Genomic DNA, 56,790 nt, shown 5'->3' with positions numbered 1-56,790 from the left:
GAATCAGCGGGTCTCAGACTTTGTCGGCCTACGCCTGAACGCCATGTATCACCGCAACGACATGCCTGGCCGCGATGTAGAACGCTTCAAGCGGTGGGGGATCGCTCCCTCCATCAAGCTGGGGGTCGATGGACCGACCAGTCTGACACTCTCCTATTTCCACCAAGAGGACCGCAACACCCCCGTCTATGGTGTTCCCTATGTGAAGAACGCCATCAATGACGGACCGCTTCCGGGCGTGGATGACAGCGACTATTTCGGTATCGCCAATCTTGATCGGCAGAATGTAAACATCGATCGGTTTACTGCAATCTTCGCGCATGAGTTCAGCGATGCAGTGTCGATCCGGTCGCTGGGCCGTTGGCAGCGCGTGCACCAATATAGCGTGACCAGCGCGCCGCAGGGCACCTTCTGCCTGGCGAACGGAGTGCAGCCGATTACGGGCACGAACCTGCAGACAGCGGCAGCGTGCACCGGCGGTATGGCCGCGGGCACCTACCGGCCGTCGGGCCCACGCGGCCTTGTGCGTGATCAGATCAACGATCTTCTCTACAGTCAGACTGATTTGCGGGTTGTTACGGGAGAGGCGGGCAAGCTGCTTAATACGCTGGTGGTCGGCTTTTCGGCAATGCAGGAGGATTATCAGCTGACCACGGCAAATCTGCTTCGGGATGCACAGGGGAATGTGCTGGCGCAGCCGGATATAAGTCTGTCCAATCCGAATACGATTTGGACGGGTGCCACTAACTACATCGTGTCCGGCAACAGCTATGGCGACAGCCGTAATGTCGCGGTCTATGCTTTCGACACGTTGGAACTGGGCAAGTTTGAGGTGAACGGCGGCGTACGCTATGAAAATGCCCGCAATATCTTCCGCGCCGATACCGTGGCTACCCCGGCGTCGGGCGGCGCAACGACCACGGGTCCGCGTCAGCGCAGCCAAGACAACCTCTTCTCTTATCGTATCGGCGCGGTGTTCAAGCCCGCTGAACATCTGAGCTTCTACGCCGCCTTTGCCAATAGCAAGACGCCCTCATCAGCCACAGTGCGGGCCGGCTGCACCAGCGGTTCAGCCGCGACCTTATCAGATTACTGCGATGTGGCGCCGGAGACTGCGCGCAGTTATGAAATCGGCGCCAAGGCCAATCTGATGGGCGGTAAGCTGCTCGCAACGGCGGCGCTTTTCCGCAACGAGCGTACCAATTATCGCGTGTCGAGCAACGACCCAGTTAACCCTACACTACAGGTGCTGGACGGCCATTCCCGAGTGAATGGTGTTGCGCTGGGCCTGACCGGCAACATCACGCCAGAATGGCTGATCTTCGCCAACTATACCTATCTGGACAGCAAGATCGTCCAGGGGACTTCCGACAGCTGCGTCGCCAATCCGCGAACGGCCTGTTCAAACAGCGTCGTCCTGCCCGATCCATCAAAGGGTGACCACCTCATCCAGACGCCGGAGCATTCGGGCAGCATCTATACCAGCTACCGCCTGCACTTCGGCCTCGAGCTTGGCTATGGGGTCACCTATCAGGGTAGCTTCGCGCTCAATCAGAGCAACCTGTTCAACCGCACCCAATATCGGTCGGATGATTATTGGGTGCACCGCGCTTTCCTCGCGTGGAACTTCAACAACGGACTGACAGCGCAGCTGAATGTCCAGAACCTGTTCGATAAGAAATATTATACGGGTATCCGCAACAATATCAGCGCTACGAACGGCGTAGTTTCGGGCGGTTGGGTGACGCCGGGCGAAGGTCGAGCCGCGCGACTTAGCCTTTTCTACAGCTTTTAAAGTAAGTTGACGGCGCCTCCCCACCGTCCCTTGGGGAAGCGCATTGAGTGGCGGGCAACCGGCGATCCTCCTCGGGCCGGTTGCCCGCCATTTTCATGAGCGATAGAGGTGCGACATGCTTATCGCCGTTCCTAACCTACTCGATGCCACTGCCGTTGCCTCCGTTCGCGCTTTGATCGATGCCGCTCAATGGGTTGATGGAAATGTGACATCAGGCCATCAGTCCGCATTGGCCAAGCGGAACATGCAACTGCCAGAGGATGCGCCCGAGGCACGGCAGGCGGGACAGATCATCCTGGATGCTCTTGGCAAGTCGCCGATGTTCATCGCGGCTGCCTTGCCGCTGAAGATATTCCCGCCACTCTTCAACAGCTATGCGGGCGGGCAGGCGTTTGGCGTACATGTCGATAATGCTGTGCGGATACAGGCCGGCACGGGGTTCCGTGTACGATCCGACCTGTCGATCACGGTCTTCCTCGAAGATCCGGAAAGCTATGATGGCGGCGAATTGACGATCGAGACCAATTTCGGCGTCCAGCAGGTGAAGCTCCCGGCCGGGCATGCGGTACTCTATCCTTCCTCATCGTTGCATCGGGTGGAACCGATTACCAGCGGACGGCGGGTAGCGAGCTTTTTCTGGCTGCAGTCGATGGTGCGCGACGATGCTGCCCGGCAGATGCTGTTCGATCTCGACAGTAGTATCCAGGCGCTGGCCGCCGAGCTTGGGCATGACAATGGGCAAGTCATCCGTTTGACGGGTCTGTACCACAATTTGCTGCGGCGATGGGCGGACGCCTGAGCGCGTCTAAGTCGGTCATTCCACCATCGCGACCAGAGCAGGGGTCATATATTCTTTTGCGCCTTGCGGGGTGCGAAGGACAAGATGGGCGGCAAGGTTTTCGCGCGTGGCGAGGGTCATCCCGCGTTCGGGTCCTGCTACGGTGATCGCGGTGGCCCAAGCGTCAGCCAGCATTGCGGTTTCATGCAGGACGGTGACTGACGCGACATCATTGCCTACCGGGCTGCCGGTTGCCGGATCGATGCTGTGCGACATTAGCCGGCCGCCTTCATTGCGAAAGCGGCGATAATCTCCAGAGGTCGCTGCGGCGAGATTGCATAGGGCGATGCGCAGCACCGGGATAGTAAGGCCGGGCGGTGCTTCTACATCGACCCACCAGGGTTGCAGATCGGGTCTCACGCCTTCGCCCCGCAACTCGCCGCCAATTTCGACAAGGAAGTTGGGCACGCCCAAATCGCGAAGAGCTTGGGCGACGGCATCGACGGCGAAGCCCTTTGCGATGCCGGAAAAATCCAGCGCCACATCTGCGAGCCGCCGCGCCTTTCCGCCATTGATCTCGATCTTGGTCCAAGGAGAAACGGGGGATTGCAGGGTGAGGGGGCCGGTGATGCCCGACGGGCCAAAGCCCCAGCGTTCGACCAGGCGGCCGACTGCGGGGTCGAAAGCGCCGCCAGAAAGACGCGCGACGTCGAGTCCCGTCCGCAGGACCGTCATCATGTCGCAGGGCAGCGCGGTCCAGGTGCCGACAGGCTGGGCGTTGAAGCGGCTGATGTCAGACTGCGCTTCCCAATTGCTCATCTGCGCTATGACGCGAGCGAGTACGTCGCCGATCACGGCGGCGCATCCGGAGGGCGCATCGACGATGCGCGCAGACCAGCTGGTGCCCATCGTGGGTCCGGATAATTCGGTGACCATGCCGGCCCGGTGTCGCCCGGCGAAGGTGCCGGGCGACAGGTGGGTGGGGATAGCTATACGGAGCCCCGTCAGGGTGCGAGCACTTCCAGCGTGGTGACATAAGAGGCGCGACGCTGAGGTGGGGTAGCGGGGCGCGCCGCCTGCGGGCCGCTCGCGCTGGGCTGGCCAGCACCCGGGCTGCCTTCGCCGCCTTCGCGCCCGCCCCCGATGCTGGCGTTCAGCCAATACATGCCGGGCTGCGGCCAAGTGATGGAGAGCTTGCCGTCCTTGCCGGTGGTCAGGTCCTGCTGCCCAAGCGCGTCGCGATAGCGGATGCCCCCGGGAATGACGGTGACCTTGAGGCCGGCGGCAGGCTTGCCATCCAGCAGGAACTGGAAGGTCGCCGCTTCGCCCGAGACAAGGTCATTGGGATGAGTGACGGGCACCAGTTCGATGCCGACGCCGGTGGACTTGAAGATAGTGGCAGTAGGTGCGCCTAGGGTCAGGAAAATCTCGTTCCGGTTGGACGCTTCGGCGGTCTGGACGTTGGTAGCGCCTGCGGGAATGGCGGCGGCGAGATTGTCCTTGGTGGTTCCGCGGGGCAGGCGCTTGATCTCGCCATTCAGCGTGTAGCTGCCCATGACGCCAGTGGAGACGCTGGCCACGCGGTAGGTGCCGGGCTGTGTCAGATGGACATCGAAGGTTGAGCGGTACTTGCCGGTGGCGGCGTTCTCAATCTTGCCGTCCGAGCCGTCAGGTTGCGTAACGGTGACATTGTCGATGCGCATCGGCATATGTTCGAAGTAGAAAAGATCGTTCGACACCGCTGCATCGACGGTGACCCAGCTGTCGGTTCCCGACAATGTCGTGGAAGAGGGAAGCATCCATTGGCGGTGCGCCTGAGCGGCTCCGGAAGCCATCAGGGCGGCGAGGGCGCCTGCGATCAGATATTTGGCTTTCATGATAATCCCCTTTATTTGCCGAAGCTGAGGCTGACCGCCCCCAATTCAGTGCTGCCCTTGGCGCGGATAACGGCGCCGGGCTTGGGCGGCCAGTTGAAGGGCAGGCGGACCAGTTCGCGGCCGCCGACTTCGCGGGCGGCTTCGACGACGAGTGTGTAGCTGCCCGGCGACAGCGGACCCAACGGACCTTTTCCTGCGGTGAAGGCGATCTTCTGGTCGCCGGGCGCGCGCGTGGCGCCGGTGATGCCGTCGGCGGGGAAGCTCATGGAACGGCCCGAGGTCCGCCACCATTGGCGGACGTCGCGGAGCCATTTGGTGCCTTCGCCCTTCGCCTTATCGACATCGTACCAGACCGACAGGGTGCGAGGCGTTGCGCCTTCCTTTTCGAGCCAGATTGCGACGTAGGGGCGGTGATATTCGGCGACCGGCAAGCGGGGAATGGCGACGCTGACACTGAGTGTCTGGGCGGTGGCTGGCATGGCTGCGCCGAGCGCTGCGCCGGTGCCGAGGATGAGTTTATAGCCACTTGGCATCGCTGCTGTTCCCCTGAATTAATGAATGAAAAGAAGAATTAAAATGGTTGGGATGATGAAGCCCGCCCCGACCAGGGGCCAGGTGCTGCGGCGCTTGGCGGCGTGGAGCTGGAGGAGGAGCAGGCCGGTCATTGCGAATAGGAAACAAGCGGCGGCGAAAATGTCGATGAACCATTTCCAGGCGGCGCCGGTATTGCGGCCCTTGTGGAGGTCGTTGAGATAGCTGATCCAACCACGGCTTGTGCTTTCGCTGGTGAGCTGGCCGCTCTGCCGGTCGATCGAGACCCAGCCGTCGCCGCCGGGGCGAGGGAGGGCGAGGTAGATTTCGTCCGCGGACCATTCGGCCTCGCCAGCGACGCGAGCGCCGATTTCCTTTTCAACCCAGGCGGCGATAGGAGCGGGAAGGGGCTTCTTGCTGTCGGGAGCGTTATCCGGCGCGACCTGCGTGCGCAGGGCAGCGGGCAGGGTTGCGGACTTTTCAACCGTCTGCGGAGAGCCCTCCACATCGGCGGCATGGTTGAGGGTGATGCCGGTGAAAGCGAAGAGCAGCAGGCCGATAAGGCTGATCGCGGAGCTGATCCAATGCCAGCTGTGCAGTTGCTTCAGCCAGAAGGCTTTCTTCTTTTTCTTGGGCTGAACGCGAACGGGAGCGTGCATGGGTTGGATCGGTCCTGGCAATGACGCGTCCGCATAACGCGAACGACTCGCAATTGCAAACCGAGGCGCCGGGAAAATTGTATCAAAATGTATGGGGTGATGCCTTGTGGGGACTGTTTTGAGGCCCTTGTCGGATCGGCTCTTATTGAGGAGAGGAGCCCTTCGACAGGCTCGGGGCGAACCGAGGTGAGGAGCGGGGTCTGTAATGCCCTGCCTAGAGTTCGCGGTCGAACCGTCATTCCAGCTTTTGCTGGGATGACGGGTGGGCGTTATTTGGCGAGGAGCCCTCTTGCCTGCCCCGCTATTTCGGCGAGCATGGCCACATTGGGGGCTGCGGCGGTCTTGGCGCGTTGAACCAAGGCGCGGAATTGATGGATGCGGGGCTGCTTTTCGGCGAGCCAGGCGTCCACATGGGCGATGATATCCTTGCCATGGCCTTTGCCGCCCTGCTCCAGAAAGTCGAGCCGGACCTGCTGCATGTCGCGGGCGACACCTGAGATGAGCAGTCTTTCCCAAGGATCGGAGGGGGTCATTCGCGCGGCGGTGGATTGGACCCAGTCGATGCCGACCGCTTCGCCCAGATGGGTGAAGGCGCGCGTCAGCGCGACTTCATCGACCTTCAGCCGTCCGGCAAGGGCGGCGATGCCGACCGCGCCATCGAGCTTGAACAGGCCCGCCGTGCGGCGGACGAGATCTTCCGGCGCGCCGAGGATGAGCAGGCGATCAACCACGGCGTTGGTTCGACGCAAGGCTTCGCTGGTGAGCAGGTCATCGACTTGCGTAGCGAGCTTTTCGACGCCCTTCGCCAGCATGGCATGGCCCGCGCCGGGAAGCGTGCCAGCGGGCAGGCTGCGCAATATATCGGCGATCTGCGCCCGGACGCCGCTCGCTATATCGGCGAACAGCGCAAGCCGCGCGGCTTCGGACATATCGGCGGCGTCGATCGCCGCCCAGAGCGTGCCGATGTCATAGAGCCGTTCGGCAATCAGGAAGGCGCTGGCGAGGTCGGCGAGCGAGCAGCCTTCCTCTTCCGTCAGTTCGAATGGGTGGATGAGGCCGAGGCGGTTGACGATACGGTTGGCGACCTTTGTTGCGACGATCTCCTTCGCAAGCGCATGGCCGGCGATCGCGTCTGCCTCTTTCTTCCGCATCGCAGGCGGGAAAGCGGCGGCCAGTTCGGCAACCATGGTGGGATCGGAGGCAGGCGCGCCATGTTCGATGGCGTCCTGCAGTGCGAGTTTGGCGGTCGAGAGCAGCACCGCGAGCTCGGGGCGGGTGAGGCCAAGGCCGTCTTGCCCGCGGCGGAGCAACTGGTCGTTGGAGGAAAGTCCTTCGACCTGACGGTCCAGCCTGCCGCTTTCTTCAAAGGTTTCGATAAGACGAACATAGCTGGCGAGGTCGGCAGCGCCGCCTGTTTCGGCGATGGACAGGCCCAGAACCTGGAGGCGATTATCCTCCAATACGATATCGGCGACGGCGTCGGTCATGCTGTCGAGCAGCTTGTTGCGCGCGTCGAAGCTCAGCCGCCCTTCGATCATTTCCTTGTTGAGGGCGATCTTGATGTTCACTTCATTATCCGAGCAATCGACGCCCGCCGAATTGTCGATGAAGTCGGTGTTGATGCGGCCGCCGCGCAGCGAAAAGGCGATGCGCGCGGCCTGGGTGACGCCCAGATTGGCGCCTTCACCCACGACCTTGACGCGCAAGTCCTCGGCATTGACGCGCAGGCGGTCATTGGCGGGGTCGCCGACGTCGCCCTGGCTTTGGGAAGCGGCCTTTACATAAGTGCCGATGCCGCCGAACCAGAGGAGATCGACGGGGCTTTTGAGGATCGCGCCGATGAGCGCTGCGGGCTCCATTTCCGTGTCGGTCACGCCGAGGATGGATTGGACCTGCGGGGTGAGCGGGATGCTCTTCAGCGTGCGCGGATAGACGCCGCCGCCTTTGGAGATCAGCGATTTGTCATAATCTTCCCAGCTCGACCGGGGGAGTTGGAACAGGCGATTGCGTTCTTCCCAGCTCTTGGCCGGATCGGGATCGGGATCGAGGAAGATGTGGCGATGGTCGAAGGCCGCAAGCAGCCGGATCGACTTGGACAGCAGCATGCCATTGCCGAACACGTCACCCGACATGTCGCCGCAGCCGACGACGGTGACCGGCTCGCTTTGCACGTCGATGCCCATTTCGGCGAAATGGCGGCGGACGCTGATCCACGCCCCGCGCGCGGTGATTCCCATCGCCTTATGGTCATAGCCGTGCGAGCCGCCGCTGGCGAAGGCATCGCCCAGCCAGAAGTCCTGATCGAGCGCGATGGCGTTGGCGACGTCGCTGAAAGAGGCCGTGCCCTTGTCGGCGGCGACGACGAAATAGGGGTCATCGCCGTCATGGATGACGGTTTGCGCGGGATGCCGCACCTTGCCGCCGACAAGATTGTCGGTCACCGACAGCAGGGCGCGGATGAAGATGCGGTAGCTTTCCGTTCCTTCCGCCATCCACGCGTCGCGATCGATCTGCGGGCTGATCAGCTGCTTGGGATAAAAGCCGCCCTTGGCCCCGGTGGGAACGATGACGGCGTTCTTGACGCGCTGCGCCTTCATGAGGCCGAGAATTTCTGTGCGGAAGTCGTCGCGACGGTCGGACCAACGGATGCCGCCGCGCGCGATCGGCCCGGCGCGCAGGTGGATGCCTTCGACCCGAGGCGAATAGACCCAGATTTCGCGCCAGGGCAGCGGCGCAGGCAGACCGGGGATTTGCGCACTGTCGAGTTTGAAGGCGAGCGCCTCGGCCGCGGCGTTGCTGAAGAAATTGGTGCGTAGCGTGGCGGTGATGACGGCGCGCAGCAGGCGCAGCACGCGGTCCTCGTCGATGGCGCTGACCTTTTCCAGGCCGGCGTTGATCGCGGCCTGCGCCTGCTCGGCGCGGGCGGAGCCATCCTTGCCGGCGGGATCGTGCAGCGCTTCGAACAAAGTGATGAGCTGACGCGCGATTTCCTGCTCGCGCCGCAGCGTTTCGGCGAAGGTCGCCATGCCATAGGCCATGCCGGTCTGGCGCAGATAGCGGAAGAGAGCGCGGAACAGAACGACCGCCCGAGGAGCGAGGCCCGCGGTCACGATCAGTTCGTTGAAGCGGTCATTTTCCGCCCGGCCTTCCAGCACCTGGGCGATGGCTTCGGTGACGACGGAAGCGCGCGAGACCACGGCTTCCCCATCACCGCCAGCAGGCAGTTCCAGGACGAAGCGCTGGACGTGGCCCTGCGCGCCATTGTCGATCGCCGTCGTCATTTCATCGATGACGCGGAAACCGAAATTCTCGAACGCCGGGACGACTTCCGAAAGGGCGATTACGTGTTGGCTGTAGAGTTTCAGCCGCAATTGTTCGGGCGTGTCTTCGCCATTCCGATAGATGCGGATCGATTTGTCGCCGGGGCCTGCAAGACCGTGCAGCAGGCGAATGTCGATCGCGGCTTCGGCGGGGCCTGCGCCGTTGCGGTAGGCCATGGGGAAGCCGGGTGCGTAACGCTGGGCAAGGGCGGCGGCGCGGCCAGCTTCTTCTGTTTCCGCAAGCGCCTCCTCTACGGCGGGGAGCCAGCCGCGCACCATCTGCTTGAGCTGCCGGTCGAGCGGCGCTTCGTCGGGCACCACGCCGCCGTCGCGCAGGTCGAGCGTTATGCGGAGCAGCGCAAGGCCGCTTTCCTCCAGTGCAATGGACCAGCTGAGCACCGGCGCCTTGGCGGCGTGGGAGAGCATGTCCTGAACGGCGACGCGGCGGGCGGTGGTCAACTCTTCGCGGGGAAGCCAGGCGAAGGCGTAGAGGTGGCGGGCGAGCGCGCTGGTGCCGAGCGCCAGCTTCGGACGCGGCCGATCGGTGAGCGACATGAAGGTGAGCGCCAGCCGCTCCAGCGTTTCATGATCGAAGCCGATCAATATGTCGTGGGGCAGGGCGGTGAGCGCATGGGCGAGGACCTTGCCCGCATGGCCGCCGGGGTCGAAGCCGAACTTGTCCATCAGCGCAGACAGGGCCGAGCGTAGCAGCGGCACCTTGTCGGGGCTGGCGGCGAGTGCGGCGCTGGTCCACATGCCGGTATGGATCGACAGGGCGGTGACTTCCTTGCCCTCCCGCACGGGCACGATGATGAGGTCGAGCAGCACGGCGCGGTGGACGCGCGACAGATGGTTCGATTTGATGATGAGCGGGTTGCGCTTACCCTCCTCGAACCAGGCGAAGGCGGCTTCGAGCGAGGCGGGGGACAGCAGCGGGGCTTCCTCCAGCTTGCAGATGCCGAGCTGATCCTCCGCGGAGCCGTCGCGGCGGCGGCGTTCATGGCCGGTCTGGGTGAAATGACGGGCGAGGAACCAGCGGAGCAGGGCGGCGCCTTCGCCATCAGGGATGGCGTCGGCATCGCGGGCCATGGCGTCACGCATCTTCGGCCAGTCGGCGACCGCGACGCGGACGTCGGCCAAGGTTTCGCGCAGCGCCTTTTCCAGTGCGCGGCGGCCCCTGGCATCGGCGCGGTCCGCCTCGATATAGATCAGGGATTCACGCCGGGCACCGGGGGCTTCATCGTCGAGGATGGCGGTAAGCGTGCCGTTCTCGCCGCGATCGACCGACAGGACGGGATGCAGCAGGCGATGGATGGTGATGTCCTGAGCGGCGAAGACATTCGCGATCGAATCCACCAGGAACGGCATGTCGTCATTGATGATCGCGACCCGCATGTAGCGGCCGGTTGCGCCTTCCCCCAAAGTTTCGATAGCGATGGCGAGTTGGCCGGGTTTACGCGCGCTGGCGGTGCGGCCCAGGAAAGCGGCGGCGGCCGATGCGGCGTCATGATCGAAATCGTCGCTCTCGCCTGGAAGCGCGCCTCGCTCAAGCGCCGCCTCCAGCGCCTGGCGGATCGATGCATCGACTTTCTTGGTCTTGGGCTCAGCCAGTGCCGTCATGCGTAACCTTCTCCCGGTGCGGGATTTTCCCGCTTCTGCTTGAACGGAGAAGACGCTGGAACGCCGCCATGCGACTCCTCGGCTATACCGTTTCTTATGCGCTACCGCCCGATAAGGCTCAACATGGAGTTGGAAATAAAGTTACGTATGATCGAAATAAAATGATGGGGCGCGGCATGAGAAGCGGTTCTCATGGCGTAACAGCCGAGCCCGGAGGATGATCCCGTTCTGGCGCGGCGCGGCGGCCGTTCCTGCCGATCCGGCGGGGATCAGCCTGCGGCGGCGGCGATGACGCGCTGGCCGAGGTCCGAACCGTCGGGCAGGGCGCCTACGATCGCGATCGTGCCGTCGGCTTCACGCCGGGCGATGACGACGGCCAGGCCATCGATGTCGGTGGGAATGGCCGCGGGGTCGATCGGCGCGGCAGCCTTCAGCGCGGCGCGGGCGCTCTGGCGCGGGTCCGGGCGGTCGGGCAAGGCGGCGCGGCGCTGAGCGCGCTCATCGCGCACAAGGGCCTTTAGACCGCCGGGATATTGGTCCAGATAATCGCCCAGCGCGCCGAGGCCTAGTTCGGCAGCCTTCGCATGTTCGAGTGCGGTCGCATATTCGGTGATGCGCGTCTTGTCATAGGTTGAGCCGAAAACCAGCTTCACCACGGCGGTCAGCGGGCTGCGTGCCTGCGCCTTGATCCCGGCGTCGGCCAGCATCTCAGAATAGTCATCAGGGGCGGCTTCGGTCATCAGCGCGAAGTCATAAGCGAGGCCGATGGCACGGTAGAGCGCGCTGTGGGTGCGCGCTTCGCTGGTGCGGGCCTGTTCGGCGCCGTCGCGGGCAAGAGCCAGCCAGTCGGCAAGCGGGGCGTCTTCTGCTGGGCTTTCCATGCCGGCAAGATCCAGCGTATCGCCATCTTCACCTGCAGCCGGACCGTCTGCCCAGATCGGCGCGACATCGCGTGGCTGAGCGCTGCTGCGCAGGGCGGCATCCACCTCACGGCCAAGTTCGTCCGCTACCGCCTGGCTCGCCAATTCCTTCCAACTGATGACGCCGAAAACGAAATCGATCGTCTCCCCATCGGAGGAGAAGGGCATCAGGATGCCGCGATAGAGGATATCCGCGCCGCGTTGGTTGACGAATCCAGCCTCGAAGCCGATCGGCGCGGCGTTGGCAATGATCTGGAGATAATGGTCGGTCAGTCGCGACAGCAGCGAGCGGGAGGGCACATCGTTGATGAACTGGATGGCCCCGGTAACTTCGCACTCGCGGCGCAGCGCCGTGCCGAGATAGACGACCGCAGGATTGTCGAGACCGGTGCTGAAGTCGAGGAGGACGCTGTTGGGACCGAAATCTTCCAGCTGATCGGGAGACAGGTCCTCGATCGAGGGAAGCGCGCGGTCGCTGAGCAGGGACGCCCAATAATTATAGGCGCGGACCTGCATGCGCCGCTCGTCGGAGCCGACACTGGGCGGCGCTTCGATCGCCCCGTTATCGGCATAATCGAAATCATCCTGTTCGTTGGAGATTTCCTGCCCCCGCAGAGTGTCCATCCGGCCGGTCCTTAACCCAGTAGAAAAGCTTTCCTGAGAATCGACACTGCCATGGGATGGTAAACATGCTGTGAAGAAGCGATCGCGCGAATGACGGCGCTTGGCGAGGGCTTCGCGAAAGTGATGCGCGAGGATGCATTGCCCGCTTGTCCTGCGCATCAACCGCTGTTATCTGGCCCCCGAGCGCCGCTTTAGCTCAGTTGGTAGAGCATCGCATTCGTAATGCGGGGGTCACAGGTTCGAGTCCTGTAAGCGGCACCACGCATATTTCATTTCCGCCTTGTCGTGGGTGGATGATTTTGGACCTCTCCAGAATCGCGCAGTTCCCCGCGCTTTGGCAGGTGGTGCCCAAAATCCGTGGTCGCTGAGACGCAATTCCCCGGCCAGAACTCAAAAAAACGGCCTCGCGTCTCACGAGGCCCTTTTGAGTGGCACACGATTCTTGAGATCTGAATCAGAAGCCAAGTGCCTTTCGCTGGCTTTTCCAGTCAAGCGGGATAGCAGCCATGCGATCGGTCCTTGGCAAGCATGAACTGGATGAAGCCGCAACCGAGGATGAACCTGTCCGGCAAGCCGCGTGATCGAGTCGATGGCGGGCGGCGGTGGTCCGTCGCCTGCCTTTTTGCGGAACGTGCCAGTCAATACCCCTTTCGGGGGTGGTTTTTGACATCTGGCCTCATCGCTGGGTGCGAGGTGGTTGGGCCAGCGGCGGCGCGTCATGGCTGACGTCCCTCATGATCCCGATGGCTGGCTGAATGGATTGTGGAGCGCTGCGGTAGGCAGCGCGAAGATTCTGGCTGCGGTCATCGCGCGGGGCGCGATGGCGTCTGTTTGATGTCTTGTCGGCCTCCGGCGCGGCGGAGGTGGGCGTCGCTGCCCTCTAGTCCCACCGCGGCAGGCCGCAAGTCGGGGCTTCGCCCCAACTCCTCCTCTTCGTTGCGGCCCTGCGGGTGCGGCCCGCCTCGATCGGTGGGACTGCCGGTCCGCTCCTGCCGCCCACCCCCGCCGTTCCGGCGGCCGGTGCGATGCGGGAAGGAGAAAGGAAATGGGATATCAGGATAAGGGACGGACCGGCGCTACCCTCTACAGCGAGGTGACGGAGCGGATCATCGCCCAGATCGAGGAAGGCACTCTGCCATGGGTGCGGCCATGGGATGATGGCAGGGCGGCATTGGGCCTGCCCCGCAATGCGGGGACCGACAGGCGCTATTCGGGGATCAATGTGCTGATCCTGTGGAGCCGCCTGTTCGAGGAAGGTTATGGGTCGCAGCGCTGGCTGACCTATGCCCAAGCGCAGGCGATGGGCGGCAATGTCCGCAAGGGGGAACGGGGGACGACGGTCTGCTATGCGGATCGGTTCACCCCCAAGGAGGGAGACACCGTTCCGACCGGCCCGGATGGCGAACCGCGACAGATTGCGTTCTTGAAGCGCTTTACCGTCTTCAACATCGACCAGTGCGATGGATTGGGCGACCGGGCCATGGCCGCTGTCACGACATGGAATGAGGCGTTGACCCTTCCCCTTGCACAGATGCTTATAGAGGCGACGGGGGCGGACATTCGGATCGGCGGCGGGGAAGCCTATTACGCCCCGCAGGATGACTATATCCGGGTGCCCCGGCCCGAACATTTCCATGAGCCGATCAACTGGTATCGCACTGCGCTCCATGAGCTGGGGCGCTGGACCGGGCATCGCTCGCGGCTGGACCGTCTCCCTGATACCGGCTTTGGCAGTCCCGCCTATGCGCGCGAGGAACTGATCGCCGAAATGGCCAGCGCCTTCCTTTGCGCGGAATTGGGCATCGTGCCGACCGTGCGCCATGCTGACTATCTGGGCGCATGGCTCTCGGTGCTGCGCGAAGACAGCAAGGCGATCTTTCGCGCCGCCAGTCAGGCAAGCAAGGCCGCCGACTATCTGCTCGCCTTCCGTGAGGAGGAAAATCACGGGACGGAAGATCAGGGGGAGGAAGCGGCATGACCCATGATCCCCATGCCGCCGAGCGCCAGCGCTATCGTGCGGCGCTGGCCGGGCTTCCCACCATCCCCCGGATCGTCTTCCTGCTGCACAGCCTCGATTGCCTGAACTACGAGCAGATCGCCTTCCGCATCGGGGAGGATGTGGGCGCGGTGGAGCGGCATTTCGCCACCGCGCTCAAGCATCTGGTGCGGGAGATAGACGGGCCTCTGCAATGAATCGCCATTTTGGCGATAGTTGGCCAAGGGCGTCCGAACATCTTCATTTGGTGGACGGGCGCTGTCTGGTTAGGAGGGGTGCGATGCGCACCGACCTCGACCATCTGCCGCCCGCCAAACAGCGCGAACTTGAGCGCGTGGTGCAGATCATCTTCGAGGAATTCGGGGACGCCAACAATCTCGCCACCGGCAAGCGCAAGGCGGGCCGTATCCACAAGATCATCCTCTATGGCAGCTATGCGCGGGGTGGCTGGGTGGACGAGCCGCACACCGCCAAGGGCTACAAGTCCGACTATGACCTGCTCATCATCGTCAACCAGAAGGAGCTGACCGACCGGGTCCAATATTGGGAGAAGACCGACGAGCGGTTGATGCGCGAACTGGCCATCACCCAGACGCTCAAGACCCCGGTGAACTTCATCGTCCACACCTTGCAGGAGGTGAACGATGGGCTCGCCCATGGGCGTTATTTCTTCATGGACGTTGCCGGTGAGGGGATCGCGCTCTACCAAGCCGACGCCAGCGAATTGCACAAGCCGAGGCCGAAAACGCCAGCGCAAGCGCTGGCTATGGCAAAGGAATATTTTGAAGAATGGATGCCGATGGCGCTCAGCGCGCAAAAGGGCTTTCTGTTTTTTATGTCCCAGCACGAGGTGAAGGATGCCGCGTTCATCCTCCACCAAGCCGCCGAGCGGCTTTACCATTGTGTCCTTCTCGTCTCGACCTTTTACACCCCGCACGTCCACAATCTCAACTTTCTGCGCACACAGGCCGAGCGTCTCGATTTCCGCCTGTTCAACGTCTGGCCGCGCGACACGCGGGCCGAGCGGGCGATGTTCGAGAAGCTGAAGGACGCCTATGTGAAGGCGCGCTACTCCAAACATTACACCATCAGCGAGGAAGAGCTGACCTGGCTTGGAACCCAGGTCGAGGAACTGGGCCGGATCGTCCATATCGTCTGTAGCGAGAAGATCGCCGCCCTTGAGGCAGCCCTCTAGCCGGTGATGAAATTCTTGAGCGCCCGCAGGTCGCGGGTGATCCACTTGGCATCCCGCGCGAACATTTCATCATCCATGCCGGGCTGACGGAACAGCGTCAGCATCACCTCCGCCCCGTCGCCATTCTGGATGACGCGAAGGGGGACATGGACTTCCTTTCCGTCCCCTGTATCGACGAAATGATCCATCACCCCATGGTCGTTATGGGGCGTGAATCGGATCGTGCCTTGTCGCGCGCTTTACGGCGCTCAGCGCCTGATGATATAAGCTCTTTCCTGGCGGACAGATCATTACGAAAGTAATTGTCATGCCAATTATCACCATACGTCTCGATGAAGAGCTTCACCGGCGCGTCAAAGGCCGGGCAGCCAACGCTCATCTTTCCATTTCAGACTTTCTTCGCCCCTTGCTGGAGGACGTCGCCTTCCCCGGCGGCCGTTACGCCTACACCGGCCAGGACGAACTTCTGGGCATCGCCATTCAGACCTATGCTCTGATCGTCGAGATCGCTTCGGTGCAGCAATCCCCCCTCCTCGTGGAGCGCGCGATTGCCAATGCCGGAACTCTGATGCGAGAAAGGGGGCTGATCGATCCCGCCGCCGAAACGCTCGCCGGCGGGCGGTCAGCCCTGTTCGGAAATCGGGAGGAAGATCGATGAGTATCTTCCGCAACGACACGCTGGGCTCCTGGACCAGAGGTGGTCAGGCGACCGTCCATAACGTCCGCATGACCACGCAGGTCTTCAAACAGACGACCCTTGCCGGTCTGGTTCTCTGGGTCATGCTGACCGTCTGGTTCGTGTATCTGAGCAAAAAAATGGCACTTGTATTCCGGTGGCAACTGACAGGTCTGCATCAACGTATACGGCATAGCGGCGGAGCCGTTGCCAAGATGGAGAGCCGCACGCCCCAGGCCTCATAAAACTGCGAAGTGGCCAGACGCCTCACGACAATCCCTGGAGTCGGCGCTCTCAACGCCACAGCCCTCGTCGCCGCGGTTGGCCGAGCAGAAGCCTTTGGCCAAGCGAGAGATCTTGGAGCTTGGCTAGGCCTTGTGCCGCGACAGCATACAACCGGTGGGAAACCGCGGCTGCTGGGGATCAGCAAACGAGGCAATACCTATCTCCGGACGCTTCTGATCCACGGTGCCAGGGCCGCGCTGCCGAGCCTGGCCAAGGCGGATACGGCGCTTGGGAGCTGGCTGCGCGGCTTACAGGCGCGATGCCATCCCAACACGGTGGTTGACGCTCTCGCCAACAAGCTGGCGAGGATCGCCTGGGTCCTCATCCGGCGAGAGACTGTGTTCTCAGTTCAGCGAACAGCGACCGCTTAGTGAAATCGGTCGGCGGCGTGATCACCGCTTGACCTACGAAATGTCTGCGGGAGGATTTTGAAGATGGCCTGACGGTATAAAACCCCTTGCGGACAGGGCGGGCCATACGTTTTTTTAGGGGCCTCGCCAGGGGCTTTTGTAGCCTTTGCCAAGAATTTAATTCGTATTTTGAATATGAGACGCTTCATGATTCTACTCGCACGCTGCTCGGCAAGATGCTGGAAGCGTGGATACAGCTTTACGTGGTCGGCAGTCCGGCCAGCCGCGCCGTAAGTTTGAGAAGGCGCTGGATGAGATGTTGGCTGACGACACTTTGCTGGCTTCCAGTCGTATCCGCGACCTTCTGGCCGACATGCGGGCAGAATGGGCTGCTCTCGACCGCCGCATTGACGCCTTGGACCAGGAGTTTGCCCAGCTCGCCCGCACGGACGAAGCAGGCTGTTGGGGCGCCGGTATATGCTGGGACGGTTTTGTGAGTCCTGTAAGCCACCACGATTTCTGACATTTCGGAACGGAATGAGGCAGGCCTACCCATGCGGTGCGGCATGCTTCGCCGCGCATTCAAATCCTGATGGTGAATGTACGGCCGCCAGAAGGGCCGCTTTCCTGCTTGATTTGCTCCAGCCGCTGGCGAATTTGACGGCGACGGCTGAACGCGCGGAGTGCTTTTCTTACCAAGCTTGTCACGACCCCTCCTTTTGATTTGGAGGGAATTTAGCGGCAGCTTTGGCCGCTGCAATATGTCGTTCGGCATGCGGAATCAGTGAGAGGTAGAATCCGTCGAAAGATGGATTTGGCCCCCGAGTGTAGGGGAACGTCCTACTTCTTTAGAAGAAAACCGTCGCTGCGGCGGCCTTGTTATGAACAGCGCAAGGCAGGTACCGAGCAGAGAAACTTCTCGCTCAAGGCCGACGTGAATGAGAGGTCGAGAGAAATCTGGATGCCCGACAAGGATTCGAACCTTGATTGACGGAGTCAGAGTCCGCTCTCTTACCATTAGAGGATCGGGCACCAAGGCGGGTGTCACCCGCATCGGAAGCGCGCAGATAGGCTGGTTGGACCGGCTGGTCAAGGGGCTTGCGCCGGAAAAATCCGCCCCTTGGGCCATGAAAAAGCCCGCCGGACATGCTGTCGCGTCCGGCGGGCTCTTTCATCTTCCCATGCAGGATCGATGGGCTTGGGAGCCGCCCCTGATGTAGGGAGCGGCGCCCTTTATTTCAAAGGTCTCAGTCGAGGTCCTGGGTGGTGAAGTCCTCACCCTGGACAACGCCCAACGGATCGTCGCCGATCGCCGCTTCCGGACCCTGCGCCAGTTCGGCGGCATGCTCTTCAGCGGCCGTCTTGGGCGCGATCAAATCGACCTGGCTGGAAGCCCGCAGAGCGGCCCGCATGGCGGCATCACGCGACGAGGCGGCGACGCGCATGCGGTTCATGCCAGCGCCGGTGCCCGCCGGGATGAGGCGGCCGACGATGACGTTCTCCTTGAGACCGACCAGCGTGTCCTTCTTGCCCTGAACCGCCGCTTCCGTAAGGACGCGGGTGGTTTCCTGGAAGGACGCGGCCGAGATGAACGAACGGGTCTGGAGCGAAGCCTTGGTGATGCCGAGCAGCACCGGCTTGCCCGCAGCAGGCTGGTAGCCGGCGGGAAGCTTGGCGTTGATCTCGTCCATTTCCTCGCGATCGACCTGCTCGCCCACCAGCAAGGTGGTGTCGCCGGACTCGATGATCTCGACCTTTTGCAGCATCTGGCGAACGATCGTTTCGATGTGCTTGTCGTTGATCTTCACGCCCTGCAAGCGATAGACTTCCTGGATTTCCGCGACCAGATATTCGGCCAGCGGCTCGATGCCGAGCACTTCCAGAATGTCATGCGGGTCGGGCGAACCACCGATCAGGTTGTCGCCGCGCTTGACATAGTCGCCTTCCTGAACGTCGATCACCTTGCTCTTGGGGATCAGATATTCGACCGGCTCGCCGCCATCCTCGGGATTGATGGCGATCTTGCGCTTCGCCTTGTAATCCTTGAGGAACTGCACGCGGCCCGAGACCTTGGCAATGATAGCATTGTCCTTGGGCTTGCGGGCTTCGAACAGCTCGGCGACGCGCGGCAGACCGCCGGTGATGTCGCGGGTCTTCGCAGCTTCGCGAGAGACACGCGCCAGCACGTCACCAGCCTGAACCTGCGCACCGTCATCGACCGACAGGGTCGCACCCACCGCCAGCATGTAGCGAGCGGCTTCGCCCGACTGATCGTCAAGCAGGGTGAGGCGGGGACGCAGATCCTCCTTGGTGCGGGCGGAACCGCGATGCTCGGTGACGACGCGCTGGGCGATGCCGGTCGCTTCGTCGGTCTGCTCGGTCAGCGTCTTGCCGTCGATCAGGTCCTGATACTTCACGATACCGGGCTTTTCAGTGATCACCGGCATGGTGAAGGGGTCCCACTCGGCGAAGCGGTCGCCCTTCTTAACCGCGTCGCCATCCGCGAACAGGATGGTGGCGCCGTAAGGCAGGCGGTGCGTTTCGCGTTCGCGGCCTTCGCTGTCGATGATCGCGATCTCGCCGTTGCGGGCGAGCGACAGACGACGGCCGTTCTTGTCGGTGATGGTCGGCATGTCGCGCAGTTCGATCGTGCCGTCAGCCAGCGCTTCCAGGTTCGACGTTTCGTTGAAGTTCGCCGCGCCGCCGATGTGGAAGGTACGCATGGTGAGCTGCGTACCCGGTTCACCGATGGACTGCGCCGCGATAACGCCGACCGCTTCACCGATATTGACCGGCGTACCACGGGCAAGGTCACGGCCGTAGCACTTGCCGCACACGCCCATCCGGCTTTCACAGATCAGCGGGCTGCGGATCTTCACGGCCTGCGTCCCGATCGCTTCGATCTGGGCGATCATCGGCTCGTCCAGCAGGGTACCAATCGGGATGATGACGGTACCGTCCTTGCTATCGACGATGTCCTGAGCCGTGGTGCGGCCCAGGATACGTTCGCCGAGCGAGGCGATGACCGAACCACCCTGGACGATGGCCTTCATCTCCAGCGCCTTGTCGGTGCCGCAATCTTCCTCGACGACGGTGCAGTCCTGCGACACATCGACCAGACGACGGGTCAGGTAACCCGAGTTCGCCGTCTTGAGCGCGGTGTCGGCCAGACCCTTACGGGCGCCATGGGTCGAGTTGAAGTACTCGAGAACCGTCAAGCCTTCCTTGAAGTTCGAGATGATCGGCGTTTCGATGATCTCGCCGCTCGGCTTGGCCATCAGGCCGCGCATGCCGGCGAGCTGCTTCATCTGGGCCTGCGAACCACGGGCACCGGAGTGCGCCATCATGTAGATCGAGTTGATCTGGGCCATGCGGCCGGTCTGCGGGTCCTTGGGCTGCGCGCGGATTTCGTCCATCATGGCGTTCGCCACGACGTCGCCGCAACGGCTCCAGGCGTCGATGACCTTGTTGTACTTTTCCTGCTGGGTGATCAGGCCGTCCTGATATTGCTGCTCATAGTCGGCCACCAGCGCCTTGGTTTCCGCGACAGTCCCTTCCTTTGAGTCGGGGATGACCATGTCGTCCTTGCCGAACGAAATGCCGGCCTGGAAGGCGTGGCGGAAGCCCAGCGCCATGATGGCGTCGGCGAACAGCACCGTGTCCTTCTGGCCGGTGTGCCGGTAGACTTGGTCGATGACGTCCCCAATTTCCTTCTTGGTGAGAAGGCGGTTGACGACGTCGAAGGGCACCTTGTGGCTCTTGGGCAGACATTCGCCCAGCAGCATGCGGCCCGGCGTGGTCTCGAAGCGCTTCATATACTGATTGCCGGCTTCGTCGGTCTGCGGCACGCGGCTGGTGATCTTCGAGTGCAGCGTCACGGCCTTGGCATAGAGGGCCTGGTGGACCTCCTGCATGTCAGCCAGCAGCATGCCTTCGCCCGGCTCGCCTTCGCGCTCCATGGACAGGTAATAGATACCCAATACCATGTCCTGCGAGGGGACGATGATTGGTTTGCCGTTGGCGGGCGAGAGGATGTTGTTGGTGGACATCATCAGCACGCGCGCTTCCAGCTGGGCCTCAAGGCTCAGCGGGACGTGGACCGCCATCTGGTCACCGTCGAAGTCGGCGTTGAAGGCCGAGCAGACGAGCGGGTGCAGCTGGATCGCCTTGCCTTCGATCAGCACGGGTTCAAACGCTTGGATGCCGAGGCGGTGAAGCGTCGGCGCGCGGTTCAGCATGACCGGATGCTCGCGGATCACCTCGTCCAGGATGTCCCAGACTTCCTTGCGCTCCTTCTCGACCCACTTCTTCGCCTGCTTGAGGGTCATCGAGAGCCCCTTGGCGTCGAGACGGGCGTAAATGAAGGGCTTGAACAGTTCGAGCGCCATCTTCTTGGGCAGGCCGCACTGGTGCAGCTTGAGTTCCGGCCCGGTCACGATGACCGAACGGCCCGAATAATCGACGCGCTTGCCGAGCAGGTTCTGACGGAAGCGGCCCTGCTTGCCCTTGAGCATGTCGGACAGCGACTTGAGCGGACGCTTGTTCGCGCCAGTGATGACGCGGCCGCGGCGGCCGTTGTCGAACAGGGCGTCGACGGCTTCCTGCAACATGCGCTTTTCGTTGCGGACGATGATGTCCGGCGCGCGCAGCTCCATGAGGCGCTTCAGGCGGTTGTTACGGTTGATGACGCGACGATAGAGGTCGTTGAGGTCCGACGTCGCGAAACGACCGCCGTCCAGCGGCACCAGCGGGCGCAGTTCCGGCGGAATGACGGGGACGACGTCCAGGATCATCCATTCCGGACGGTTACCCGATTCCAGGAAGCTCTCGACGACCTTCAGCCGTTTGATGATCTTCTTGGGCTTCAGTTCCGACTTGGTGACGGCCAGTTCGTCGAGCAGCGCCTGCTTCTCGCCCTCAAGGTCGAGGTCCATCAGCATCTGCTTGACCGCTTCCGCGCCGATGCCGGCGGAGAAGGCGTCCTCGCCATATTCGTCCTGCGCGTCGAGCAGCTCGTCTTCATTGAGCAGCTGGAACTTCTCCAGCGGGGTCAGACCCGGCTCGGTAACGATGTAGCTTTCGAAGTAAAGGACGCGCTCTAGCTGCTTGAGCTGCATGTCGAGCAGCAGGCCGATGCGCGAGGGCAGCGACTTCAGGAACCAGATGTGCGCGACGGGCGCCGCCAGTTCGATATGGCCCATGCGCTCGCGGCGGACCTTTGACACGGTCACTTCCACGCCGCACTTTTCGCAGACGATGCCCTTGTACTTCATGCGCTTGTACTTGCCGCACAGGCACTCATAATCCTTGATCGGACCGAAGATGCGCGCGCAGAACAGGCCGTCACGCTCGGGCTTGAACGTGCGATAGTTGATGGTTTCCGGCTTCTTGATCTCGCCGAAGGACCAGCTGCGGATGCGCTCGGGCGAGGCGAGGCCGATCTGGATCTGGTCGAAGGTTTCCGCCTTCTGGACGGGGTTCGCGAAGTTGGTCAGTTCGTTCATCTTGTCATTCCCTCTAGAGGGTAAAATTTTTGGGGCGAAGGAGGAGGGCACTGCCGAAGCAGCGCCCCGCAACTCTTATTCCGCCGCCTGCGCGAAGCCGTCGTCGTCCTCGATCTCGTCCATAGCGGCGAGTTCGACGTTAAGGCCCAGCGAGCGCATTTCCTTGACCAGCACGTTGAAGCTTTCGGGGATGCCGGCTTCGAAGGTGTCGTCGCCCTTGACGATCGCTTCATAGACCTTGGTACGGCCTACGACGTCGTCCGACTTCACCGTCAGCATTTCCTGCAAGGTATAGGCAGCACCATATGCCTGGAGCGCCCACACCTCCATTTCACCGAAGCGCTGGCCACCGAACTGCGCCTTACCGCCCAGCGGCTGCTGGGTGACGAGGCTGTAGGGGCCGATGGAACGTGCGTGGATCTTGTCATCGACCAAGTGGTGCAGCTTCAGCATGTAAATGATGCCGACAGTCACCTTGCGGTCGAAACGGTCGCCGGTGCGGCCGTCATAAAGATCCGACTGGCCCGAAGAGTGCAGGCCCGCCAGTTCCAGCATCGCCGATACGTCGGCTTCGCGGGCGCCGTCGAACACCGGGGTCGCCATCGGCACGCCGCGCGCAAGATGCTCGGCGAGATCGACGATCTGATCCGCGGTGCGGCCTTCGATCTGGTCGGCATATTGCGGACCATAGGTCTCCAGCAGGCGGGTCTTGACCGCGTCCGGCATCTCGCCGCCCTGCGCGTTCGGATTGGCCTCACGCCATTCCTCCAGTGCATGCTTGAGCTGCTGGCCAAGGCCGCGCGCGGCCCAGCCGAGATGCGTTTCGAAGATCTGCCCGACGTTCATGCGCGATGGCACGCCCAGCGGATTGAGCACGATATCGACATGGGTGCCGTCTTCGAGGAATGGCATGTCCTCGATCGGCAGGATGCGCGAGATGACGCCCTTGTTGCCGTGACGGCCGGCCATCTTGTCACCCGGCTGCAGCTTGCGCTTCACCGCGACGAAGACCTTGACCATCTTCAGCACGCCCGGGGGCAGCTCGTCGCCGCGCTGCAGCTTATCGACGCGATCTTCGAACTTCTCGACGATCAGCTTCACCGCTTCGTCATACTGCGCCTTGACGGCTTCGATGCCAGCCTGACGCTGGTCGTCCGCAACCGCGAACTTCCACCATTCATGACGCTCAACCTCGCCCAGCAGGGCGTCGTCGATTTCGACGCCCTTCTTGACGCCCTTGGGAGCAGCCGTGGCCGTCTGGCCGAGCAGCATTTCCTGGAGGCGGTTGAAGGTCGCCCGGTTGAGGATGGCGCGTTCGTCCTCACGGTCCTTGGCGAGACGGTCGATTTCCTCCCGCTCAATCGCCATGGCGCGCTCGTCCTTGTCGATGCCGTGACGGTTGAACACGCGCACTTCAACGACCGTGCCGGCGACGCCCGGCGGCAGACGCAGCGAAGTGTCGCGCACGTCGCTCGCCTTTTCACCGAAGATCGCGCGGAGCAGCTTTTCTTCCGGGGTCATCGGCGATTCACCCTTGGGGGTGATCTTGCCGACCAAGATGTCGCCCGGCTCCACTTCGGCGCCGATATAGACGATGCCCGCCTCGTCGAGGTTGCGCAGCGCTTCTTCACCGACGTTCGGGATGTCGCGGGTAATGTCCTCCGGCCCCAGCTTGGTGTCGCGGGCCATGACCTCGAACTCTTCGATATGGATCGAGGTGAAGACGTCATCCTTCACGATCCGCTCGGAGATCAGGATGGAGTCTTCATAGTTGTAGCCGTTCCAGGGCATGAACGCGACGAGCGTGTTGCGGCCCAACGCCAACTCGCCGAACTCGGTCGACGGGCCGTCGGCGATCACGTCGCCGCCTTCGATCAGGTCGCCCACCTTCACCAGCGGACGCTGGTTGATGCAGGTATCCTGGTTCGAACGCTGGAACTTCTGCAGCGTGTAGATGTCGACGCCCGACTGGCCGGGCTCGATATCGCCCGTCGCGCGGATGACGATACGGGTCGCATCGACCTGATCCACGATGCCAGCGCGCTTGGCGGCGATGGCGGCACCGGAATCCCGAGCCACCGTGCCTTCCATGCCGGTACCGACGAACGGCGCCTCGGCACTGACCAGCGGCACCGCCTGGCGCTGCATGTTCGAACCCATGAGCGCGCGGTTTGCGTCATCGTTTTCCAAGAATGGAATCAGCGACGCCGCGACCGACACCAGCTGCTTGGGGCTGACGTCCATCAGGGTGATGTGGTCGCGGGGCGCCATCAGGAATTCGCCCGCTTCACGCGCCGAGATCAGGTCTTCAGCCAGCGTGCCATCTTCGTTCAGCTCGGCGTTGGCCTGCGCGATCGTGTGCTTGGCCTCTTCCATCGCCGACAGATAGACGACTTCGTTGGTCACCTTGCCGTCGATCACCTTGCGGTAAGGCGTCTCGATGAAGCCATACTTGTTGACGCGGCTGAAGGTGGCGAGCGAGTTGATCAGACCGATGTTCGGGCCTTCCGGCGTTTCAATCGGGCAGATACGGCCATAGTGCGTCGGGTGAACGTCGCGGACTTCGAAGCCCGCGCGCTCACGGGTCAGACCGCCCGGCCCGAGCGCCGATACGCGGCGCTTGTGGGTGACTTCCGACAGCGGGTTGGTCTGGTCCATGAACTGCGAGAGCTGCGAGGAGCCGAAGAACTCGCGCACCGCGGCCACGGCGGGCTTCGCGTTGATGAGGTCGTTCGGCATGACCGTCGACACATCGACGCTCGACATGCGCTCCTTGACGGCGCGCTCCATGCGGAGAAGGCCGACGCGATACTGGTTTTCCAGCAGTTCGCCCACCGAGCGGACGCGGCGGTTGCCGAGATTGTCGATATCGTCGATCTCGCCCTTGCCGTCCTTAAGGTTCACCAGTTCCTTGACGACGGCGAGGATGTCCTCGACGCGCAGGGTGGTGACTGTATCCTCGGCATCGAGGTCGAGGCGCATGTTGAGCTTCACGCGACCCACGGCCGAAAGATCGTAGCGCTCCGGATCAAAGAACAGACCGGCAAACAGCGATTCCGCCGTTTCCTTCGTCGGCGGTTCGCCAGGGCGCATGACGCGATAGATGTCGGAAAGCGCCTGGTCACGCTCTTCCGCCTTGTCAGCCTTGAGCGTGTTGCGGATCCAGGGGCCCGTGGTGACATGGTCGATATCGAGCAGTTCGAGACGGTCGATGCCCGCCTTGTCCAGCTTTTCGAGATTTTCCGGCGACACTTCGTCACCAGCCTCGATGTAGATTTCGCCCGTCTTCTCGTTGATGAGGTCATAGGCGCTGTAGCGGCCATAGACTTCCTCGGTCGGGATCAGCAGCGTCTCAAGCCCGTCCTTCTCCGCCTTGTTGGCGGCGCGGGGCGAGATCTTGTGACCGGCGGCGAATACGACTTCGCCCGATTTGGCATCGACGATGTCGAAAGCGGGCTTCTGACCGCGCCAGGCTTCGGCGGTGTAGGGGATCTGCCAGCCGCCTTCGCCACGGACGAAGGTCACCTTGTTATAGAAATAGCCCAGCATGTCCTCAGCCGTCAGGCCGAGCGCATAGAGCAGGGCCGTAACCGGCAGCTTGCGCTTGCGGTCGATACGGACGTTCACGATGTCCTTGGCGTCGAATTCGAAGTCGAGCCAGGAACCGCGATAGGGGATCACGCGCGCGGCGAACAGATATTTGCCTGAGGAGTGGGTCTTGCCACGGTCATGGTCGAACAGCACGCCCGGCGAGCGGTGCATCTGCGACACGATGACGCGCTCGGTTCCGTTGACGATGAAGGTGCCGTTCTGCGTCATGAGCGGCATGTCGCCCATGTAAACGTCCTGCTCCTTGATATCGAGCACGGAACGGGTTTCGGTGTCCTGATCGACTTCGAACACGATCAGGCGCAGCGTGACGCGCATCGGCGCCGCATAGGTGATGCCGCGCTGACGGCATTCCTCAACGTCGTACTTCGGCTCTTCCAACTCATAATGGACAAAGTCCATCTCGGCGGTGCCGGCGAAATCGCGGATCGGGAAGACCGAGCGCAGGGTCTTTTCCAGGCCCGAGACATAGCCGATCGACGGGTCGGAGCGAAGGAACTGCTCATAGCTCTCCCGCTGGACTTCGATCAGGTTCGGCATCTGCACCACTTCGTGGATGTCGCCGAACACCTTCCTTATGCGCTTCTTCGCGCCGGTGTTGCTGATCGGGGGGAGAGCTTTGGTCGCCATTGCGTATCCTGCCTGTTGTTCGTCGCATTTTTTCGCATCACAGCGAAATTTCAGCCTGACGGAGCAAGCGGAAGGGGTGATTCGCCCTTCCGCTGCCACGCAAAAAAGTGCGGGCCGGGACTGTCCGATCCGCACTGTCAGCACTTTGTGACCCGCCGTTTTCCGCCCAATCCCGCCGGTTTCGCGCGCTAATCAAAACCGGTCCCCGGGCGATCCGGGGGACGGCGCTCATCATACCGGAAGGATGACGAGTGCCGGATTTCCAAGACGCCATATAGAACTGGCACAGCCCTTTGTGAAGGGGTGTGCCCTCCGATGATTGAGATTGTTGCCGTGCCGCCTGATGGCTCTGGGCCAGCCGGCATCTAGAATTGCAGCCGTCGGTCAGAACAGGCGCGTGAGCCAGTAGAAAGCCGCGCCGATCACGCCAGCGGCGGGTAGCGTCACAACCCAGGCGATAACGATGCTGGAGGCTACGTTCCAGCGCACCGCTGACAAGCGGCGCGACGCGCCGACGCCGACGATAGCGCCGGTGATGGTGTGGGTGGTCGATACCGGTACACCCAGATGCGTCGCCAGGAACAGCGTCATCGCTCCGCCGGTTTCCGCGCAGAAGCCCTGCGCCGGGGTGAGCCGGGTGATCTTCGATCCCATCGTATGGACGATCTTCCAGCCGCCGAGCAATGTGCCGAGGCCCATCGCCGCCTGACAGGAAATCACAACCCAGAAGGGAACGTGAAAGCCGCCGGTCAGCATGCCCTGGGAATAGAGCAGCACGGCGATGATCCCCATCGTCTTTTGTGCGTCATTGCCGCCATGGCCGAGCGAATAAAGTGACGCCGAGACGAGCTGGAGCTTACGGAAGACGCGGTCGGCGCCTTGCGGCGTGAAGCGGCGAAAGACCCAGCTGATGATCAGCACTAGCAACAGCGCCAGGACAAGGCCGATGGCAGGCGAGAGGACGATGGCGGCGCTGGTCTTGAAGACTCCGGTCCACACGACGGCGCTAAGGCCCGCCTTGGCGGTGCCCGCGCCCAGCAGCCCGCCGATGAGCGCATGGCTGGAGGAGGAGGGGATGCCGAGCCCCCAGGTGATGAGGTTCCAGGCGATGGCCCCCATCAGCGCGCCGAAGATCACCTGCGGATCGATGATGCTGGCATCGACAATGCCCTTGCCCACGGTTTCAGCCACATGAAGGCCGAAGAAAAGGAAGGCGATGAAATTGAAGAAAGCCGCCCAAGCCACCGCATATTGCGGCTTCAGCACGCGCGTCGAAACGATCGTCGCGATCGAATTGGCGGCATCATGCAGGCCGTTCAAAAAGTCGAAGGCGAGCGCGATGCCGATCAGGGCGACGAGCAGCGGGAAGGCGAGATGGGCTTCCATAAAACTAATGTCTATCCTTCAAATCCCGTTCGTCCTGAGAGCCGCTGAGTTTGTCGAGGCGGTGTATTGCAAGAGAGGTTGCGCCCACCCTTCGATACGAGCCTTCGTCAGGCTCAGGCCCTACTCAGAGCGAACGGTAAGATGGAAGTCCTGCATCAAGCGTGGTCGATGACCAGGCCGGAGATTTCGTTGGCGACGTCTTCGAAACGGTCGGTCACCTTCTCCAGATGGGCGTAGATTTCATTGCCAACGACGAAGTCCATGGGGTTGCCCTGACGCGCCTGATTGTAGAGCGCCTTAAGGCCCGCTTCGTGCAGGATGTCGGCATGGCCTTCCAGCTTCACCAGCCGTTCGGTGAGGTCATGGAGACGCACGGAATTGAGATTGAGCGAACGCAGCAGCGGCATGGCTTCGGCGGTGATGCGGGCGCATTCGACGATCAGCGCGCTCATGTCCTGCATTTGCGGCGCAAATTCCTTGACCTCGAACAGCGCGATGGCTTTGGCGGTCTGGTTCATCTGGTCGATGGCGTCGTCCATGACGCCGATCAGGCCGGTGATGGCGCTGCGGTCAAAGGGGGTAACGAAGATGCGGCGAACGTCCTGCAGCACTTCGCGGATGATGTCGTCCGCCTCATGTTCGCGCGCGGAAATCTCCTGAATGTGCGCATCCATGTCCGGGCCGCCCTTCAGCAGCTTGGCAAGCGCATCAGCGCCCGCAACAAGGGTGTCTGCATGATCTTCGAACTGTTCGAAGAAGCGCCCCTGCTTGGGCATCAGCGCGTGAAACCACCGCAGCATTCCAGTCCTTTCGCTTTGCCATTCCTTGACCCGCAGCAGCATTCGGATGAACCAGCCGGGATCACGCGGCGGTTCGCGAAAGGCCGCGATAATGGTCTGAAGATCGGGTTCATCGACCGCCTTCGCGGCCTCTGAGACCGGAAACCAGCGCAGTTCCCTCTGCCCCTGCTCGGGCCATTGCGACAACTGGCCGGTGACTGCAAGGGGGAAAACTTCGACCGTGGCTTCGCGAGAGCCGCCCTTCCGGCGGCGCTTGTCATAACGGTAGCGTCCCAACGGAGCAGGGCAGGCGATGCCGTGAATGCCCGCTTCTTCAAAGGCTTCGACTTCGGCGGCGCGGTGACCGGCCAGGCCCTTGATACGGTTGCCTTTCGGGATCACCCAGCGCCGTGTTTCACGCGACGTGATCAGCAGGATCCGCATCGAACCATCGGGGCCGGTGGCATAGGGCAGCGCGGCGATCTGGCGCATTACCAGTCCGCCCCCACAGCCCCGCTTGTTGTCGATCGCCCCTGATCCATGAGCGCCTTGTAACGAAAACGTCACATGGCGCAATCAACAAGGTTGATCAGATCGATAGGCGCGCGGTCACTCGAATGTCCCGCCCAGCCAGCGACGCATAATCCTTGAGGAAGCTGGCGTGCCGCCGCGCCTCCACATCGAAGATATTGTTGGCCGACAGGCTGATGGTCGTGCGGTCATTCCCCTTGAGCGGTTTGAACGACAGCGATGCGTTGACCAGAGTGAAGCCGTCAGTGCGGGTCTCGGTGGCGGCCGTCCGGTCCTGCGCGAAACTATGTTCGATCTCACTGCGAAGCGTCAGCCGATCGCCCTGGGCCTCGATCCCGCCCAGCAGGCGGAGCGGCGGGATGCGCGGGGCGGGTCCGGAACCGGTGATGGTGGCGCGGACATAATCGGCCATGCCGTCCAGATTGACCTTGTATCCACCGACCTCGCCCAGCTTGATCGAGGCTTCGGCCTCGAACCCAAGATAGCGCGCGTCCGCCTGGGCATATTGGAAGCAGGGGAAGTCGAGTGGCTCGCCGCCATTCGCCGCCATGCAGGCGGAGTCATTGACGAGGGCGTCATAGATATAGCCGTTGAACCAGTTGTGATAGGCGGACAGGGAGAAGTTGTATCCGGTGCCTTGGCCCCGCAGCGTTGCTTCGACGCCCCAGCTTTTTTCAAGGCCGAAGTCGGGGTTGCCGAGTTCGAACGCCTGGGTGCCCGCATGATTGCCGCGCGCGAACAATTCTTCGGCAGAGGGCGCGCGTTCGGTCCGGGCCAGGTTCAGGCCCAGCCGCCAGCCGGGCGTGATTTCCTGGCTCGCGCCGATGGAGGCCGAAAAGGCGTCGAAGCTGCGATGATAGGCGGGGTTGAACAGTGTCGCGTCGGCATCCGCTTCCACCTGGCTATGTTCATATCGGCCGCCCAGTTCGATCCGCGTGGAGCCGAAGTCCAGCGATTGCAGCGTGAAGAAGCCAAGCTGCTCGGTTCGGTTGCGCGGCAGGAACTTTTCCTCGCCCTCAACATGGAAATTGCGTGCGAAAAATTGAGCGCCGACCGCTCCGTCCCAACCGCCGCGTTTTGCCTGCACCAGTTCAAGCCGGGATTCGATCGACTGATTGTAGAAGGTGGTGCCGACCGCGCCGGATTCTTCGATTTCCTGATGTTGATAATCAGCGAAGCCGGCGCGCAGACGGATGGATTCGAGGATGCCGCCGTTGACCGGCAATTCAGCGCGCAGGTCGGCGCGGTCTTGCTTCATGTGCAGCCGGACCTGCTCGGTTTCCGATCCGGGCTCCAGTGAATAGCGCGCGGGAACGCCATAAAGATTGTCGGTATGGGCCACCGAAAAGCCGAGGTTACCCCCGTCGGTGACCAGCGCGGCACCGCCGGCCACTTCCCAACTGCGAGCGGCGCTGTTGGGCAGCTTGCTGCGTAGGTCAGCCAGAGCAGCGATAGCGGGGTCGCCGCTCGCCGCCGCCTGGGCGCGCAGGGCTGGGGTTAGGATGTAGGCGCCGGTGTCGAGATCAGCGCTCCTGGAATAGCTGCCGTCGAAATGGACGACCAGCTTGTCCGTGATCGGAGCCTCGATCTCCGCCGATCCGGTGCGCTCGTTGGCGGCGCTGCCATAGGTGGCGATTCCGTCGATATGGACAGGCTCATCGGGCGCGCGGCGAGGGATGCGGCTGTCGATCACATTGACTACGCCGCCGATCGCGGACGAACCGTATAGGAGCGCAGCGGGGCCGCGCAGCACCTCGATCCGGTCGGCGGTGAGCGGGTTGATCGCGACCGCGTGGTCCACCGAGGTATTGGATACGTCGAAACTGCCGATGCCGTCGGTCAAGATGCGCACCCGCTCGCCCTGAAAACCGCGCAGGACTGGACGGGAGGCGTTAGGGCCGAAGGAGGTGGCCGAAACGCCGGGCTGATGCGCTAGCGTATCGCCGATCGTCGGGCGTAGCGCGCGGGTCAGTTCTGCTCCCGCGATGACGGAGGTGCCTGACAGGATGTCGCCTTGACGGCGCGGAACGATGGCGGTGACGATGATGTCGGATTGTTGGTCATGATAGCCCTGGAGCTGTGTCGCGGTTGCCTGTGCGGCGGCGGGGAAGGCGAGGCAGAGCGCGGCGAAAGCGCAACCGGCGCGGAGCAGCGGCAGAGGCGAAATCATGAAGAAAATCCTTGAATGAAAGAGATTGGCCCTCCCGTAACCAAAATGATATATCATAACAATATATTTTGTATGCGGTGTTGCTCCGGGCGCCGTGGTCGAGGCTCGCTTTGTCGTGGGGAGTGAGGCTGCTCTAGCTCAGAGAAAGAGGAATTCGGCTAGGGCAGCGACGGCCGAGTTCGCCTCTGCCTGGGGCGCGATGGCTTGGCGAACCTCGATCGCGGGCAGGGGCTGTTCCAGCGCTAGGCGGCGAATGCCGGTCATTCGGCCAAGGTCGCGCGCCAGCGGGCCGAAAGCCGCGAAACAGCCAGCGCCTTCGCGAAGAATGGTCATGATATCGAACATATTGTCGGTTTCGATGACCGGCGCGCCTATGCTGATCCCGTCCCGTTCGAACGCCGCGTCAATGATGCGGCGCAGGGCGTTGTGCGGCTCCATCGCGAGCGTGGGGCTGATCCGCAATTCTTCGGGCGTGACGCAGTCGCGGCGGGCCAGGGGATGATCGGTTCCCGCATACAGATTGATCTGCTCCGACCAGCCATAGCGGGAGGGAAGTTCGGGCGGTTCGCCCAGGGCATAGAAATAGGCGATATCAACGCGCCCCTGATCCAGCGCGCGCCGTGCTTCCTCGGCCAGGTGAATGGAGAGGTCGAGCGTGATGGCGACGTCATCGTTCGCCGCCTCGAAGGCTGCAAGCGCCTCCTGAAAATGCCCGAAAACCGGAGCGGGAGCGGCGAGCGTGATGGATTGGCGCGGGGCGGAGCGCTCAATGGCGGGCGGCGGCTCGCTGGCCTCTGGCGCTGGCTCATCCAGGCTCCAGCTTTCCGGCTGGTCTTGGGACAGCAGGGTCATGGCCTCGGCCGTCTTGCGGCCCGCAGGGGTCAGCCGCTTGCGTTCGGGAAGATCCTCAAACAGGCGATAGCCCAGGCGCATTTCCAACGACGCAATATCTTGTGCGATCTCCTCGACCGGCAGACCGAGGTCGCGCGCGCAGCGCGAGATGCCGCCAGCCACCACCATCTGGGCGAATATGTCCAGTTGGCGCAGAGAGGGTTTGGCCATGCCGGGGTGATAGTGCAATTACCGCGCCGGGTTAAGCGCCATCTTCGCGCTCGCGACATTGCTGATATTGCCGAAGCCGGTAAAATGCTTGCAGGCGTTCAATCTGGAGATCAGGCATCGCTCCATCGTGAGCACTGGCTGTCTCACCTTGCGGGGCGGGCTCGATGCCCGCTACCCGCTCACCGTCCTTTTAGCAGGACTGCTGCATAAGGGAGCAGGCATGGCCGACATCATCAACTTCAGGCAGGCACGAAAAGCGAAGGTGCGGGCGGATAAGGAGCAGGCGGCTGCGGCCAATCGCGCGAAGTTCGGGCGGACGAAGCCGGAGCGGCAGGCAAGCCTTCAGGAAGAAGCACGGCTGGAGCGGCAGCTTAAGGGTGCTCGTCGCGAATTGGGAAAAGACGAAACTGAATAATGGTGGTGTCAGTAAGCAGACCTGACTGGCCTATGGCTATATCGGTAGATTAACAGCCATTCATATAGATTTTGTGGGAAACGATCCGCCGGACTGCTGCGTCGGTTTATCTCAAAGACTAGCATGAGTTTGAGGTGGATTGCCCGCTTCGTCGGTTAAGCTCTGACTATGAGAAGATATAGCCAATATATTCGTCCGGCCTGTGCCGCGATTGCCGCTGTTCTGGCCATTGGTCCCACCTATTCTTACGCGCAGGAAGCGGCCGCTCCAGCAGCATCTGCCCCGGCGGAAGTCATGGCCGCATCGCCGCCTGCGTCAGCGCCTGTGATCGTCCCGTCACAGCCGGTGGTTCAGCCGACCCAATCGGTTGATGAGACGATCGCTGCGGCGGTTGCAGCGTCGCAAGCTGAAACCGCGTCTGAGCCAACGAAGGCACCAGTAAAACGCGCCGAGCGCCGTGCGGTGCCTCAGCGGCAGCAGCCGACCGACAGCCCGACAGCCCGTGTGCTGCGTGAGGCGGCAACGCCCGCTCCGCCAGCGCGAAGAGAGCAGGCTAATCCTGCTCCCGCGCCGGCAGTGGCGGCGAAACTGAACACACGCGAAGCTGTGCCGGTAGCGCCTTCAGTGGTGGAGCGGCCTGCGACGGCCAGCAATGCGCCGAACGAGGCGCTTTATTGGGCGCTGGGCGGTGGCGCTTTGCTGCTATTGGGCTTGGGAGGCGCGGCCGCCTTCCGCCGCCGCCGCACCGATGAGGAGGTTTTGGCTGTTGCACCGACCGCTCCTGTCGCTGCCGAGCCGGTGGTGACGGAGCGAGTTCCAGTGGTGGAGCCTGGGGTACATTGCGCTCCGGCTACTGCTTATACGCCGACTATGCCGGCGCCGCAGATTGGCAGTTTGGAAGCCATGGCTGCCGCGCCGCCAAGTCCGGAAAATCCCTTCCTCACGCACAGCAAACGCATGCGGCGGGCGCGCTTCCTGCTCGCTCAGGCGGAACGGCGGGATGCCGCGCTGCATACGCCAACCGTCGCGCCCGAACCGCCGCAGACGATCCATGCCGAGCCGAAGATGCAGACGGTTTACAGGCTGGGCGGCGACCGGGGCCGTCAGATGGGGTTCAAGCCGCAGACGCGCTGAACGCCACGGCCTTGGCCATCAACGAGTGAACGGGCGGCGGCTTTCACCGTCGCCTTTTTGCTCGCCTGCTTTTTCTCGACTCGGTTGCACTTGGAGCCCACCCCTGATACCGGCGCGCCGGTAATTTCGCGCCAGTTTGAAGGAAGGCCGCTCCACCATGTCCGATAAGATCAACCGCATTGTCCTTGCCTTCTCAGGAGGGCTCGACACAAGCGTGATCCTGAAGTGGCTGCAGCAGACCTATAATTGTGAGGTCGTGACCTTCACCGCCGATTTGGGTCAGGGCGAGGAGCTGGAGCCCGCGCGGCAGAAGGCCAAGCTGATGGGCGTCAGGGATGAGCATATCTTCATCGACGACCTGCGCGAAGAGTTCGTCAAGGACTATGTGTTCCCGATGATGCGTTCCAACGCGCTGTATGAGGGACTGTATCTGCTCGGCACATCGATCGCGCGGCCGTTGATCGCCAAGCGGCAGATCGAGATCGCGAAGATGGTGGGCGCTGACGCCGTGTCGCATGGCGCGACCGGCAAGGGCAATGACCAGGTCCGCTTCGAACTGGGCTATTATGCGCTGTCGCCCGACATCAAGGTGATCGCACCGTGGCGTCAGTGGGATTTGGCCAGCCGTACCAAGCTGATCGAGTTCGCGGAGCAGCACCAGATTCCGATTCCCCGGGACAAGCGCGGTGAAAGCCCCTTCTCGACCGATGCGAACATGCTGCATACCTCGTCGGAGGGGAAGGTGCTGGAAGATCCGTGGGAAGAAACCCCGGATTATGTCTATTCGCGCACCGTCAACCCGGAGGATGCGCCGGACGCCCCCGAATATATCACGATCGATTTCGAGCGGGGCGATGGCCTGGCGATCAACGGCGTGGGCATGAGCCCGGCGACGCTGCTGGAAACGCTCAATGAATATGGCCGCAAGCATGGCATCGGGCGGCTCGATCTGGTCGAGAATCGCTTCGTCGGAATGAAGTCGCGCGGCATGTATGAGACGCCGGGTGGCACCATCTATCACCTCGCGCACCGGGGCATCGAGCAGCTGACGCTCGATCGCGGCGCGGCCCATCTGAAGGATGAACTGGCGCCCAGATATGCCGAGCTGATCTATAACGGCTTCTGGTTCTCGCCCGAGCGCGAGATGTTGCAGGCGGCGATCGATCATAGCCAGGAGAAGGTGACGGGCACCGTCCGGCTGAAGCTGTACAAGGGCGGCGTGTATGTCGTCGGGCGCAAGTCGCCCTATTCGCTCTACAGCGAGAAGGTCGTGACGTTCGAGGACGATGCGGGCGCCTATGACCAGCGCGATGCAGCCGGGTTCATCAAGCTGAATGCGCTGCGGCTGCGCTTGCTGGGGCGGCGGGACGGCTGAGGCTGGTCCGTCATCCTGGCGCGAGCCTGATGTCCTGGGCGATGTTGTCTCCCGAGATCCCAGCTTCCGCTGGGATGACGGGGGAGGGCGTTACAAATTGCGACACAATCCTGCGTGACATGACAAAGTTGCGGGACAAGTCTTCCTCATAAGGGCTCCAAGGACGGCGCTGCCGTTCGTCACCCTTGGAAGGAAGATATTAGATGATCCGCAAATATATGGGCACGGTTGCCCTAGGCGCGCTGTTCGTGGGCGGGCTGGCCGCGTCCCATCTGGCGCTGGCGCAGCCGGGCGATCGTGGGCCTCATGACCGCAACGGCGGTCTGATCGCGATGGCCGATGCGAACAAGGACGGGAAGGTCAGCAAGGCGGAGCTGACCACCGCGCTCGATGCGCGCTTCGCCAAGATGGATGCGAATCGCGACGGTAAGCTAACCAAGGAAGATCGTGAGATCCGCCGTCAGGCGCGGCTGGACGAGCGTTTCGCTGCGCTCGACAGTGACCGCAATGGCCAGATCAGCAAGGCGGAGTTCGCTGCCGGACATCAGGGTCGCCCGGATGGAGATGGGCCGCGAGGACGCGACGGGCATCGTTTCGGGCGCGGCGGCGACCATGGCTTTGGCGGCGGGATGATGTTCCGCGGCCGCGGCGGCGCAAGGGGCGAGGCGATGCAGGATGGCGTGGTGACCCGCGCGGAGTTCCTGGCGCGACCGCTCGCCATGTTCGACAAGGCCGATGCGAACAAGGATGGCTTTGTTGCCGCCGACGAGATGAAGGCCGCGCGGGACGCCATGCGTGATGCGTGGCAGGCCCGCCGTGGGTCCGACGCAAGCCCGAAGAACTGACCGCAAGCGAAGGGTGGGGGACATGTCCTTCACCCTTCCAAGCTGCTGATAGTCGTGACAGATATCCTTTATGAGTGAAAAACCCCATCTGCTGCTTGTCGATGATGAGCGTTCGATCCGCGAGCCGCTGGCGCAATATCTCTCGCGCAACGGCTTTCGCGTGACTGCGGTCGAAAGCGCGGCCGAGGCGCGGATGCGGCTCAACGCCAATGCGATCGACCTCGTGATCCTGGACATCATGATGCCGGGCGAGGATGGGCTGTCGTTGTGCCGTCACATCCGCGAGACCAGCGAAATCCCGGTGATCCTGCTCACCGCCAAGTCCGAGGAGACGGACCGGATCGTGGGGCTGGAGATGGGGGCGGACGATTATGTGCTGAAGCCCTTTTCCCCGCGCGAGCTGGTTGCGCGGATCAAGGTGATCTTCCGCCGGGTGGCGACGGGCGGCCAGCGCGTGACGGCTCCGGACGGTGCGACCTACGCCTTCGCCGGCTGGCTCCTGAAAACGCAGGAGCGCGTGCTGGTGGATCAGGAAGGCGTGGTGCTGCCGCTGTCCACGGCCGAATATAATCTGATGCTGGCCTTTGCGACGCGGCCGAACCAGGTGTTGAGCCGCGACCAGCTGCTCGACATCACCCAGGGGCGGGAGGCCAATGCGTTCGACCGGGCGATCGACAACCAGATCAGCCGGTTGCGCAAGAAGATCGAACCGGACCCGAAGAACCCGACGCTGATCAAGACGGTGTGGGGTGGAGGCTATACGCTGTCCGCGGATGTGAGAAAGCTGTGAGGCGGTTTCGCCTTTGGCCCCAAAGCCTGGTCGGCCAGATCATCATGCTGGTCGCGATTGCTCTGTTCGTGGCGCAGGCAATCAATTTCGGCCTATTGCTGCAGGAGCGCAACCGGCTGACGCTGACGGCGCAGACCGCCCCGGGCGTCTATCGCATCGTCGATGCGCTGGACAATCGGGGAGAGCCGCCCGCAGGCAACCGCCCGCCTAGAGCCCGCTTTTTCAATGCGCCGCCGGTGCTGAAGGGCGACAGGCGGCCCGAGATCGAGCGGCGCGCCCTCGCGATGTTTGCCGATGTCGGCATCCCCGTTCGTTCGGTGCAGGTAGTGGAGCAGAGCCAGACCGTGCCGATGCGCCGGTGGGAACGGGCGCGCATGCGGTCGCTGGACGACCCCCGTGGACCCAGGGGCAGAAGGCTGACTATGGCCGCGCAATATCAGCCGGGCAAATGGGTCGTGGCGCAATCGCGCATGGGCGACCGGCCGCCGCGCTTTGGCGGCTGGCTGATCGCGCAGACGCTGATCCTCTACGCGATCGTGCTGCTGCCGCTGTTGTGGGTGGGGCGCAGGCTGGCGCGGCCGCTGGGACAGCTGACCCGATCGGCTCAGCAATTTGCGCGGACCGGATCGGCCGATGCGGTCGAGGAGCGGGGGCCGGGCGATGTGCGCGACCTGACCACCGCCTTCAACGCGATGCGCAGTCGCATTATCGCGATGTTGGATGAAAAGGACCGCATGCTGGGCGCGATCGGCCATGACCTGCGCACGCCGCTGGCGTCGCTGCGGGTGCGTGCCGAATCGGTCGAGGATGACGGCGAGCGCGCACGCATTTCGCAGACGATCGACGAGATGAATCGGATGCTGGAGGATATCCTCTCGCTGGCGCGGGCAGGGCGGAGCAGCGAGGCGGCGCAGAAAGTGGATATCGCAGCGCTGGCCGATGCGGTGGTGGAGGATTTCATCGAACTCGGATCGCCCGCAGAGATGGCGGACAGTGAGCGTGCGGTGGCGTCGGTAAGGCCGCAGCAGATCCGCCGCGCGCTGCGCAACCTGATCGAAAATGCGATCGTCTATGGCGATCGCGCGCATGTTTCCGTGGCCCGCGAGGACGGCGCGATCCGACTGATCGTCGCGGATGACGGGCCGGGCATCGCCGAAGAGCGGATGGAAGAGATGATGGAGCCCTTTACCCGGCTGGAAGGGTCCCGCAATCGGGAGACGGGCGGCGCGGGCCTCGGGCTGGCGCTGGTCCGCGCGATTATGGCGGAGCATGGCGGCGCGCTGAAGCTGGTCAACCGGGCTGGCGGGGGTCTGGAGGCGAGCCTGGTGCTGCCGGTTTGACGGTTGGGAGATGCCGGAAAACGGCCATTTTCGGTCGAAGTTCACACCATATGCGCGCGCGTGCGCGACCGCGCGTAGGCGTCGTGGAAAGCAGGTTGGACATTTCAAAGACGGGCCGGAGTAGGCAGGCCGGAGGAATGTAGGACAGCAAAAAGTGGAGGCCGGTCGGAAAATAGGATGTTTTTTGCGTCGGTCGTGGCTTGGAGGTTACAATTGGCCGCGTGATTTCGGCTAACGGGTCGCCGTCTTCGTCATCCGGACTAGATCCGGGGCCCCGCTTAACTTTGCTGATCAGAAGAAGCGGGATGCCGGCTCAAGGCCGGCATGACGGTAAGGTGTCGGCTAACGGCCGTTAGCGGACGTTGCGCAAGCCCACCCCTCGATCAGAGTCACGTGCCTCTGATCGACCCTCCCGCAAGCGGGAGGGGAGCGAGACTTGCCGAACCGCAGGTGAGGTTTAGTCGCAGCGGGGTGGGCTGTGCGGCATCCGCAATCCCCCATCCGTGTCGTAATCAGAGAAAGCAGGCTCGGCAGAGGATAGCATGCGGGGCGGCCCCCCGCTCAATGCTTGCCCGGCTTGCTCGACGTACCCGGCGCTGTGGGGTTTAGCAGTTGCACGCCGGCGGGGAGGCCGGTGCCGCCCATGTCGATCCTGGTCGCTTCGACGCGGGCGACGCGGGCCGGATCGTCGCGTTCGCGGATGGCGGCCTTGGTTTCCTCGTCCACGCCCGGCTCCTCGCCGCCGCTGCTGCCGCCCTGGCTCCAGCCGAGGATGATCGACATGCGGCGGTTGCGCGGGTCATAGACATTGCCCTTGGCGAAGGGTTCGCGGTCGGCGACGCCTTCGATCCGGGCGAAACGATCATTGCCGATGCCGCTGGCCGCGAGCGTCTTACGCGTGGCTTCGGCGCGGGCGGAGGAGAGCATCCAATTGTTCATGCTCTGACCCGCGCTATAGGGCAGGCCATCGGTATGGCCGCGCACGATCAGCGGATTAGGCATGCCGCGCACAACGCCTGCCACTTCGCTTACCAGGTCGCGGGCCTGGGGCAGCAGCCGGTCAGTGCCCATCGCGAACATCGCGAAATTGGCCTCGTCGATGAGGTCGATGCGCAGCCCTTCGCGCGTTTCGGTGAAGCGGACGTTGCGGCGTAGCTTGTCCATGCCCTTCTTGCGGGCCATGCGCGCTTCCAATTCCTTCTTCACCGCCTCGAACTTGGCGCGGTCGGCGGCGCGGGTGGCCTTGCCGCCCTGGTCCTTCGTGCCGGTCGCGTCGCGGGGGATGGTGATGGCGAGATTGCCCTGGCCGCCGGTCGTCGGGTAATTTTCCTTGCTGACCATGGAGTCGCCGCCGAACAGGCCGCTTGAGCCAGCCGAAGCCATCTTCAGTTCGACCAGCGTCGGCGTGAAATAGTCCGCCAGGCCCTTGCGCTGCTTTTCCGTGGTCGCGCCCAGCAGCCACATCAGCAGGAAGAAAGCCATCATTGCCGTCACGAAGTCGGCATAGGCGACCTTCCACGCGCCGCCATGATGGCCGCCATGGCCATCGACGATGATCTTCTTGACGATGATCGGCCGGGGTTCGGGCTCGTTCGCGCCGCGCTTCTTGTCCGACATGGCTTATTTGCCCCGCATGCCGTCGAAGACTTCGGCGAAGGCCGGCTGATTCGCATGAGTGAGGCTGGAGCGCGCGGCTTCGATGACGAGCGGCTGCGGATGGCCGTGCAGCGAGGCGATGATGATCTGCTTGACGACGTGGTACATCGACCCGTCGGCTTCGATCACCGCCCGGCAACGATTGGCGAAGGGGTTGACCATGCCATAGGCGAGCAGCACGCCGAGGAAGGTGCCGACCAGCGCCGACCCGATCATGCCGCCCAGGATCGCGGGCGGCTGGTCGATCGAGCCCATGGTCTTCACAACGCCTAGAACCGCCGCGACGATGCCCAGCGCAGGAAGGGCATCAGCAAGGCCCTGGAGGTTGTCGGCGGGCTTCAGCGATTCGTGATGATGCGTTTTTAGGGCGTTATCCATGACCTCTTCGACCGCGTGCGGATCGAGCGTGCCGGAGGAGACGACCACCAGGCGCAGCGTGTCGCTGATCAGGTGGATCAGCGTCTTATCGCCCATCAGGCGCGGATATTCGGAGAAGATGGTCGAGCTGGCCGGGTCCTCGATATGGGGCTCCAGCGCAACCGGACCTTCGACACGCAGCGTCTTCATGAGGCGCGAGACGAGGAAGATGCAGTCGAGAAAATCCTGCTTCTTATATTTAGGACCCTTGAACACCTTGCCCAGGCCACCGCCCAGCGCCTTCAGATCCGCGCCGGAGTTTCCGATGATGAGCGCGCCTACAGCCGCGCCGCCGATGATGATCATTTCATGGGGCAAGGCGTGAAGAACGGGGCCGATGTCGCCGCCCGTGAAGATGAAGCCGCCGAAAACCATGGCGAGCAGCACGACGAGGCCAATGATTGCGAACATGTGTATCCCCGAAAATTCCGCCCGTGGGCATTCATTCGACAGCGCCGGCGCGACGCTTTCGTCAGATGGTTAATGTGGAATGGTTAGCGCGAGGTTTAGGACGAGCGATTTTTTCGCCGTTTTCGTTTCATTGGGAGGAGCTTCCCCCCGTTCCGTTCGTGTCGAGCGACGTCGAGACACTTATGCGAGGCTTCTCGACTTCGCTCGAAGCCAACGGAGGGAATAAGTCGCTTCAACCCCGGACTTACCGGATCAGATCGAACAAGGTCTGCTGGTTGATCCGCGCGAAAGCTGATTGGGCGGCTTCGAGCTGGAGCAGCTTGCTCTTCACGGAAGAGATGACTTCGGAAAGATCGGTTGATTCGAGGTCCTGTCGGCGCTCCGTCAGGTCCAGATCGATGGTCGTCAGCCGCTCGCCGATTACATCGAGCCGGTCGCCGCGCACGCCTTGCTTGGCCTGTTCGATGGCGACATGGGCCTGGCCGATCTTGATGCTGCCAAGGGCGGTGACAAGATCGGCGTCGGTGCCGCTCTGCAGGGCGGTAAGGCCCTGGCCCAGAATATCGTCGATCGACATGGGCGTGCCGCCTACGTCGATGCCTTCGGACACTTCCTGACGCGTGCCGACCACCGCGAGATTGAGCCCGCGGCTGACCGGGACAAGCACGCTCTGCGTGTCGTCGAATACCGGCACGCCCTGATAGTCGGTCTGGTTCAGCAGCGATGCGACGGTCGCGCGGATCGTGCTCATTTCCTCAACGATCGCCGTGCGGTTCGAATCGTTAAGCGACCCGTTGCGCGCGGAGGTCACAAGTTCCTGGGCGCGGACCAGCAAGGTGTTGACCTGCTCCAGATTGGCTTCGGCATTGGCGGCGCGGCTTGCGCCATAGCTGACATTGGCCTGCCACGCCGATTGTTGCGCCTGTGCCTTGCCGACTTCCGACACCTCCACCCAAGCGAGCGCATTGTCGGAAGGCTTGTTGAGCGTGATGCCGGTCGAAATGGCGGTCTGCCCTTCGACGATGCTTTGCGAAAGCTGCTGCTGCCGGCGGATTTCGGCGATCAGCGTCTTGTTGGTGATGCCTACCATGGGTCAGCCCTTTTCAGATGATCTGCAGGATCGCATCGACGGTTTCCTTGGCGATCTGCAATATTTTCGCCGAACCCGAATATGCCTGCTGCAAGCGGAGAAGCTCGGCGGCTTCCATGTCGAGATCGACGCCGCTGACTGCCTCGCGAGCGGCGATCGCCTGGTCGCTGCGGCTCTGCGCGGTGGATTGCTCGGCCTTCACGGAAGCCAGCAGATTGGCCTGGGTGGCGATCAGCGATGTCCAACCCTGCTCGACGCTGCCATTGCCGCGCAGCACGGTGCTGGCGGTCAGCAGATTGCCGTTGAGCGTGCCGTCCGCCGATTTGGTCGCCAGCGCGGCAGGATCGGTGATGAGCGCCGTGACGCTTGCCGCGCTCGTGCCGGACAGGAGCGCGCCGCCCGCCGCATTGGCGTCGGTGCGGCCCTGTGCATGCCAGGCGTTAATGTCTGTGACGAATTGCTGCGCCAATGTGTCGAGGCTGGTGCGGCGCTGCGCGGTGGTGGAGGCGGCGGAAAACAGGCCGCCCAACGTGCCGTTGGCAGGCGCGGTGAGGGCGGTGCCGCCGCTGGTGGCCAGCGCCAGCGTGCCGTTGGCGTTGACGGTCAGGGCAACGGTCGTCGCCGCATTGCCCTGGACCAGGCTCTGGCCGTTGAAGCTGATCTGCGCCTGATCATGCGCGCCGAAGCTGATATCCACGTTGAGATTGGCCGAAAGCGTGTTGAGCGCCGCGTCCCGGCTGTCGAGCAGCTGAGCATAAGCGGAGGTGCCCGGCTGCGAGCGCAGCAGGCTGTTGTTGATGTCGGCAAGCTGCGACAGCGAGCGATTGATGCTTTCGACCGACGCCTGCGCTTCTGTGCCGATGCCGGCGGAGACCTGGGCGAGGTCGGCCGAGGTGCGCTGAAAGGCTTCGGCGACGCGGCTGATGCTGTCCAATGTGGTGACGCGCAACGACCGGTCGTTGGGGCTGGCCGCGAGCTTGTCGATATTCTGGAACATGCCCGTCATCAGCTTGCCGATGCCGGTATCCGTATCGTTGAGCGCGCCTTCGATGTCGCTCATCCAGCGCAGGCGCGCCGTCGAATTGCTGAGCGCCATGCCGGTGTAGCGAACCGTTGCGTCCAGATAGGGATCGGCGGCGCGGACGACGCCCGATACTTCGGTGCCGCCGAAATTCGCGCGCGAGATATAGGTCGCCATCGTGGCGGTGGACGAACCGGATTCGACGGTGGTCAGGGACCGGCGCGAATAGCCGTCGGTGCTGGCATTGGCGATATTCTCGGAAATCGCCGCCATTGCTTGCCGATAAGCGCGCGTGCCCGACGCGCCGATGATGAAGAGATCGCTCATGCGCTCTTGCCCGGCGCGGGAGCGGCGGGCGCGGCAGGCGAGCGGCTTTCATATTGGCGCAACAGCATCTCCGCGATGCCGAGAGCGCCTTTTTCGGCCATCGTATCGGCCGTGCGCGCGTCGGACATGTCGCGGAACTGATCGGTCGCGCTGGAATCGAAGACGCCTTCGCCCCCGCCCGACTGGCGCATGGTGCCGATCATCTGGCGCAGGAAGATCGCCTCGAACTGTTTGGCGACCTTTTCCAGTTGCGCCTTTTCCGGCGATGCGGTGGGCTGCGCGCCCAGGGAAACCGAGTTGATCTGCATCACAACACCACCAGTTCAGCCTTCATCGCGCCTGCCTGCTTCAAGGCTTCGAGGATCGCGACCATGTCGGCGGGAGAAGCCCCGATGGCGTTCACCGCTTTGACTATATCGGCCAAAGAGGCTCCACCTTTAAAATTAACCATTGGTTTCTTTTCCTGCTCGATCGAAATCGAGCTGGACGGTTCCATGGCGGTGCGGCCTTGCGAGAAGGGGGCAGGCTGGACCACGCGCGGGGATTCGTTGACGCTGACGGTCAATTTGCCGTGCGCGACGGCGGCCGGATGGATCTTGACCGCGCCGTTGATGACGACGGTGCCGGTGCGGGCGTTGACGATGACCTTTGCCGGAGCATCGGCGGGCTTGATCTCGATATTCTCGATCATGCCCATCATCATGATGCGGTCTTCAGCGCCGGGGGCGGCGGTGATGTTCACCGAGACCGCGTCGGTAGCGCGGGCGCGCTGGTCGCCGAAGGTGCGGTTGATGCCGTCCGCCACGCGGAGGGCGGTCGTGAGGTCGGCCTCTGCGAGGTTGAAAGTGAGGGTGGGCGCAGTGTCGAAGCCGGTCGCAACCGCGCGCTCCACCGTGGCACCACCGGGGATGCGGCCCGCAGACGGGATGTTGACCGACACCTGGCTGCCGTCGGCGCCGGAAACGCCGAGGCCGCCCACTGCCAGATTACCCTGCGACATGGCGTAGATTTCGTTATCCGCGCCGCGCAGGGGCGTCATGATCAGCGTCCCGCCGCGCAGCGACTTGGCCTTGCCAAGTGCGGAGACGGTGACGTCGAGCCGCTGGCCGGGCTTGGAGAAAGCGGGAAGGTCGGCCGTCACCAGCACGGCGGCGGCGTTCTTGAGCGCGGGATTGATCCCCTGCGGCAGCGTGAGGCCGAAGCGCGAAACGACGCCCTTCATGCCCTGCGTCGCATAGTCGAGGCTGTCGTCGCCTGTCCCTGCGAGGCCGACGACGATGCCGTAGCCGGTCAGCTGGTTGGGGCGCACGCCCTGGAACGTGCCGAGGTCCTTGATCCGCTCGGCATGGGCGGGGGAGGCGAAGGCGAGGAGGGCCGCGACGGCGAGAACCGCGCGGCGTGCAAAATCCTCCCCTGCACGGGGAGATGGCGGCGCGAAGCGCTGACGGAGGGGTGTACGCCCCGTCGAGAGGGCGCTACCCCTCCCCTTGAAGGGGCGGATCTGGGAGATGCGATTGAAGATGTTCATGGCAATCTCCATCAGAAGGGGCTGATCATCGAGAAGAAGCGCTGCAGCCAGCCCTGGCGGCTTGCGCGGGCGATTTCGCCCTTGCCGGAGTAGATGATCTTGGCGTCGGCCACGCGGGTCGATGCGATGCGGTTGTCCGGGCTGATGTCGGCCTGGCGGACGAGGCCGCTGATCTGGATGAACTCGTCGCCGCGGTTGAGCGTCAGGGCCTTTTCGCCCCTCACCAGCATCGTGCCGTTGGGATAGACCGCCGCGATCGTGACGGTGATTTCGCCGGAGAGCGCGTTGGACTGGGTCGCGTTGCCCTTGCCGGTAAAGCCTTGCTCTCCGCTGGCGGCAATGTCGCTGGCGGAGAAGAGCTTGGACAGAGGACCGGTGCTGGGCGGTGTCAGGCCGATGCTGCCGCTGCGGCTGGTGTCGGCGCTGTTGCTCTTGGTCGCCTGCGTGCGTTCGACCAGGACGATGGTGATGATGTCGCCGACGCTTTGCGCGCGCGCTCCGCTGGTGAGGGGGGTGTAGCCCATGGACGCCTGGAAGATCGAACCGTTCGCTTGCGGAGCGGCAGGGGCGGCAATCACGGTGGGGGCATAAAATTGCCGCTCGGCATCGCGCTTTTTGCCGGCCATTGCCGGGGTGGCGGTGAGGGCGATGAGCCCCATGCCAAAGAAGATGGCAGGGAGGGGCTTCGACAAGCTCAGCCCGAACGGAGTATGGGGCGCGATCATCGTCAACCTCACAGCTGCTGGTTGACGTACTGGAGCATTTCGTCGGTCGCCTTGATCATCTTGGAATTGACCTCATAGGCGCGCTGGGTTTCGATCATATCGACCAGCTCTTCGACGACATTGACGTTGGATGTTTCCAGATTGCCCGCTCGGATGGCGCCACGGCCGTCCAAGCCAGCAACGCCGACCTGAGGCGTGCCGCTGGCGGCGCTTTCGGCGAGCAGGTTGCCGCCGATCGGCTGGAGGCCCGCCGGGTTCATGAAGCTTGCCAGTTCGATCTGGCCGAGCTGAGTCGGTTCGCTCTGGCCCTGCAGCGTCGCGGTGACAGTGCCGTCATTGCCGATGGTGACCCCGGTCGCGCCCTGGGGCACGGTGATCTGGGGGACGAGCGGCATGCCGTCGCTGGTGACGATGGCGCCTTCCGCCGTGGTGCTGAAATTGCCCGCGCGGGTATAGGCGATGGTGCCGTCCGGGCGCTGGACCTGGAAGAAGCCGGAACCTTCGATCGCCATGTCGAGCGCGTTGCCGGTCTGCTGCAGCGTGCCCTGCGTATTGATCTTGCTGGTGCCCTGCATCGACACGCCCGAGCCCAGGTTCAGGCCGGTTGCGAATTTGTTTTCTGCGTCAGAATTGGCGCCCGCCGCGATCATCTGCTGATAGGCGAGCGTTTCGAAATCGGCGCGGTCGCGCTTGAAGCCGGTCGTGTTGACGTTCGCCAGGTTGTTGGCGATCACGCGCATCTTCGTGTTCTGCGCGTCGAGGCCGGTGCGGGCGACGTGAAGGGCTGCGTTGCTCATGGTCTAACTCCGTGATGCCGTTAGGCTTGCACAACGAAAAGCAAGGTTCGTGCCAAATTAACCATCAAGCCGCATGAGCGACGCGCCGCCGTCGTCCAGCTGCTTGGCGGTGTCGATCAGCTTGACCTGCGTTTCCCATGCCCGGCTGGCCTCGATCATCTGAACGAGGGCCGAGGTCGCGTTGACGTTCGACCCTTCGATCGAACCGCCGGTCACGGTCGCCAGCGGGTCCTGCGGCAGCGCGCCGCCGTTGGTTTCCCGGAACAGGCCGTCTGTGCCCTTGGAAATGCTGGAGCCGACCGGACGGACAAGCTTCAGCTTGTCCACCTGCTGCGGATTGGCGGGATCGCCGCCCTGGGGCACGCCCCAGATGCTGCCATCCTGCGCGATGGAGATGCTGTCCATGGCGGGCAGGGTGATGGGGCCGCCTTCGCCCAGGACGGGCAGGCCGTCGCCTGTGGTCAGCAGGCCGCTGTCGCTGACCTTGAGATCGCCCCGGCGCGTATAGGCTTCGCTGCCGTCGGCGGCCTGAACGGCGAGCAGAGCATCGCCGTTCATGGCCACGTCCAGCGGATTGCCGGTTTCGGTGACCGCGCCTTGCGCCATGTCGGCGGCGATCACCTGTTCGGACTGCTGCGCCCGCGTGTCGAAGCCGTCGCCCTTGATCCAGCGCGTCTCGGCATTGGCGATTTCCGCCCGGAAGCCAACGGTGTTGACGTTCGCGAGATTGTTGGAAATTGCCGCCTGCCGCGCCATCGCGCCGCGCATCGCGGTGAGAGCCGTGTTGACGAGCCGGTCCATGGGTTTGTCCTGTCTGTGCGGGTGCCGAAACAATTTCCGTTAGCCCCGCGAAAGCAGGGATGACGGTTTATGGTCAGGTGCGCATATTGACGATGGTGGTCGACAGCGTGTTGGCCGCCTCGATCGCCTTCGAGTTCGCCTGGAAATTGCGCTGGGCCGAGATCAGGCTGACCAGTTCTTCGGTGATGTCGACGTTGGAGCGTTCCAGCGCGCCCGAGCGGACGGCGCCGTAAAGGCCGCTATTGCCGGTGCCGAACATCGGCGTGCCGCTGGCCGAGGTCGAGGTCCAGTGGGCGTCGCCGCCCTGGCGCAGACCTTCCTGGCTGTTGAAGGCGGCGATGGCGGTCGCGCCCAGATAGACGGTCGAACCATCGGCATAGACGCCGGTGATCATGCCATTCTGGCCGACGCCGACGCTGGTAAGCTGGTTGGTGGTGCCGCCGGCCGGCCAGTTGGTCGGGACCTGCAGATCGACCAGCGAGGCGGAAGTGAGGCTGTTGTTGACCGTCACGGTGGGAATGCCCGTGGCCGGATTGACTGGGATCACCTGAAGGTGGGCGCCGGTGGTATCGACGACGTTGCGGTTTTCATCCACCGAGAAGGCGCCGTTGCGGGTGAAGCTGACCTGGTTGTCGCCCACGCGCTTGACGGTGAAGAAACCTTCGCCGGTGATGGCCAGGTCGAGGGTCTTGTCGGTGGTTTCGATCGTCCCTTGAGTGAACTGCTGGCTGATGCCCTGTACGCGCACGCCCTGGCCGGCGACCTGGGTGGTCGTCTGCATCGGCGCGGCGGCGAAGATGTCACCGAACACGGCATTGCTCTTCTTGAAGGCGGTCGAGTTCACGTTTGAGACGTTGTTCGCGATGGTCGACAGGTCGGCCTGGGCGGCCTTGAGGCCGGAAAGCGAGATGTAGAAGGACATGGCGTTGCTCCTTGGGTGAAAAGGATGGGTTGGTTGAGGTCAGGAGAGTGAAAGGGCGTCGGACGGGCTGTAGGTGCCGAGCGCGGTGATGAGTTTGGAGGCGCTGCCGTCGGCGGGTGACTGGACGGCGGCGATGGTGGCCCAACTGGCGACGCGGGTCGGCGTGGCGCCGTTGACGCGAATCTTGAGCGCGTCGGTAGCGACGGTGTTGCCGCTCTCGTCCTTGCCGTCCCAGTAGAAGTTGACGTCGCCAGCTTCCTGATTGCCCAGATTTATGGTCTTCAGGACATTGCCGTTGCCGTCCAGCAGATCGACGGTCGCGCCGCTGGTGGCATCCTTGAACGTCACCTGGCCGGTATATTGGCCGTAGGCGTCGGGTGCGATGATGTTGCTCTGCACCAGCATCGACTTGCCGATCCAGCTGGCCGCATCGCCAAGGCGGGAGCCGGTGAGCGACGACGCCAGCCCCTTTAGCGTCTGGTTCATTTCCGCGATGCCGCTGGAGTTGGTGATGGTCGCCATCTGCGAGACCATCTGCGCATTATCCATCGGTTCGAACGGGTCCTGCGTCTGCATCTGCGTCGTGAGCAAGCGCAGGAAATCCGCCTGGCCCATTTCCGACTTGCCGGTCCCGACATTCTTGTAGGGATTATAGACGGACAGGCCCGCGCTGTCGGTGACAGTGGAGGTCGTGCTCATTTGCCGATCCTTATGGTTTCGAGCATGAGGGATTTGGCGGTGTTCAGCACCTGCACATTGTTCTGATACATGCGGGCGGTCTCGATCATGTCGACCAGCTCGGCGCTGCTATCGACGGCCGCTTCCCAGACGTCGCCATTCTTGTCGGCGAGCGGATGGTTGGGGTCGTGGCGCTTGGTCGGTTTGGCGTCGGTGGTGAGGACATTGGCGACCTTCACCGTGGACACGCCGGGCTTGTCGGTGACCGACTGGAATACGGGCTTGATGGCGCGATAGGCTTCCGCCTCGCTGCCGGTGACATTGCCAGCATTCGCCATGTTGGAGGCGGTGGCGTTGAGGCGCACCAGCTGCGCGCTCATGGCGCGGCCGGCGATATCGAAGACGTTCATGGGACCCGAGCCGCTCATGCTCATTCTCCCTTCAGCGCGCGAGTGATGGTGTTGATACGGCCCTCCAGAAAGGAGAGGGTCGTGCGATATTTGACGGCGTTTTCGGCGAACAGCGTCTGTTCGGTGCTGAGTTCGACGGTGTTGCCATCAAGGCTGGGCTGCAGCGGGACGCGATAGCCCATGCTGTCATCGACGGCTTTGGACACGTCCGCGATGGACCTGTTCTGTTGAGCCGAGGCTTCCTTGAGCGCGGACTCGAAGTCGATGTCCCGCGCCTTGTAGCCGGGGGTCGAGGCGTTCGCGATGTTGGACGCGAGCAGGGACAGGCGCTGCGAGCGAAGTGCCAGCGCCTTCCCATGTATCCCGAACAATCCGTCTTCCAGCGACATTGTCTCTTTTCCGTCTTTTTGCCCGAGGGCCTAAAAGTTGCGGTTCAATCGCCGTTCTGATGCCTGAAGGCGTGAACCGCGGGTGATCCGAACGGGTATTCGCAAGAGCCGTGCCAATTTGCGTGGGTGACGCATCGGCAAAGGCAGGAATGGCGAAAACCCCCGTGTTGCGTGAGCGGGACGGCATGGACGGCAAGATTTTGCCGCCTGCTGGCAAGGCTTTGCCGCCGCTCTTTTGGGTGAATGGGGGATTGTCGATGATCGCGATATTGGCGCAGCTATTTGATCCCCTGACCCTGATCGTGATGATCGCGGGTGTGGGCGCAGTCGCGCTGTTCCAGAATGGCGTGTCGGCTCTAGGAAGCGCGTTCGCCGCCCTGCCGCTGCTATTCCGTGCCGATCCGGACAGGGATCAGACCGCAGCGCGTGCAGCCATGCTGAAGATCGATCAGGTCGCGCAATTGCGCGGGCTTGCCTGCACGGACCGGGTGAAGACCGCCAACCCCTTCCTGGCGGAAGCGGCGCGGCGGCTTGCCAATAGCGAGCGGACCGAACAGTTCGAAAGCTGGGCGGCGCAGGCGCTGGCCGATCGCGCGCGGCGTCATGCAAGCGCGCGCAATGTCTGGCTGTCGATCGCCGACGCTGCGCCTGCACTGGGCATGGCCGGGACCATCCTTGGCCTGATAGGCATGTTCGCGGCGATGGATGATCCGGCGGCATTGGGTCCGTCCATGGCGCTGGCGCTGCTGACGACGCTTTATGGCGTGGTCATCGCTAATCTGGTGGCGGCTCCCATCGCAGCGCGGCTCGCCGATCTGTCGGAGCGGGAACTCGCCTGGCAGAAGGAAGCCGCTGGGCGCATGCTGGCGATCGCTCGGCGGGAAAATGTGCCGATGCGCCGGGCGTCGATCCGCGAGGTCGCATGATGACGGCCATCACATCCCAGGCCCGGCGCAATCGCTGGGCGGTCAGCTTCGCCGACCTGCTGATGCTGCTGCTCGGCTTTTTCATATTGTTGCAGGCGAGCGGGCAGAAGCGGGACGCGATGCTGGCGCAGGTGCGTCAGCAATTTGGCGGGCGCGCGATCGCCAAAGACATGGAATTGCACGCGGCGGAGCTGTTCCTGCCGGGCGAAGCGCTGCTGTCCGATGTGGGCAGGGTGCAGCTGGCGCGGGTGGCCGCGGGATTGCGGCCAGGCGGCGATGTGCTGGATCTCACCAGTGAGGGGACCGATCCCGTGCGGGAGCGGTTCGACGAGTGGGACTTGGCGGCTGCGCGGCTGGGCGCGGTGGCGCGTGAGTTGAAGGGCCAGGGGTTAAGGGGCGATCGCTTGCGCATCCGCGGGCTCGACCAGATGGACGGCGCGAGCGGCAAGGGGCAGGTCATCCGCATCGGCCGCGCCGCCGCGCGCCCCCGTTAACGACTTATTAGGCATGAAGCGGGCTTAATGGATGGCATGAATCTGTCCGTATGCGGAGATCTGCCGTGAACAAGCTGCCCTTGATTGCCCTTATCCTGCTGTCAGCAGCGGGTGCCGAGCCTGTGCTGGCGCAGCAGAAGTTCGAGAATCTGGATCGCATCGACAGCCTGGTCGCCATGACCGTGGGCGCCAATATCGGCGAACCGGGCGGGCCCGTGGCTCCGGTCGATCGGCGGTTGCGCCTAGCGGCTTGTCCGGGAACGCCGAGCATCGAAGGGCCGGTATTCGGCGCGGCGATCGTGAAGTGCGACGCAGTGGGCTGGCGCATTCGCGTGCCTTTGGCGGGCGGCGGCGCTGCTGCGGCAGCGCCGGCAGCGCGTTATGGCGCTGTGGCTCGGCCAGTCCAGCGCGACATGGTGGTAAAGCGGGGCGACCCGGTCCAACTGGTCGCGGGTAATGCGGACTTCAGCGTTTCGCGGATGATGGTCGCGGACGAGGATGGCGCGGTCGGCGACACGATCCGCGTGCGTGAAGACAAGAAAGCTGCGCCTGTTCTGGCTCAGGTTGTGGGAATGGGCACGGTCCGCATTCCGGGATTTAATGATTTTTGAACCCTGCCGTTATAGGGTGAGCGGGACGAGTGAAGGATTTAAGCCATGATCAAATCTGTCGGCCAGAATATCAGCGCCGCCATTGAGGCTTCCCGCTTGCGGGAAAGCGGCAAGACGCGGACCTTTTCCGACAAGGGGTCGGCTGGCGTTTCGACGTCTGGAGCATCGGCGAGCCCCGCTGCACGCATGGCGGCCGAAGGCGCGCCGGTCGATATGGACCGGGTCGCTGCGATCAAGGCAGCCATCGCATCAGGCAATTATCCGGTCGATCCGGCCGCGATTGCCGACAAGATGCTCGCGCTCGACCTGCCGGTTAACGGATAACTTTTCCTATGTCGCTCGGGCTTGCAGCGCTGGATGATCTCTTCTCGGCCTTCGAGGAGCTGCGCGTTGCGCTTGACGGCACCGATGTGGAGGCCATCGACGCCGCCGCTGCCCATGTGAGCAGCAGCGCCGCAGCCGTGCGCGCGATCGGCGCCTGGCGTGCCGACGAGGCCATTCGCGACCGAGTGACCGCGCTGCTGCCGCTGATTGAAGCGGCGCGGGTGCGAATCAATCTGTTGACCGATCATGCGGGGCAGCGCTTGTCGTTGCTCGCGGCGCATGGATCGACCCAGGCGCCTTTGGTTTACGGGCGCTAGAGCGCGAATAAATTCGATGGCTGTGTGTGAGAAGGGCGCCGCGAGGCGCCTTTTTTCTTTCATGCTGAACGCGCCATCAACATTTATGGAGCTCGCGTTAACCAAATCTTGGCATAAGCCTTGCTCTAATGCTCCCCGGTACCAACGGGGATTTTTCTTTGTCGGCTTTTGCAGACATATCAGCGACAGGCGCATCGGCCGGCAACCGCGTGACCAACGCGATCGCCATGGCGAGCCGCAGGACGGGCGTGGATTTCGCCTATCTGCTCGGCCAGGCCAAGATCGAGAGCAGCCTCAATCCCACGGCGCGCGCGACGACCTCGTCCGCGACGGGCCTCTATCAATTCGTCGATCAAAGCTGGCTTGCCGTCATCGACAAGCATGGCAGCGAATATGGCCTTGGCTGGGCGGCAGAGTCGATTAGCCGGGGCAGCAACGGCCGCTATTATGTCGCCGATCCCGAGCTGCGGCAGCAGATACTCGACCTGCGCAAGCATCCCGAGACCGCCTCCGTCATGGCCGCCCAGCATGCGGCCGACAACAAGGCTTATCTGGAACAGCGCCTGGGCCGCGAGGCCGAGCCGGTCGATCTGTATCTCGCGCATTTCCTGGGCGTCGGCGGGGCGAGTAAGTTCCTGTCCGTCCATGATCGCGCCCCTGACGCGACGGCGGCTTCGATGTTCCCGGCGGCGGCGCGGGCCAACCGCTCGATTTTCTACGACCGTTCGGGAAGCCCGCGCAGCTTCGCGGAAATCCGCGATCGCTTTGCCGCCAAGCTCCAGCGCGGCGTCGATTCGCTTGATACCGGCCCCATCCAATATGCCGCCGCCTCGCTGCCGGAAGGCGCAAAGACGGTGCAGCCCGCCGACTATGTGCGGATCGAAACCCAGCGCCTTGCGACCGCCGCCGACGTCTCCGTCCGGCCGGACCCGCAGACCGCGCGCCTCGCCTATCTCATGCTCGCCACCCTCGGAAGGTAACGGCCCGATATGACTCCCGCCCAAGTCAAAGCGAAGATCTGGACGAACGCCGCCAAGGGGGCGGTGCTGCCCATCGCGACGCTGATGGTCGTGCTGTTCATGATGGTGCCGGTGCCCGCGTTCATGCTGGACGTCGGGTTCATCACCAATATCATGATTTCGCTCGCGGTGCTGATGGTGGCGCTCAATGCCGCCAAGCCGCTCGACTTCTCCAGCTTCCCGACCGTGCTGCTGTTCGCGACCCTGCTGCGGCTGGCGCTAAACGTCGCCTCGACGCGCGTCGTGTTGGTACAGGGGCATGAAGGATCGGACGCGGCGGGGCATGTCATCGAAGCCTTTGGCCACTTCCTGATCGGTGGCGACTATGTCGTCGGCATCTTTGTCTTCGCGATCCTGATGATCATCAACCTGGTGGTCATCACCAAGGGCGCGGGCCGTGTGTCCGAAGTCAGCGCGCGCTTCACCCTGGACGCCTTGCCCGGCAAGCAGATGGCGATCGACGCCGATCTCAACGCGGGCCTGATGACGCCGGAAGAAGCCAAGATTCGCCGCCGCGAAGTCGCGACCGAGGCGGATTTCTACGGATCGATGGACGGCGCCAGCAAGTTCGTGAAGGGCGATGCGGTCGCGGGCATCCTGATCCTGGCGATCAACATCGTCGGCGGCATCATCCTGGGCGTGGTCAGCCACGGCCTGGCGATCGGTGAGGCCGCGCAAACCTATATCGTTCTGGCGATCGGTGACGCTCTGGTGGCGCAGGTTCCGGCGCTGCTGCTCTCGATCGCGGCGGCTGCCATCGTGACCCGCGTCGGCAGCGAGGACGATCTGGGCAACCAGATCACCAATCAGTTCGGATCGGGCCGCGCCTGGGTTCCGGTCGCCGCAATCCTCGGCTTCCTCGGCATCCTGCCGGGCATGCCGCACTTCATCATCCTGACGGCGGCGGCCGTGGCCGGTGCGATCGCCTGGCATTTGCGCAAGACAGCGAAGGCCAAGGCCGCCGAACCGGCCCCAATGCCCGAACCCGCCAATCCCGCGGTCATCGAATGGAATGATGTGTCGGACGGCGCGATCCTGGGACTGGAGATCGGCTATGGTCTCATCAGCCTGGTCGATGAGCGCAAGGGTGCGCCGCTGATGGCCCGCATCACCGGCATTCGTCGCCAGCTGTCGAAGGAATTGGGCTTCGTCGTGCCGATGGTCCGCGTGAAGGACAATCTGGCGCTCGAACCCAATCAGTATCGCATCACCATCGCCGGCGTCGTCGTCGGCGAGGACGAGATTTATCCCGAAGACCTGCTGGCGCTCGACAGTGGCGCGCTGGAAGGGGTCGTGTCCGGTCGCGAGGCCAAGGACCCGACGTTCGGCCTCGACGCCGTCTGGATTTCGCCTGCCAAGCGCAGCGAGGCGGTGGTTGCGGGCTATACCGTCGTCGATCCGCCGACGGTAGTCGCGACGCACCTCAACCAGTTGATCGCCATGAACGCCAGCGAGATGTTCGGCCTGGACGAAGCGCGCAAGCTGCTCGACAACCTCAAGGACGCCGCGCCGCAACTGGTCGATGGCCTGACGCCCGGCACGCTCAGCCTGACGCAGATTTCCGCCCTCTGCCGTGCGCTGCTGTCTGAAGGGATCGCGCTCAAGGACTTCCGCCGCATCTGCGAGGCGATGGTCGATGCCGCGCGGCCCGACATGAGCCATGAACAACTGGTCGAAGCCGTTCGCCAGCGGATCGGCGCTCTGATCATCCAGGGTCTTGTGCCGGTCAAGATGCCGCTGCCGGTCATCACGCTGGATGGCGACCTGGAGGCGCTGCTCGCCCAGGCCATGCGGGTGGCAGGGGACGCCAAGCATCCGATCGAACCCGCGCTCGCCAACCGGATCATCGAATCGGTGGTGCAGGCTGCGCGGCCGATCATGGGGCAGGCGCGCAACTTCGCCATCGTTACCTCGCCAGTGGCGCGCCGTGCGCTCGCCCGCCTGTTCAAGCCGCACCTGCCGGAAACGCCGGTACTCTCCTTCCTGGAAATCCCCGATGGCAAGGGCGTGGAAGTCGTCGCTGTGGTCGGTGGCGAGCAGCGGCCCGCGCCCCGCCACGATCCGCTTCCCACTCGCGAACGCGTCGCCTGAGGATAACTGACCCATGTTCATGAAGAAGGTCGTCGCCGGTTCCGATGCCAATACTTACGGCCGGTCGAACAACAGTCCCGAACAACTGGCGCGGCGCTACATGCCGCTGGTGCGCAAGATCGCCTGGCATGTGCATGGGCGGGTGTCGAGCGCTGTGGAGGTTGAGGACCTGCTGCAGATCGGGATGGTCGCGCTGGTCGAGGCGGCCAACGCTTTTGAAGATCGCGGCCTTGGCTTTGCCTCCTATGCGCAACTGCGCGTGCGCGGCGCGATGATCGATCATCTGCGCCGAGGTGCGACACTGGCCCGGTCAGCCATGGCGAACCGCAAGCAACTGGCGGCGGTGCGGAGCAGGCTGGAGCAGCAGCTCCGCCGCGCCCCGTTGGAAGCAGAGATGGCGGTCGAGATGGAGATGGACGCCGCGACCTACCGCGAATTGGCGGACGGTTGCGAGATGGTCCAGCACACGAGCATGGATGAGGTCTATTCCGACCAGTCCATGTGGTTCGCCGATGTCGAGGATCGCGCGGACGATGCGATGGAGCGGGAGTCGCTTAAGGCCGCACTCGCCAAATGCATTGGAGAGTTGCCGCAGCGCGAGGCGCTGGTGTTGCAGCTCTATTTCGTCGAGGAACTCAATCTGGAGGAAATCGGGCAGGCGCTGGACATCGGCGCCGCGCGGGTGTGCCAGATCAAGAAGGCGGCGCTCGAGAAGCTGCGCGAGAAGCTGCGGGAGTGGGATTGACCCGGTCCGTTCGTGTCGAGCACAGTCGAGACACGCTATGTACGGCTTCTCGACTTCGTTCGAAGCGAACGGAGGTTAAGAGCAGTTTCTCACAATCTCGGTGTCACGCTGTACTTGGCCAAGGTCCATTTCTACGGATCGGTCTCGGTCGGTGAGGCGAAATGCATGCCGAAACGAGATCAGCATGACGAGCCTGTCTACCGATCGTTCGCGACCGCCTGCTGAAGCGCGGGCCGTCCCCGCACCTGTTCGGGATAATGCGGCGGGCGATAGCTTTGCGCGCGCCACCAGGGCTCGGCGACTTGAAACAGCCCGCTCTGTTCGGCCTTGTGGCCAAGATCCTTCCGCGCCGTGAAGGCGGCAAGGACGGGCGACAGCACAAGTCCCGCCACCACTGGAATGATCCAGCCAACTGACGTGCCGCCTCTTATCGCCAGGGCCGTCAGCGCGCCGCCCAGCATGATATGATATTTGAATAGCCAGATGGCGCTTGTCATCGCCATGCCGTCGCGGTCACGGATCTGGCCGCTCCAACTGCTCTTTCGGCCCATCAATATCCCGAACAGGTTGATTGTCTGCGTCAGCATGCTGACCGGCGCCATCAGGATCGACAGCGCGATGTCGGCGATCACGCCCCGGCTCATGCGCGCCGCCCCACCGAAACCGATGCGGCGGGCGGGGTCGGCCATTGCCCATAGCATCGCCAGCAACTTAGGGCCGAACAACAGCACCGCCGTGAGCGCCAGCAGCCCGCCCGACGGCAGGATGGCGCTGGGCGGCCACACGCCCGCGAGCGCCCCGCCAAGCACCACCAGCATCAGCGCGAGCCACAACGGCGATGTGCAATAGGCTGACGCCCCGACGAGCAATTGGAAGCGGCTGACCGGATGCAGTC

Annotated in this window: 49 protein-coding genes, 2 tRNA genes and 1 pseudogene (2 of these 52 running past the window's edge); 24 read left to right on the top strand and 28 right to left on the bottom strand. The window is 63.2% G+C overall.

The features are described 5' to 3' along the window. Nucleotides 1–1,795, top strand: the 3' portion of a protein-coding gene (locus tag ACFO3E_RS02290; RefSeq protein WP_380802173.1) for a TonB-dependent receptor. 572 nt of this gene lie to the left of the window's left edge; 1,795 of the gene's 2,367 nt are visible here — the last part of the coding sequence; the start codon falls outside the window, past its left edge; it ends in the stop codon at nucleotides 1,793–1,795. Nucleotides 1,796–1,910: 115 nt separating this feature from the next. Then, the gene (locus tag ACFO3E_RS02285) at nucleotides 1,911–2,594 is read left to right on the top strand and encodes a Fe2+-dependent dioxygenase (RefSeq protein ID WP_380802170.1); all 684 of its coding nucleotides are present in this window, start codon (nucleotides 1,911–1,913) and stop codon (nucleotides 2,592–2,594) included. A 15-nt stretch (nucleotides 2,595–2,609) separates the two neighbouring features. Here the strand turns inward: ACFO3E_RS02285 and ACFO3E_RS02280 are convergent, their stop codons facing one another. The 6 genes from ACFO3E_RS02280 to ACFO3E_RS02255 form a co-directional block, all read right to left on the bottom strand. Next, nucleotides 2,610–3,482, bottom strand: coding sequence for an FAD:protein FMN transferase (locus ACFO3E_RS02280; RefSeq protein WP_380802277.1), 873 nt, complete (start codon nucleotides 3,480–3,482; stop codon nucleotides 2,610–2,612). 95 nt (nucleotides 3,483–3,577) lie between these two features. After that, a complete protein-coding gene (locus ACFO3E_RS02275) occupies nucleotides 3,578–4,450 on the bottom strand; it encodes a DUF4198 domain-containing protein (protein WP_380802167.1) in 873 nt (290 codons plus the stop codon). 11 nt (nucleotides 4,451–4,461) lie between these two features. Beyond that, nucleotides 4,462–4,983, bottom strand: a complete 522-nt coding sequence (locus tag ACFO3E_RS02270) for a DUF2271 domain-containing protein (protein WP_380802164.1) — start codon at nucleotides 4,981–4,983, stop codon at nucleotides 4,462–4,464. A gap of 18 nt (nucleotides 4,984–5,001) precedes the next feature. After that, a complete protein-coding gene (locus ACFO3E_RS02265) occupies nucleotides 5,002–5,640 on the bottom strand; it encodes a PepSY-associated TM helix domain-containing protein (RefSeq protein WP_380802161.1) in 639 nt (212 codons plus the stop codon). Nucleotides 5,641–5,909: 269 nt separating this feature from the next. Next, nucleotides 5,910–10,580 carry an NAD-glutamate dehydrogenase gene (locus tag ACFO3E_RS02260; RefSeq protein WP_380802158.1) on the bottom strand — a complete coding sequence of 1,557 codons (4,671 nt, stop codon included), beginning with the start codon at nucleotides 10,578–10,580 and terminating at the stop codon, nucleotides 5,910–5,912. A gap of 269 nt (nucleotides 10,581–10,849) precedes the next feature. Continuing rightward, on the bottom strand, nucleotides 10,850–12,124 hold the full coding sequence (locus ACFO3E_RS02255; protein ID WP_380802155.1) for a PAS domain-containing protein: 1,275 nt from the start codon (nucleotides 12,122–12,124) through the stop codon (nucleotides 10,850–10,852). A 185-nt stretch (nucleotides 12,125–12,309) separates the two neighbouring features. Here ACFO3E_RS02255 and ACFO3E_RS02250 point away from each other — a divergent pair. From ACFO3E_RS02250 to ACFO3E_RS02235, 4 genes are all read left to right on the top strand, one after another. Beyond that, nucleotides 12,310–12,385, top strand: a tRNA-Thr gene (locus tag ACFO3E_RS02250). 784 nt (nucleotides 12,386–13,169) lie between these two features. Further along, on the top strand, nucleotides 13,170–14,102 hold the full coding sequence (locus ACFO3E_RS02245; protein ID WP_380802152.1) for an ArdC family protein: 933 nt from the start codon (nucleotides 13,170–13,172) through the stop codon (nucleotides 14,100–14,102). Continuing rightward, nucleotides 14,099–14,317 (top strand): sigma factor-like helix-turn-helix DNA-binding protein, encoded by a 219-nt coding sequence (locus tag ACFO3E_RS02240; protein WP_380802150.1) that lies wholly within the window; start codon nucleotides 14,099–14,101, stop codon nucleotides 14,315–14,317. The genes ACFO3E_RS02245 and ACFO3E_RS02240 overlap by 4 nt, the downstream gene beginning before the upstream one ends. Before the next feature lie 83 nt (nucleotides 14,318–14,400). Next, nucleotides 14,401–15,315 (top strand): nucleotidyltransferase, encoded by a 915-nt coding sequence (locus ACFO3E_RS02235; RefSeq protein ID WP_380802147.1) that lies wholly within the window; start codon nucleotides 14,401–14,403, stop codon nucleotides 15,313–15,315. Here ACFO3E_RS02235 and ACFO3E_RS02230 read toward each other — a convergent pair. Further along, the gene (locus ACFO3E_RS02230) at nucleotides 15,312–15,506 is read right to left on the bottom strand and encodes a hypothetical protein (RefSeq protein WP_380802144.1); all 195 of its coding nucleotides are present in this window, start codon (nucleotides 15,504–15,506) and stop codon (nucleotides 15,312–15,314) included. The two genes, ACFO3E_RS02235 and ACFO3E_RS02230, sit on opposite strands and share 4 nt — an antisense overlap. 116 nt (nucleotides 15,507–15,622) lie before the next feature. On the opposite strand from ACFO3E_RS02230, the gene ACFO3E_RS02225 reads away from it, so the two are divergent. From ACFO3E_RS02225 to ACFO3E_RS02210, 4 genes and pseudogenes are all read left to right on the top strand, one after another. Continuing rightward, entirely contained in the window at nucleotides 15,623–15,973 is a 351-nt protein-coding gene (locus ACFO3E_RS02225) for a CopG family transcriptional regulator (RefSeq protein ID WP_380802142.1), read from the top strand. Continuing rightward, nucleotides 15,970–16,236, top strand: a complete 267-nt coding sequence (locus tag ACFO3E_RS02220) for a hypothetical protein (RefSeq protein ID WP_380802285.1) — start codon at nucleotides 15,970–15,972, stop codon at nucleotides 16,234–16,236. Before ACFO3E_RS02225 ends, ACFO3E_RS02220 begins: the two co-directional genes overlap by 4 nt. 6 nt (nucleotides 16,237–16,242) lie before the next feature. Beyond that, nucleotides 16,243–16,647: pseudogene (locus tag ACFO3E_RS02215) on the top strand (transposase); the annotation flags it as partial. A 226-nt stretch (nucleotides 16,648–16,873) separates the two neighbouring features. Next, nucleotides 16,874–17,149, top strand: a complete 276-nt coding sequence (locus tag ACFO3E_RS02210) for a hypothetical protein (protein ID WP_380802139.1) — start codon at nucleotides 16,874–16,876, stop codon at nucleotides 17,147–17,149. A gap of 435 nt (nucleotides 17,150–17,584) precedes the next feature. Here the strand turns inward: ACFO3E_RS02210 and ACFO3E_RS02205 are convergent. The 7 genes from ACFO3E_RS02205 to ACFO3E_RS02175 form a co-directional block, all read right to left on the bottom strand. Continuing rightward, nucleotides 17,585–17,658 (bottom strand) — tRNA-Gln (locus ACFO3E_RS02205). Between the two features lie 215 nt (nucleotides 17,659–17,873). Beyond that, nucleotides 17,874–22,130, bottom strand: coding sequence for a DNA-directed RNA polymerase subunit beta' (rpoC, locus tag ACFO3E_RS02200; RefSeq protein ID WP_066526914.1), 4,257 nt, complete (start codon nucleotides 22,128–22,130; stop codon nucleotides 17,874–17,876). A gap of 75 nt (nucleotides 22,131–22,205) precedes the next feature. Continuing rightward, nucleotides 22,206–26,369: a DNA-directed RNA polymerase subunit beta gene (gene rpoB, locus ACFO3E_RS02195; RefSeq protein WP_066526915.1), complete on the bottom strand. Its 4,164-nt coding sequence runs from the start codon at nucleotides 26,367–26,369 to the stop codon at nucleotides 22,206–22,208. A gap of 384 nt (nucleotides 26,370–26,753) precedes the next feature. After that, nucleotides 26,754–27,755 carry an inorganic phosphate transporter gene (locus tag ACFO3E_RS02190; protein ID WP_066526917.1) on the bottom strand — a complete coding sequence of 334 codons (1,002 nt, stop codon included), beginning with the start codon at nucleotides 27,753–27,755 and terminating at the stop codon, nucleotides 26,754–26,756. A gap of 155 nt (nucleotides 27,756–27,910) precedes the next feature. Beyond that, the gene (locus tag ACFO3E_RS02185) at nucleotides 27,911–29,026 is read right to left on the bottom strand and encodes a DUF47 family protein (protein WP_380802135.1); all 1,116 of its coding nucleotides are present in this window, start codon (nucleotides 29,024–29,026) and stop codon (nucleotides 27,911–27,913) included. Between the two features lie 97 nt (nucleotides 29,027–29,123). Further along, nucleotides 29,124–31,235, bottom strand: coding sequence for a TonB-dependent receptor (locus tag ACFO3E_RS02180; protein WP_380802133.1), 2,112 nt, complete (start codon nucleotides 31,233–31,235; stop codon nucleotides 29,124–29,126). 138 nt (nucleotides 31,236–31,373) lie between these two features. Then, a complete protein-coding gene (locus tag ACFO3E_RS02175) occupies nucleotides 31,374–32,297 on the bottom strand; it encodes a LysR family transcriptional regulator (protein WP_380802130.1) in 924 nt (307 codons plus the stop codon). 127 nt (nucleotides 32,298–32,424) lie between these two features. On the opposite strand from ACFO3E_RS02175, the gene ACFO3E_RS02170 reads away from it, so the two are divergent. The 6 genes from ACFO3E_RS02170 (at nucleotide 32,425) to ACFO3E_RS02145 (ending at nucleotide 38,196) form a co-directional block, all read left to right on the top strand. Continuing rightward, nucleotides 32,425–32,712 carry a DUF4169 family protein gene (locus ACFO3E_RS02170; protein ID WP_380802127.1) on the top strand — a complete coding sequence of 96 codons (288 nt, stop codon included), beginning with the start codon at nucleotides 32,425–32,427 and terminating at the stop codon, nucleotides 32,710–32,712. A 168-nt stretch (nucleotides 32,713–32,880) separates the two neighbouring features. Next, the gene (locus ACFO3E_RS02165; protein ID WP_380802124.1) at nucleotides 32,881–33,846 is read left to right on the top strand and encodes a hypothetical protein; all 966 of its coding nucleotides are present in this window, start codon (nucleotides 32,881–32,883) and stop codon (nucleotides 33,844–33,846) included. Between the two features lie 157 nt (nucleotides 33,847–34,003). Beyond that, nucleotides 34,004–35,221: an argininosuccinate synthase gene (locus ACFO3E_RS02160; protein WP_380802122.1), complete on the top strand. Its 1,218-nt coding sequence runs from the start codon at nucleotides 34,004–34,006 to the stop codon at nucleotides 35,219–35,221. 203 nt (nucleotides 35,222–35,424) lie between these two features. Beyond that, the gene (locus ACFO3E_RS02155) at nucleotides 35,425–36,066 is read left to right on the top strand and encodes an EF-hand domain-containing protein (RefSeq protein WP_380802120.1); all 642 of its coding nucleotides are present in this window, start codon (nucleotides 35,425–35,427) and stop codon (nucleotides 36,064–36,066) included. 70 nt (nucleotides 36,067–36,136) lie between these two features. Next, nucleotides 36,137–36,856 carry a response regulator gene (locus tag ACFO3E_RS02150; RefSeq protein WP_380802118.1) on the top strand — a complete coding sequence of 240 codons (720 nt, stop codon included), beginning with the start codon at nucleotides 36,137–36,139 and terminating at the stop codon, nucleotides 36,854–36,856. Then, complete coding sequence (locus tag ACFO3E_RS02145; RefSeq protein WP_380802115.1) at nucleotides 36,853–38,196, top strand: sensor histidine kinase; 1,344 nt, start codon at nucleotides 36,853–36,855, stop codon at nucleotides 38,194–38,196. The genes ACFO3E_RS02150 and ACFO3E_RS02145 overlap by 4 nt, the downstream gene beginning before the upstream one ends. Nucleotides 38,197–38,757: 561 nt before the next feature. Here the strand turns inward: ACFO3E_RS02145 and ACFO3E_RS02140 are convergent. From ACFO3E_RS02140 to flgB, 13 genes are all read right to left on the bottom strand, one after another. After that, nucleotides 38,758–39,813, bottom strand: a complete 1,056-nt coding sequence (locus tag ACFO3E_RS02140) for a flagellar motor protein MotB (RefSeq protein ID WP_380802112.1) — start codon at nucleotides 39,811–39,813, stop codon at nucleotides 38,758–38,760. A gap of 3 nt (nucleotides 39,814–39,816) precedes the next feature. After that, nucleotides 39,817–40,680 carry a flagellar motor stator protein MotA gene (gene motA, locus ACFO3E_RS02135; protein ID WP_066526936.1) on the bottom strand — a complete coding sequence of 288 codons (864 nt, stop codon included), beginning with the start codon at nucleotides 40,678–40,680 and terminating at the stop codon, nucleotides 39,817–39,819. Nucleotides 40,681–40,924: 244 nt separating this feature from the next. After that, nucleotides 40,925–41,770, bottom strand: coding sequence for a flagellin (locus ACFO3E_RS02130; protein WP_380802108.1), 846 nt, complete (start codon nucleotides 41,768–41,770; stop codon nucleotides 40,925–40,927). A gap of 13 nt (nucleotides 41,771–41,783) precedes the next feature. Beyond that, a complete protein-coding gene (gene flgK, locus ACFO3E_RS02125) occupies nucleotides 41,784–43,118 on the bottom strand; it encodes a flagellar hook-associated protein FlgK (protein ID WP_380802105.1) in 1,335 nt (444 codons plus the stop codon). Continuing rightward, nucleotides 43,115–43,426 (bottom strand): rod-binding protein, encoded by a 312-nt coding sequence (locus ACFO3E_RS02120; RefSeq protein ID WP_380802275.1) that lies wholly within the window; start codon nucleotides 43,424–43,426, stop codon nucleotides 43,115–43,117. The genes flgK and ACFO3E_RS02120 overlap by 4 nt, the downstream gene beginning before the upstream one ends. Further along, nucleotides 43,426–44,646: a flagellar basal body P-ring protein FlgI gene (locus ACFO3E_RS02115; RefSeq protein WP_380802102.1), complete on the bottom strand. Its 1,221-nt coding sequence runs from the start codon at nucleotides 44,644–44,646 to the stop codon at nucleotides 43,426–43,428. Before ACFO3E_RS02115 ends, ACFO3E_RS02120 begins: the two co-directional genes overlap by 1 nt. Before the next feature lie 11 nt (nucleotides 44,647–44,657). Next, nucleotides 44,658–45,305, bottom strand: coding sequence for a flagellar basal body L-ring protein FlgH (locus tag ACFO3E_RS02110; protein ID WP_380802274.1), 648 nt, complete (start codon nucleotides 45,303–45,305; stop codon nucleotides 44,658–44,660). A gap of 74 nt (nucleotides 45,306–45,379) precedes the next feature. Next, nucleotides 45,380–46,168, bottom strand: a complete 789-nt coding sequence (gene flgG / locus ACFO3E_RS02105) for a flagellar basal-body rod protein FlgG (RefSeq protein WP_380802100.1) — start codon at nucleotides 46,166–46,168, stop codon at nucleotides 45,380–45,382. Between the two features lie 57 nt (nucleotides 46,169–46,225). Next, entirely contained in the window at nucleotides 46,226–46,969 is a 744-nt protein-coding gene (locus ACFO3E_RS02100) for a flagellar basal body rod protein FlgF (protein WP_380802097.1), read from the bottom strand. Between the two features lie 73 nt (nucleotides 46,970–47,042). After that, nucleotides 47,043–47,891: a flagellar hook-basal body complex protein gene (locus ACFO3E_RS02095; protein ID WP_380802094.1), complete on the bottom strand. Its 849-nt coding sequence runs from the start codon at nucleotides 47,889–47,891 to the stop codon at nucleotides 47,043–47,045. Between the two features lie 39 nt (nucleotides 47,892–47,930). Next, nucleotides 47,931–48,590, bottom strand: coding sequence for a flagellar hook assembly protein FlgD (locus ACFO3E_RS02090; RefSeq protein WP_380802092.1), 660 nt, complete (start codon nucleotides 48,588–48,590; stop codon nucleotides 47,931–47,933). Further along, a complete protein-coding gene (gene flgC, locus ACFO3E_RS02085; RefSeq protein ID WP_066526953.1) occupies nucleotides 48,587–48,997 on the bottom strand; it encodes a flagellar basal body rod protein FlgC in 411 nt (136 codons plus the stop codon). Before flgC ends, ACFO3E_RS02090 begins: the two co-directional genes overlap by 4 nt. 2 nt (nucleotides 48,998–48,999) lie before the next feature. Next, nucleotides 49,000–49,368, bottom strand: a complete 369-nt coding sequence (gene flgB, locus ACFO3E_RS02080; protein ID WP_066526955.1) for a flagellar basal body rod protein FlgB — start codon at nucleotides 49,366–49,368, stop codon at nucleotides 49,000–49,002. A 257-nt stretch (nucleotides 49,369–49,625) separates the two neighbouring features. Between flgB and ACFO3E_RS02075 the strand changes: the two genes are divergently transcribed. The 8 genes from ACFO3E_RS02075 (at nucleotide 49,626) to ACFO3E_RS02040 (ending at nucleotide 55,895) form a co-directional block, all read left to right on the top strand. Then, on the top strand, nucleotides 49,626–50,294 hold the full coding sequence (locus ACFO3E_RS02075) for a motility protein A (protein ID WP_380802271.1): 669 nt from the start codon (nucleotides 49,626–49,628) through the stop codon (nucleotides 50,292–50,294). After that, nucleotides 50,291–50,788: an OmpA/MotB family protein gene (locus ACFO3E_RS02070; protein ID WP_380802089.1), complete on the top strand. Its 498-nt coding sequence runs from the start codon at nucleotides 50,291–50,293 to the stop codon at nucleotides 50,786–50,788. The genes ACFO3E_RS02075 and ACFO3E_RS02070 overlap by 4 nt, the downstream gene beginning before the upstream one ends. A gap of 65 nt (nucleotides 50,789–50,853) precedes the next feature. Then, entirely contained in the window at nucleotides 50,854–51,399 is a 546-nt protein-coding gene (locus tag ACFO3E_RS02065) for a flagella basal body P-ring formation protein FlgA (protein ID WP_380802086.1), read from the top strand. A gap of 45 nt (nucleotides 51,400–51,444) precedes the next feature. Then, nucleotides 51,445–51,723, top strand: a complete 279-nt coding sequence (flgM, locus tag ACFO3E_RS02060; protein WP_380802084.1) for a flagellar biosynthesis anti-sigma factor FlgM — start codon at nucleotides 51,445–51,447, stop codon at nucleotides 51,721–51,723. 8 nt (nucleotides 51,724–51,731) lie between these two features. Continuing rightward, entirely contained in the window at nucleotides 51,732–52,040 is a 309-nt protein-coding gene (locus ACFO3E_RS02055; RefSeq protein WP_066526967.1) for a hypothetical protein, read from the top strand. 158 nt (nucleotides 52,041–52,198) lie between these two features. After that, nucleotides 52,199–53,020, top strand: coding sequence for a lysozyme family protein (locus ACFO3E_RS02050; protein ID WP_380802080.1), 822 nt, complete (start codon nucleotides 52,199–52,201; stop codon nucleotides 53,018–53,020). 9 nt (nucleotides 53,021–53,029) lie between these two features. Further along, complete coding sequence (flhA, locus tag ACFO3E_RS02045) at nucleotides 53,030–55,150, top strand: flagellar biosynthesis protein FlhA (RefSeq protein WP_066526969.1); 2,121 nt, start codon at nucleotides 53,030–53,032, stop codon at nucleotides 55,148–55,150. 13 nt (nucleotides 55,151–55,163) lie between these two features. Further along, entirely contained in the window at nucleotides 55,164–55,895 is a 732-nt protein-coding gene (locus ACFO3E_RS02040; RefSeq protein WP_380802077.1) for a FliA/WhiG family RNA polymerase sigma factor, read from the top strand. 197 nt (nucleotides 55,896–56,092) lie between these two features. Here the strand turns inward: ACFO3E_RS02040 and mdoH are convergent, their stop codons facing one another. Then, nucleotides 56,093–56,790: the end of a glucans biosynthesis glucosyltransferase MdoH gene (gene mdoH / locus ACFO3E_RS02035; RefSeq protein ID WP_380802074.1), read on the bottom strand. 1,192 nt of this gene lie beyond the right edge of the window; only the last 698 of its 1,890 coding nucleotides appear in the window; its start codon lies off the right edge, out of view; its stop codon occupies nucleotides 56,093–56,095.

The organism is Sphingobium tyrosinilyticum (genome assembly GCF_042654265.1).
In the GTDB taxonomy this organism is placed as follows: domain Bacteria; phylum Pseudomonadota; class Alphaproteobacteria; order Sphingomonadales; family Sphingomonadaceae; genus Sphingobium; species Sphingobium tyrosinilyticum.
Note: the sequence above shows the minus strand (reverse complement) of the source record. Positions and strands in the feature narration are given on the sequence as shown.

What these genes read in the sequence shown, in the direction of transcription:
- ACFO3E_RS02090 (WP_380802092.1), bottom strand. Translation starts at nt 48,590, where the DNA reads ATGAGCACGACCTCCACTGTCACCGACAGCGCGGGCCTGTCCGTCTAT.
- ACFO3E_RS02285 (WP_380802170.1), top strand. Translation starts at nt 1,911, where the DNA reads ATGCTTATCGCCGTTCCTAACCTACTCGATGCCACTGCCGTTGCCTCC.
- motA (WP_066526936.1), bottom strand. Translation starts at nt 40,680, where the DNA reads ATGTTCGCAATCATTGGCCTCGTCGTGCTGCTCGCCATGGTTTTCGGC.
- ACFO3E_RS02110 (WP_380802274.1), bottom strand. Translation starts at nt 45,305, where the DNA reads ATGGGGCTCATCGCCCTCACCGCCACCCCGGCAATGGCCGGCAAAAAG.
- ACFO3E_RS02225 (WP_380802142.1), top strand. Translation starts at nt 15,623, where the DNA reads ATGCCAATTATCACCATACGTCTCGATGAAGAGCTTCACCGGCGCGTC.
- ACFO3E_RS02245 (WP_380802152.1), top strand. Translation starts at nt 13,170, where the DNA reads ATGGGATATCAGGATAAGGGACGGACCGGCGCTACCCTCTACAGCGAG.
- ACFO3E_RS02190 (WP_066526917.1), bottom strand. Translation starts at nt 27,755, where the DNA reads ATGGAAGCCCATCTCGCCTTCCCGCTGCTCGTCGCCCTGATCGGCATC.
- ACFO3E_RS02280 (WP_380802277.1), bottom strand. Translation starts at nt 3,482, where the DNA reads ATGGGCACCAGCTGGTCTGCGCGCATCGTCGATGCGCCCTCCGGATGC.
- ACFO3E_RS02220 (WP_380802285.1), top strand. Translation starts at nt 15,970, where the DNA reads ATGAGTATCTTCCGCAACGACACGCTGGGCTCCTGGACCAGAGGTGGT.
- flgC (WP_066526953.1), bottom strand. Translation starts at nt 48,997, where the DNA reads ATGAGCGGCTCGGGTCCCATGAACGTCTTCGATATCGCCGGCCGCGCC.
- ACFO3E_RS02240 (WP_380802150.1), top strand. Translation starts at nt 14,099, where the DNA reads ATGACCCATGATCCCCATGCCGCCGAGCGCCAGCGCTATCGTGCGGCG.
- ACFO3E_RS02055 (WP_066526967.1), top strand. Translation starts at nt 51,732, where the DNA reads ATGTCGCTCGGGCTTGCAGCGCTGGATGATCTCTTCTCGGCCTTCGAG.
- ACFO3E_RS02075 (WP_380802271.1), top strand. Translation starts at nt 49,626, where the DNA reads ATGATCGCGATATTGGCGCAGCTATTTGATCCCCTGACCCTGATCGTG.
- ACFO3E_RS02115 (WP_380802102.1), bottom strand. Translation starts at nt 44,646, where the DNA reads ATGAACATCTTCAATCGCATCTCCCAGATCCGCCCCTTCAAGGGGAGG.
- ACFO3E_RS02150 (WP_380802118.1), top strand. Translation starts at nt 36,137, where the DNA reads ATGAGTGAAAAACCCCATCTGCTGCTTGTCGATGATGAGCGTTCGATC.
- ACFO3E_RS02180 (WP_380802133.1), bottom strand. Translation starts at nt 31,235, where the DNA reads ATGATTTCGCCTCTGCCGCTGCTCCGCGCCGGTTGCGCTTTCGCCGCG.
- ACFO3E_RS02255 (WP_380802155.1), bottom strand. Translation starts at nt 12,124, where the DNA reads ATGGACACTCTGCGGGGGCAGGAAATCTCCAACGAACAGGATGATTTC.
- flgM (WP_380802084.1), top strand. Translation starts at nt 51,445, where the DNA reads ATGATCAAATCTGTCGGCCAGAATATCAGCGCCGCCATTGAGGCTTCC.
- ACFO3E_RS02130 (WP_380802108.1), bottom strand. Translation starts at nt 41,770, where the DNA reads ATGGTAGGCATCACCAACAAGACGCTGATCGCCGAAATCCGCCGGCAG.
- ACFO3E_RS02265 (WP_380802161.1), bottom strand. Translation starts at nt 5,640, where the DNA reads ATGCACGCTCCCGTTCGCGTTCAGCCCAAGAAAAAGAAGAAAGCCTTC.
- flgG (WP_380802100.1), bottom strand. Translation starts at nt 46,168, where the DNA reads ATGAGCAACGCAGCCCTTCACGTCGCCCGCACCGGCCTCGACGCGCAG.
- flgK (WP_380802105.1), bottom strand. Translation starts at nt 43,118, where the DNA reads ATGAGCGATCTCTTCATCATCGGCGCGTCGGGCACGCGCGCTTATCGG.
- ACFO3E_RS02160 (WP_380802122.1), top strand. Translation starts at nt 34,004, where the DNA reads ATGTCCGATAAGATCAACCGCATTGTCCTTGCCTTCTCAGGAGGGCTC.
- ACFO3E_RS02100 (WP_380802097.1), bottom strand. Translation starts at nt 46,969, where the DNA reads ATGGACCGGCTCGTCAACACGGCTCTCACCGCGATGCGCGGCGCGATG.
- ACFO3E_RS02120 (WP_380802275.1), bottom strand. Translation starts at nt 43,426, where the DNA reads ATGCAGATCAACTCGGTTTCCCTGGGCGCGCAGCCCACCGCATCGCCG.
- ACFO3E_RS02095 (WP_380802094.1), bottom strand. Translation starts at nt 47,891, where the DNA reads ATGTCCTTCTACATCTCGCTTTCCGGCCTCAAGGCCGCCCAGGCCGAC.
- ACFO3E_RS02275 (WP_380802167.1), bottom strand. Translation starts at nt 4,450, where the DNA reads ATGAAAGCCAAATATCTGATCGCAGGCGCCCTCGCCGCCCTGATGGCT.
- rpoC (WP_066526914.1), bottom strand. Translation starts at nt 22,130, where the DNA reads ATGAACGAACTGACCAACTTCGCGAACCCCGTCCAGAAGGCGGAAACC.
- ACFO3E_RS02185 (WP_380802135.1), bottom strand. Translation starts at nt 29,026, where the DNA reads ATGCGCCAGATCGCCGCGCTGCCCTATGCCACCGGCCCCGATGGTTCG.
- ACFO3E_RS02270 (WP_380802164.1), bottom strand. Translation starts at nt 4,983, where the DNA reads ATGCCAAGTGGCTATAAACTCATCCTCGGCACCGGCGCAGCGCTCGGC.
- ACFO3E_RS02040 (WP_380802077.1), top strand. Translation starts at nt 55,164, where the DNA reads ATGTTCATGAAGAAGGTCGTCGCCGGTTCCGATGCCAATACTTACGGC.
- flgB (WP_066526955.1), bottom strand. Translation starts at nt 49,368, where the DNA reads ATGTCGCTGGAAGACGGATTGTTCGGGATACATGGGAAGGCGCTGGCA.
- ACFO3E_RS02235 (WP_380802147.1), top strand. Translation starts at nt 14,401, where the DNA reads ATGCGCACCGACCTCGACCATCTGCCGCCCGCCAAACAGCGCGAACTT.
- rpoB (WP_066526915.1), bottom strand. Translation starts at nt 26,369, where the DNA reads ATGGCGACCAAAGCTCTCCCCCCGATCAGCAACACCGGCGCGAAGAAG.
- ACFO3E_RS02165 (WP_380802124.1), top strand. Translation starts at nt 32,881, where the DNA reads ATGAGAAGATATAGCCAATATATTCGTCCGGCCTGTGCCGCGATTGCC.
- ACFO3E_RS02070 (WP_380802089.1), top strand. Translation starts at nt 50,291, where the DNA reads ATGATGACGGCCATCACATCCCAGGCCCGGCGCAATCGCTGGGCGGTC.
- ACFO3E_RS02175 (WP_380802130.1), bottom strand. Translation starts at nt 32,297, where the DNA reads ATGGCCAAACCCTCTCTGCGCCAACTGGACATATTCGCCCAGATGGTG.
- ACFO3E_RS02260 (WP_380802158.1), bottom strand. Translation starts at nt 10,580, where the DNA reads ATGACGGCACTGGCTGAGCCCAAGACCAAGAAAGTCGATGCATCGATC.
- flhA (WP_066526969.1), top strand. Translation starts at nt 53,030, where the DNA reads ATGACTCCCGCCCAAGTCAAAGCGAAGATCTGGACGAACGCCGCCAAG.
- ACFO3E_RS02155 (WP_380802120.1), top strand. Translation starts at nt 35,425, where the DNA reads ATGATCCGCAAATATATGGGCACGGTTGCCCTAGGCGCGCTGTTCGTG.
- ACFO3E_RS02140 (WP_380802112.1), bottom strand. Translation starts at nt 39,813, where the DNA reads ATGTCGGACAAGAAGCGCGGCGCGAACGAGCCCGAACCCCGGCCGATC.